Origin of the sequence: Zwartia lucis (genome assembly GCF_965234455.1) — a bacterium.
Taxonomy (GTDB): Bacteria; Pseudomonadota; Gammaproteobacteria; order Burkholderiales; family Burkholderiaceae_B; genus Zwartia; species Zwartia lucis.
The window spans coordinates 57,672-115,342 of record NZ_OZ248472.1 but is presented as its reverse complement, the minus strand read 5'-3'; the positions used below and the strand labels follow the sequence as shown (position 1 = coordinate 115,342).

The 57,671-nt window shown below is 50.5% G+C and carries 52 protein-coding genes, 2 tRNA genes and 2 pseudogenes (2 of these 56 cut by a window edge); 27 read left to right on the top strand and 29 right to left on the bottom strand.

The genetic code is table 11. The annotated features are described in order from the left end of the window. The 4 genes and pseudogenes from AC8GE9_RS00555 to purN form a co-directional block, all read right to left on the bottom strand. Nucleotides 1-572, bottom strand: a pseudogene (locus AC8GE9_RS00555) (UvrD-helicase domain-containing protein) (its annotated part extends 1,402 nt beyond the left edge of the window); the annotation flags it as partial. Continuing rightward, on the bottom strand, nucleotides 569-1,768 hold the full coding sequence (locus AC8GE9_RS00550; RefSeq protein WP_506675175.1) for a DesA family fatty acid desaturase: 1,200 nt from the start codon (nucleotides 1,766-1,768) through the stop codon (nucleotides 569-571). The gene AC8GE9_RS00550 and the pseudogene AC8GE9_RS00555, both read right to left, overlap by 4 nt. A 164-nt stretch (nucleotides 1,769-1,932) precedes the next feature. Continuing rightward, the gene (locus AC8GE9_RS00545) at nucleotides 1,933-3,396 is read right to left on the bottom strand and encodes an RsmB/NOP family class I SAM-dependent RNA methyltransferase (protein ID WP_506676280.1); all 1,464 of its coding nucleotides are present in this window, start codon (nucleotides 3,394-3,396) and stop codon (nucleotides 1,933-1,935) included. Between the two features lie 269 nt (nucleotides 3,397-3,665). Then, a complete protein-coding gene (purN, locus tag AC8GE9_RS00540; RefSeq protein WP_506675174.1) occupies nucleotides 3,666-4,331 on the bottom strand; it encodes a phosphoribosylglycinamide formyltransferase in 666 nt (221 codons plus the stop codon). 44 nt (nucleotides 4,332-4,375) lie between these two features. On the opposite strand from purN, the gene AC8GE9_RS00535 reads away from it, so the two are divergent. Genes AC8GE9_RS00535 through dut form a run of 6 tightly spaced genes read left to right on the top strand, consistent with a single transcriptional unit; the run spans nucleotide 4,376 to nucleotide 11,056 of the window. Continuing rightward, the gene (locus AC8GE9_RS00535) at nucleotides 4,376-5,341 is read left to right on the top strand and encodes a bifunctional riboflavin kinase/FAD synthetase (protein WP_506675173.1); all 966 of its coding nucleotides are present in this window, start codon (nucleotides 4,376-4,378) and stop codon (nucleotides 5,339-5,341) included. Continuing rightward, nucleotides 5,331-8,177 carry an isoleucine--tRNA ligase gene (ileS, locus tag AC8GE9_RS00530; RefSeq protein WP_506676279.1) on the top strand — a complete coding sequence of 949 codons (2,847 nt, stop codon included), beginning with the start codon at nucleotides 5,331-5,333 and terminating at the stop codon, nucleotides 8,175-8,177. The genes AC8GE9_RS00535 and ileS overlap by 11 nt, the downstream gene beginning before the upstream one ends. A 2-nt stretch (nucleotides 8,178-8,179) precedes the next feature. After that, nucleotides 8,180-8,716, top strand: coding sequence for a signal peptidase II (gene lspA / locus AC8GE9_RS00525; RefSeq protein WP_506675172.1), 537 nt, complete (start codon nucleotides 8,180-8,182; stop codon nucleotides 8,714-8,716). Next, on the top strand, nucleotides 8,700-9,905 hold the full coding sequence (coaBC, locus tag AC8GE9_RS00520; protein WP_506675171.1) for a bifunctional phosphopantothenoylcysteine decarboxylase/phosphopantothenate--cysteine ligase CoaBC: 1,206 nt from the start codon (nucleotides 8,700-8,702) through the stop codon (nucleotides 9,903-9,905). Before lspA ends, coaBC begins: the two co-directional genes overlap by 17 nt. An 18-nt stretch (nucleotides 9,906-9,923) precedes the next feature. Then, nucleotides 9,924-10,586 (top strand): DedA family protein, encoded by a 663-nt coding sequence (locus AC8GE9_RS00515; protein ID WP_506675170.1) that lies wholly within the window; start codon nucleotides 9,924-9,926, stop codon nucleotides 10,584-10,586. 20 nt (nucleotides 10,587-10,606) lie between these two features. Further along, on the top strand, nucleotides 10,607-11,056 hold the full coding sequence (dut, locus tag AC8GE9_RS00510) for a dUTP diphosphatase (protein ID WP_506675169.1): 450 nt from the start codon (nucleotides 10,607-10,609) through the stop codon (nucleotides 11,054-11,056). Here the strand turns inward: dut and AC8GE9_RS00505 are convergent. From AC8GE9_RS00505 to clpS, 5 genes are read right to left on the bottom strand one after another with little or no spacing between them, the layout of a single operon-like run. Continuing rightward, complete coding sequence (locus AC8GE9_RS00505) at nucleotides 11,053-11,679, bottom strand: PqiC family protein (RefSeq protein WP_506675168.1); 627 nt, start codon at nucleotides 11,677-11,679, stop codon at nucleotides 11,053-11,055. The genes dut and AC8GE9_RS00505 overlap by 4 nt on opposite strands. Further along, nucleotides 11,676-13,349 (bottom strand): PqiB family protein, encoded by a 1,674-nt coding sequence (locus AC8GE9_RS00500; protein ID WP_506675167.1) that lies wholly within the window; start codon nucleotides 13,347-13,349, stop codon nucleotides 11,676-11,678. Before AC8GE9_RS00500 ends, AC8GE9_RS00505 begins: the two co-directional genes overlap by 4 nt. 11 nt (nucleotides 13,350-13,360) lie before the next feature. Beyond that, entirely contained in the window at nucleotides 13,361-14,581 is a 1,221-nt protein-coding gene (locus AC8GE9_RS00495) for a paraquat-inducible protein A (protein ID WP_506675166.1), read from the bottom strand. Continuing rightward, nucleotides 14,581-16,896 (bottom strand): ATP-dependent Clp protease ATP-binding subunit ClpA, encoded by a 2,316-nt coding sequence (gene clpA, locus AC8GE9_RS00490; protein WP_506675165.1) that lies wholly within the window; start codon nucleotides 16,894-16,896, stop codon nucleotides 14,581-14,583. The genes AC8GE9_RS00495 and clpA overlap by 1 nt, the downstream gene beginning before the upstream one ends. Before the next feature lie 52 nt (nucleotides 16,897-16,948). Further along, complete coding sequence (clpS, locus tag AC8GE9_RS00485; protein ID WP_506675164.1) at nucleotides 16,949-17,272, bottom strand: ATP-dependent Clp protease adapter ClpS; 324 nt, start codon at nucleotides 17,270-17,272, stop codon at nucleotides 16,949-16,951. Nucleotides 17,273-17,509: 237 nt separating this feature from the next. On the opposite strand from clpS, the gene AC8GE9_RS00480 reads away from it, so the two are divergent. Together AC8GE9_RS00480 and AC8GE9_RS00475 are read left to right on the top strand one after the other, a co-directional pair. Further along, nucleotides 17,510-17,743, top strand: coding sequence for a cold-shock protein (locus tag AC8GE9_RS00480; protein ID WP_290194239.1), 234 nt, complete (start codon nucleotides 17,510-17,512; stop codon nucleotides 17,741-17,743). Between the two features lie 35 nt (nucleotides 17,744-17,778). Further along, nucleotides 17,779-18,246, top strand: coding sequence for a DUF192 domain-containing protein (locus AC8GE9_RS00475; RefSeq protein WP_506675163.1), 468 nt, complete (start codon nucleotides 17,779-17,781; stop codon nucleotides 18,244-18,246). A gap of 48 nt (nucleotides 18,247-18,294) precedes the next feature. Here the strand turns inward: AC8GE9_RS00475 and pcaF are convergent, their stop codons facing one another. The 3 genes from pcaF to xseA all read right to left on the bottom strand — a co-directional run bounded on the left by pcaF (nucleotide 18,295) and on the right by xseA (nucleotide 21,664). Next, entirely contained in the window at nucleotides 18,295-19,500 is a 1,206-nt protein-coding gene (gene pcaF, locus AC8GE9_RS00470) for a 3-oxoadipyl-CoA thiolase (RefSeq protein ID WP_506675162.1), read from the bottom strand. A gap of 105 nt (nucleotides 19,501-19,605) precedes the next feature. Next, on the bottom strand, nucleotides 19,606-20,184 hold the full coding sequence (gene sodB / locus AC8GE9_RS00465; RefSeq protein ID WP_506676278.1) for a superoxide dismutase [Fe]: 579 nt from the start codon (nucleotides 20,182-20,184) through the stop codon (nucleotides 19,606-19,608). A gap of 118 nt (nucleotides 20,185-20,302) precedes the next feature. Beyond that, entirely contained in the window at nucleotides 20,303-21,664 is a 1,362-nt protein-coding gene (xseA, locus tag AC8GE9_RS00460) for an exodeoxyribonuclease VII large subunit (RefSeq protein ID WP_506675161.1), read from the bottom strand. A 337-nt stretch (nucleotides 21,665-22,001) separates the two neighbouring features. On the opposite strand from xseA, the gene AC8GE9_RS00455 reads away from it, so the two are divergent. The 10 genes from AC8GE9_RS00455 (at nucleotide 22,002) to AC8GE9_RS00410 (ending at nucleotide 29,660) form a co-directional block, all read left to right on the top strand. Then, a complete protein-coding gene (locus AC8GE9_RS00455; RefSeq protein ID WP_506675160.1) occupies nucleotides 22,002-22,604 on the top strand; it encodes a MotA/TolQ/ExbB proton channel family protein in 603 nt (200 codons plus the stop codon). Beyond that, nucleotides 22,604-23,008, top strand: coding sequence for an ExbD/TolR family protein (locus tag AC8GE9_RS00450; protein ID WP_506675159.1), 405 nt, complete (start codon nucleotides 22,604-22,606; stop codon nucleotides 23,006-23,008). The genes AC8GE9_RS00455 and AC8GE9_RS00450 overlap by 1 nt, the downstream gene beginning before the upstream one ends. Beyond that, nucleotides 23,005-24,075, top strand: coding sequence for a tetraacyldisaccharide 4'-kinase (gene lpxK, locus AC8GE9_RS00445; protein WP_506675158.1), 1,071 nt, complete (start codon nucleotides 23,005-23,007; stop codon nucleotides 24,073-24,075). The genes AC8GE9_RS00450 and lpxK overlap by 4 nt, the downstream gene beginning before the upstream one ends. 13 nt (nucleotides 24,076-24,088) lie before the next feature. Next, nucleotides 24,089-24,280, top strand: coding sequence for a Trm112 family protein (locus AC8GE9_RS00440; protein ID WP_506675157.1), 192 nt, complete (start codon nucleotides 24,089-24,091; stop codon nucleotides 24,278-24,280). Nucleotides 24,281-24,298: 18 nt separating this feature from the next. Further along, on the top strand, nucleotides 24,299-25,078 hold the full coding sequence (gene kdsB, locus AC8GE9_RS00435) for a 3-deoxy-manno-octulosonate cytidylyltransferase (protein ID WP_506675156.1): 780 nt from the start codon (nucleotides 24,299-24,301) through the stop codon (nucleotides 25,076-25,078). Nucleotides 25,079-25,159: 81 nt separating this feature from the next. After that, nucleotides 25,160-25,810: an adenylate kinase gene (adk, locus tag AC8GE9_RS00430; RefSeq protein ID WP_506675155.1), complete on the top strand. Its 651-nt coding sequence runs from the start codon at nucleotides 25,160-25,162 to the stop codon at nucleotides 25,808-25,810. A 17-nt stretch (nucleotides 25,811-25,827) separates the two neighbouring features. Beyond that, the gene (locus AC8GE9_RS00425) at nucleotides 25,828-26,586 is read left to right on the top strand and encodes a 3-hydroxyacyl-CoA dehydrogenase (protein ID WP_506675154.1); all 759 of its coding nucleotides are present in this window, start codon (nucleotides 25,828-25,830) and stop codon (nucleotides 26,584-26,586) included. Next, on the top strand, nucleotides 26,583-28,169 hold the full coding sequence (gene murJ, locus AC8GE9_RS00420; RefSeq protein ID WP_506675153.1) for a murein biosynthesis integral membrane protein MurJ: 1,587 nt from the start codon (nucleotides 26,583-26,585) through the stop codon (nucleotides 28,167-28,169). The genes AC8GE9_RS00425 and murJ overlap by 4 nt, the downstream gene beginning before the upstream one ends. Nucleotides 28,170-28,288: 119 nt before the next feature. Continuing rightward, nucleotides 28,289-28,552 (top strand): 30S ribosomal protein S20, encoded by a 264-nt coding sequence (rpsT, locus tag AC8GE9_RS00415; RefSeq protein WP_506675152.1) that lies wholly within the window; start codon nucleotides 28,289-28,291, stop codon nucleotides 28,550-28,552. A gap of 154 nt (nucleotides 28,553-28,706) precedes the next feature. Then, nucleotides 28,707-29,660 (top strand): 2-hydroxyacid dehydrogenase, encoded by a 954-nt coding sequence (locus AC8GE9_RS00410; protein WP_506675151.1) that lies wholly within the window; start codon nucleotides 28,707-28,709, stop codon nucleotides 29,658-29,660. Between the two features lie 13 nt (nucleotides 29,661-29,673). Here AC8GE9_RS00410 and AC8GE9_RS00405 read toward each other — a convergent pair whose 3' ends face one another. Continuing rightward, nucleotides 29,674-29,982 carry a DUF3579 domain-containing protein gene (locus AC8GE9_RS00405; protein WP_506675150.1) on the bottom strand — a complete coding sequence of 103 codons (309 nt, stop codon included), beginning with the start codon at nucleotides 29,980-29,982 and terminating at the stop codon, nucleotides 29,674-29,676. A 137-nt stretch (nucleotides 29,983-30,119) separates the two neighbouring features. Between AC8GE9_RS00405 and AC8GE9_RS00400 the strand changes: the two genes are divergently transcribed. From AC8GE9_RS00400 to AC8GE9_RS00390, 3 genes are read left to right on the top strand one after another with little or no spacing between them, the layout of a single operon-like run. Further along, on the top strand, nucleotides 30,120-31,298 hold the full coding sequence (locus AC8GE9_RS00400) for an aspartate aminotransferase family protein (RefSeq protein ID WP_506675149.1): 1,179 nt from the start codon (nucleotides 30,120-30,122) through the stop codon (nucleotides 31,296-31,298). Between the two features lie 21 nt (nucleotides 31,299-31,319). Continuing rightward, entirely contained in the window at nucleotides 31,320-32,264 is a 945-nt protein-coding gene (gene argF / locus AC8GE9_RS00395) for an ornithine carbamoyltransferase (RefSeq protein WP_506675148.1), read from the top strand. A 53-nt stretch (nucleotides 32,265-32,317) separates the two neighbouring features. Then, nucleotides 32,318-33,538, top strand: a complete 1,221-nt coding sequence (locus AC8GE9_RS00390) for an argininosuccinate synthase (RefSeq protein WP_506675147.1) — start codon at nucleotides 32,318-32,320, stop codon at nucleotides 33,536-33,538. A 67-nt stretch (nucleotides 33,539-33,605) separates the two neighbouring features. Here the strand turns inward: AC8GE9_RS00390 and AC8GE9_RS00385 are convergent, their stop codons facing one another. The 7 genes from AC8GE9_RS00385 to rnr form a co-directional block, all read right to left on the bottom strand. Beyond that, nucleotides 33,606-34,697, bottom strand: coding sequence for a sensor histidine kinase (locus tag AC8GE9_RS00385; RefSeq protein WP_506675146.1), 1,092 nt, complete (start codon nucleotides 34,695-34,697; stop codon nucleotides 33,606-33,608). A gap of 5 nt (nucleotides 34,698-34,702) precedes the next feature. Then, complete coding sequence (locus AC8GE9_RS00380) at nucleotides 34,703-35,377, bottom strand: response regulator (RefSeq protein ID WP_506675145.1); 675 nt, start codon at nucleotides 35,375-35,377, stop codon at nucleotides 34,703-34,705. Between the two features lie 42 nt (nucleotides 35,378-35,419). Then, a tRNA-Val gene (locus AC8GE9_RS00375) sits at nucleotides 35,420-35,495 on the bottom strand. A 106-nt stretch (nucleotides 35,496-35,601) separates the two neighbouring features. After that, on the bottom strand, nucleotides 35,602-35,874 hold the full coding sequence (locus AC8GE9_RS00370; RefSeq protein WP_506675144.1) for an HU family DNA-binding protein: 273 nt from the start codon (nucleotides 35,872-35,874) through the stop codon (nucleotides 35,602-35,604). A 275-nt stretch (nucleotides 35,875-36,149) separates the two neighbouring features. Further along, nucleotides 36,150-37,391: a cystathionine gamma-synthase family protein gene (locus AC8GE9_RS00365; protein WP_506675143.1), complete on the bottom strand. Its 1,242-nt coding sequence runs from the start codon at nucleotides 37,389-37,391 to the stop codon at nucleotides 36,150-36,152. 67 nt (nucleotides 37,392-37,458) lie between these two features. Beyond that, the gene (gene rlmB, locus AC8GE9_RS00360) at nucleotides 37,459-38,199 is read right to left on the bottom strand and encodes a 23S rRNA (guanosine(2251)-2'-O)-methyltransferase RlmB (protein WP_506675142.1); all 741 of its coding nucleotides are present in this window, start codon (nucleotides 38,197-38,199) and stop codon (nucleotides 37,459-37,461) included. A 10-nt stretch (nucleotides 38,200-38,209) separates the two neighbouring features. Beyond that, nucleotides 38,210-40,699, bottom strand: a complete 2,490-nt coding sequence (gene rnr, locus AC8GE9_RS00355; RefSeq protein ID WP_506675141.1) for a ribonuclease R — start codon at nucleotides 40,697-40,699, stop codon at nucleotides 38,210-38,212. A 45-nt stretch (nucleotides 40,700-40,744) separates the two neighbouring features. On the opposite strand from rnr, the gene AC8GE9_RS00350 reads away from it, so the two are divergent. Next, a tRNA-Leu gene (locus tag AC8GE9_RS00350) sits at nucleotides 40,745-40,829 on the top strand. Nucleotides 40,830-40,961: 132 nt separating this feature from the next. On the opposite strand, the gene AC8GE9_RS00345 is transcribed toward AC8GE9_RS00350, so the two are convergent. Continuing rightward, nucleotides 40,962-41,426, bottom strand: a complete 465-nt coding sequence (locus AC8GE9_RS00345) for a GNAT family N-acetyltransferase (protein WP_506675140.1) — start codon at nucleotides 41,424-41,426, stop codon at nucleotides 40,962-40,964. 105 nt (nucleotides 41,427-41,531) lie between these two features. Between AC8GE9_RS00345 and AC8GE9_RS00340 the strand changes: the two genes are divergently transcribed. The 3 genes from AC8GE9_RS00340 (at nucleotide 41,532) to AC8GE9_RS00330 (ending at nucleotide 44,403) form a co-directional block, all read left to right on the top strand. Continuing rightward, nucleotides 41,532-42,482, top strand: coding sequence for an AEC family transporter (locus tag AC8GE9_RS00340; protein ID WP_506675139.1), 951 nt, complete (start codon nucleotides 41,532-41,534; stop codon nucleotides 42,480-42,482). 50 nt (nucleotides 42,483-42,532) lie between these two features. Further along, nucleotides 42,533-43,315, top strand: coding sequence for an enoyl-CoA hydratase/isomerase family protein (locus tag AC8GE9_RS00335; RefSeq protein ID WP_506675138.1), 783 nt, complete (start codon nucleotides 42,533-42,535; stop codon nucleotides 43,313-43,315). A gap of 83 nt (nucleotides 43,316-43,398) precedes the next feature. Then, nucleotides 43,399-44,403 (top strand): asparaginase, encoded by a 1,005-nt coding sequence (locus AC8GE9_RS00330; protein ID WP_506675137.1) that lies wholly within the window; start codon nucleotides 43,399-43,401, stop codon nucleotides 44,401-44,403. Nucleotides 44,404-44,422: 19 nt separating this feature from the next. Here the strand turns inward: AC8GE9_RS00330 and nudC are convergent, their stop codons facing one another. Continuing rightward, complete coding sequence (nudC, locus tag AC8GE9_RS00325; protein WP_506675136.1) at nucleotides 44,423-45,220, bottom strand: NAD(+) diphosphatase; 798 nt, start codon at nucleotides 45,218-45,220, stop codon at nucleotides 44,423-44,425. A 206-nt stretch (nucleotides 45,221-45,426) separates the two neighbouring features. Here nudC and AC8GE9_RS00320 point away from each other — a divergent pair. After that, nucleotides 45,427-48,446, top strand: a pseudogene (locus tag AC8GE9_RS00320) (indolepyruvate ferredoxin oxidoreductase family protein). A 23-nt stretch (nucleotides 48,447-48,469) separates the two neighbouring features. Here AC8GE9_RS00320 and AC8GE9_RS00315 read toward each other — a convergent pair. The 7 genes from AC8GE9_RS00315 to AC8GE9_RS00285 all read right to left on the bottom strand — a co-directional run bounded on the left by AC8GE9_RS00315 (nucleotide 48,470) and on the right by AC8GE9_RS00285 (nucleotide 57,047). After that, entirely contained in the window at nucleotides 48,470-49,669 is a 1,200-nt protein-coding gene (locus tag AC8GE9_RS00315; protein WP_506675135.1) for an isovaleryl-CoA dehydrogenase, read from the bottom strand. Nucleotides 49,670-49,798: 129 nt separating this feature from the next. Beyond that, nucleotides 49,799-51,076: a TRAP transporter large permease gene (locus AC8GE9_RS00310; RefSeq protein WP_506675134.1), complete on the bottom strand. Its 1,278-nt coding sequence runs from the start codon at nucleotides 51,074-51,076 to the stop codon at nucleotides 49,799-49,801. Next, nucleotides 51,069-51,653: a TRAP transporter small permease gene (locus tag AC8GE9_RS00305; RefSeq protein ID WP_506675133.1), complete on the bottom strand. Its 585-nt coding sequence runs from the start codon at nucleotides 51,651-51,653 to the stop codon at nucleotides 51,069-51,071. Before AC8GE9_RS00305 ends, AC8GE9_RS00310 begins: the two co-directional genes overlap by 8 nt. Before the next feature lie 2 nt (nucleotides 51,654-51,655). Then, nucleotides 51,656-52,687, bottom strand: coding sequence for a TRAP transporter substrate-binding protein DctP (gene dctP / locus AC8GE9_RS00300; protein WP_506675132.1), 1,032 nt, complete (start codon nucleotides 52,685-52,687; stop codon nucleotides 51,656-51,658). 144 nt (nucleotides 52,688-52,831) lie between these two features. Next, a complete protein-coding gene (locus AC8GE9_RS00295) occupies nucleotides 52,832-53,563 on the bottom strand; it encodes an aldolase (RefSeq protein ID WP_506675131.1) in 732 nt (243 codons plus the stop codon). Next, nucleotides 53,560-55,500 carry a B12-binding domain-containing radical SAM protein gene (locus tag AC8GE9_RS00290; protein ID WP_506675130.1) on the bottom strand — a complete coding sequence of 647 codons (1,941 nt, stop codon included), beginning with the start codon at nucleotides 55,498-55,500 and terminating at the stop codon, nucleotides 53,560-53,562. The genes AC8GE9_RS00295 and AC8GE9_RS00290 overlap by 4 nt, the downstream gene beginning before the upstream one ends. A gap of 65 nt (nucleotides 55,501-55,565) precedes the next feature. After that, the gene (locus AC8GE9_RS00285; RefSeq protein WP_506675129.1) at nucleotides 55,566-57,047 is read right to left on the bottom strand and encodes an aldehyde dehydrogenase; all 1,482 of its coding nucleotides are present in this window, start codon (nucleotides 57,045-57,047) and stop codon (nucleotides 55,566-55,568) included. 190 nt (nucleotides 57,048-57,237) lie between these two features. Here AC8GE9_RS00285 and AC8GE9_RS00280 point away from each other — a divergent pair, with 190 nt between their 5' ends. After that, nucleotides 57,238-57,671 carry the 5' portion of a TSUP family transporter gene (locus tag AC8GE9_RS00280; protein WP_506675128.1) on the top strand. 328 nt of this gene lie beyond the right edge of the window, so the window shows 434 of its 762 coding nt (coding positions 1-434); the start codon lies at nucleotides 57,238-57,240; its stop codon lies beyond the right edge, outside the window.

The following is a 57,671-nucleotide window of genomic DNA, read 5'->3' as shown; positions in this document are numbered from 1 at the left end:
TAGGCCCGCAAGAGCAGTTCTGGAAAATCGACAACACCTTCTCGTTGGCACTGCGCCTCGTACAGGGTATAGATCTCAATCAAGCGTCTTCGGAAACTATCGTAAGCCTCGACGTCGCCTGGTCGCTGCCCATCCTCTTTGGCACCATTGATAAAACGCTGCACGTCCCGGGGTGGATATTTGTCATCATCCACACCATTCGCTTTCAGGAGTCTTTTTATAGCGGCGAGTTGATCGGCCGTATCCAAGATCTGAAAAGCCTGCGGCAAACCAGCATCTCGATGATGCGCGCGCAACATCCGATTGCAGAGTCCGTGAAAGGTGCCAATCCAAAGTCCGCGTGTATCAATCGGTAAGATTGCCGAAACACGCGCGACCATTTCACGGGCAGCTTTATTCGTAAAAGTAACAGCCAGAAGTCCGAGTGGACTGACTTGGCTTGTTTGAATAAGCCAAGCCATACGGGTGGTTAGCACTCGCGTTTTACCACTGCCCGCTCCTGCCAACACCAGTGCGTGTTGTGCAGGTAACGTTACTGCATCGCGCTGTGGGTCGTTAAGCTTGTCGATCATGCCGCATAGCGGCGTAAACGCAAAGCGAACTCCTCGAGGCTTGCAATACCGCTTTGCTGGGCACGCTGGCACCAAGATTGCAGATCATGTAAGAGTTGTTCACTCGACACGGTTGAACTGTCCCAAAGTTTGACAAGATCATGACGCATTTGAACCATCGTGGACAATGAATCATTTAGAGAGAGTGCTTGTTCAATACGTGCGCGCTCAGCAGGTGCCAAGTTTTCCTCACCGCGACCCAGCCAGTGGGTTGCAGCAGTCAAGGCATCTGCCTTGGTGTCTGATTTTGAGGCCTTTAAGCGAATCAACTCTTCTTTGCAGGCAGATTTCATCATGCCAGTATATCTTGCCAAAATCTCATAGCGGTGAGCGATCACGCCTTGCAAGGTGCGCTGATCCACACCGGCTTTTCCCGTGGCTTCAAGACGTAATTTCGGAGCGACTTTTTTGATCTTGACCAAACCAAGCCCTTTTAGGCCTAGGATATAAATCCAACCAATATCCAATTCATACCATTTATTGGAAAACTTGGCTGAGGTCCCATATGCATGGTGATTATTGTGAAGCTCTTCGCCGCCGATCAGGATACCGATAGGAAAGACATTGGTGCTCGTATCGGGACTGGCAAAGTTGCGATAACCAAAATAATGACCGACGCCGTTGACAACACCCGCGGCCCAGAAAGGGATCCAAGCCATCTGGATCGCCCAAATCGTCAACCCGATCGCGCCAAACAAAGTCACGTCGATGATGAGCATCAAAAGGATGCCTCGGGCACTAAAACGGGTGTAAACATTGGTCTCAAGCCAATCATCAGGGGTGCCATGACCAAACTTGGAAATGGTCTCTGCATTTTTTGATTCGTGGCGGTAGAGCTCCGCACCACTAAATAAAACCTTGCCAATGCCGTAGAACATGGGTGAATGAGGATCACCTTCGCGCTCACATCGAGCGTGGTGCTTGCGATGAATCGCCACCCATTCCTTGGTCACCATGCCAGTAGTCAACCACAACCAAAAACGGAAAAAGTGCATCACGGCCGGATGCAAATCCAATCCACGATGCGCTTGGCTTCGGTGCAGAAAAATGGTGACCGCAACGATGGTAATGTGGGTCATTCCCAGCGTAAAAAGAACCACCTGCCACCAGTTTGCCTGTAGCAAACCACCTGCTGCGAAAGAAATAATGTCGTTCATGTATGTGTCTATGATCCAAGACAATAAGATGGATAGAATTTTAGCCTACACAAGCTCGGTCTGCTTATAAAAACCCTTAATTATTTGCGCAAAATCAAGTAACTGAGGGTTAACGGTCGTTAAATAACCCAGAACGCCTTTAAACACCGCTCAAATGAAGAAACTTAGGCGTCTTTGTGATCAGAATCGAGATCGGACGGGGTAAGTTCGACTTTTTGAGCCTTGACTCTCTTTTTAGCAGGGGCCTTTATCGCTTTGGTCTCAGCTTTGGTCTTAGCCTTAGTCTTAGGTTGGACCTCGGGATCAATAACGTCAGAAGCTTCCACTAAAACCTCTACTTCCGCCTCGCTAGTCTTGGTGACAGTCTCTAAAACTAAATTTTTCTTTCTTTCAAAAATTGCAGCAAAAAAACCATCCGTTCCATGAACATCAGGCCTCAAACTCAAATAGGGCCCCTCAATATGAAGTGACGTGCGGGCCGCCAAAATAGGCGCGGCATCCACCAACTCAAAATCAGGATGATTCGCTAGAAATAATTCTGCTTGATCCTGATTTTCTTCTTTAAGAAGACTGCACGTGGCATAAACAAGTCTGCCACCGGGTGCCACACAACGCGAAGCACTCGCCAGTATGCGAGCCTGTAACGCGATCAGCTCCTGCAGACTCTGAACGGACTGACGCCATTTCAAATCAGGGTTGCGACGCAAGGTCCCTACACCGCTACAAGGCGCATCGACCAACACGCGCTGTGCTTTACCCGCCAAGCGACGCACGCGTGTGTCATTTTCATGCTCGATCGCCACCGGTACGATATTGGACAAACCGCTTCGCGCGAAGCGAGGTTTAGCCTTGGCAAGACGTGTGGCGGATACATCAAAGGCATACAACCTACCGGTAGAACGCATCAGTGCCCCGAGCAATAATGTTTTACCCCCTGCTCCCGCACAAAAATCAATGACCATTTCTCCGCGCTTTGGACCAACTAGAAGTGCAAGCAACTGACTGCCTTCGTCTTGGACCTCGATCAACCCGTGCTCGAATTGATGCCATTTATTCATCGCGGGTCGCCCTTTTAATCGAATCCCCCAAGGTGAATAAGGCGTTGGGACTGGAGCGTGTCGCACACCGTTTCCCTTGATGAGATCCGCTAGCATTTCATCTCGGTCGGCTTTCATGGGATTCACACGAATATCGAGAGGCGCAGCAGTGTTCAAAGAAGCTGTCAAGGCTTCAAGCTCGGGCATGTGCTTCAAACGCTCAAACAACCAGTCAGGCAGGCTTGTGCGCACTTGTAATGACAAAGACTGCTCTTCAATTTGGCTGATCCTGTCGAGCCATGCCAACTCACCTGTATCAAGAACTGCCCGGACTTTTTCCTCACCCATCACGGAAATAGCACCTTGTATCGCTAAACGCCGCACCGCATTGCCTACGCCACTTTCGCCAAGTTGACGATAACGGCGCAAATGGCGCAATACGTCATAGACAACTTCAGCAACCTCTGATCTGTCTCGTATCCCAAGCTTGGGATGAGCCCTGAACCAATGGGAGACGATGGAATCGGCCGCAAAGCGCCACGTCAGCACCTCATCAAGGACCTGTCGTATCTGATCGAGCCGCACCGTCATCACGGGTTGACGAGGCTTGGGCACGTATGTCGATACCACCGGTTGCTTTTCAGCCCCGTCCGTCTGGCTAGACTTTTGGCCCTCATAGCCGCGATCGCCCTCTGGTCGCGCTCCGCGTGGCTGTGCATTCATGAGTCTTTCTGTCGCGGAGCCTGGTCTAACGATCCCAGACGAAGCGCTCAGCGCGGCAGCGCGAGCCGCGTCTTTTTTGTTGGTGCGCCCTGCCCCCGCCGAGCCATGGGGCCGACGGGCTGGTTTGCTGGGATTGCTCATAAATGTTGGCCTGGAGTAAAAAGTCGAGTGGTGACGCCGTCCACCAAAACGCGCTGATCGCTCGTTAGATGTACACGGCCCTGCGCAAGCCAACAAGCAACTTGCGGATAAATGATGTGTTCCATACCTAGCACTCTTGTGGCTAAGGTCTCAGGCGTATCGTGATGATGGACTGCCACGATGCCCTGCGCAATGATCGGACCATGATCGAGAACGGGAGTGACGAAGTGTACGGTACACCCATGGGATTGCACACCCGTTGCCAACGCCTGGGCGTGGGTATGAAGTCCTGGAAAGGAAGGCAAAAGGGAAGGATGGATATTAATAAGCCTACCCGCAAAGCGCTCGACAAACCCAGGCGTCAAAACCCTCATAAAACCAGCTAACAACACATAATCGGGAGAAAACTGATCGATCGTCTCCGCGAGCGCCGCATCAAACGCTTCTCTATTGGAAAACGCCGTATGCGCCAGCCCCACGGTGTGAATGCCTTGAGCTGCCGCCCAGACGAGCCCGGCAGTTTCAGCTCGGCTTGCAATGACCGCGACGACCTCAGCGGCACAGTCGCCAGATTGACAAGCCTGCACGATCGCTTGCATGTTTGAACCCTGTCCAGAGATCAATATCACAAAACGAGGGAATATTTTTTTGGGGTCGGGCATGGCATTCCAAGATAAGACTAGCCTGAAATTGTAAACTGTCATCCGTGAAAACCAATCTCAGCATTTTTCGTCAAGCCCCTGCGCCTGATCTGCGTCCGCCTTGCGCCCTGTCAATCGGTAACTTTGACGGAGTCCACCTTGGGCATCAGGCCATGATTGCCAGAGTCTGCGAGGCCGCAGAGCGTCTCGCGCTTTCGCCGACCGTCTTGACCTTTGCGCCGCATCCGCGCCAATACTTTGCGCGCTTGAATCGTCGACCCGAGCTCTCGCCGCCTCAGATCTCTGGGCTGCGCGACAAACTGACTGCCTTAGCCTGCGCTGGCATTGATCGTGTCGTTCTCGCTCGCTTTAATCGTGCCATGGCGGAAATGTCCGCCTCAGACTTCGTGACACAATGGCTTGCGGTTGAACTCAATGTCCGTTGGTTACTCGTGGGTGAGGACTTTAGGTTTGGCCGTCAACGTACTGGGGATGTTCATTCACTCAAAAAACTTGGGCAGCAATGCGGCATCGAAGTCCACACCTTAAGTGACATCAAGGACGAACAAGGAAGGAGGATTTCGAGCTCTGAGGTCCGAGGAGCTTTGGCGGCCGGCGATATGCAACGAGCGGCAAGCCTGTTGGGACGTCCCTATGCGATGACCGGACATATTGTTCACGGTAAAAAACTCGGTCGTACCCTGAATATGCCAACGATGAACATGCGAGTTACCCCTCGCTGCGCGGCCCGCTCAGGCATCTACGTCGTGCGTGCTCACGGACTTGGTTTGACCCCTCGGTCAGGAGTCGCGAGCCTTGGAGTGCGTCCAACTGTCGAAAACGATGGACGAATCTTGCTTGAAACGCACTTATTTGATCTTAATGTAGACGCATACGGTAAACTTGTACGCGTAGAACTCCTGCAGCATCTGCGGGACGAAGAAAAGTTTCCCGATCTGCCAACCTTGACTGCCGCCATGCATGCCGATGCACAGCATGCGCGCGCTTACTTTGCGCTCCATGGACTATAAAAACACACTCAATCTGCCCGATACCCCCTTTCCGATGCGCGGAGACCTACCGCGACGTGAGCCCGCATGGGTCGCCCAATGGCAAGAAAAAAAGGTTTATCAAGCGATCCGCGACGCAAGTCGCGGTCGTCCAACTTTTTTATTACACGACGGCCCTCCCTATGCGAATGGAGATATTCACATCGGCCATGCGGTCAATAAAATCCTAAAAGACATCATCGTCAAAAGCCGCAGCATGGCTGGCTTCGATGCGGCCTACGTACCAGGCTGGGACTGCCACGGCATGCCTATTGAAATTCAAATAGAAAAGAAATTCGGTAAACATTTGCCCGTTGCCGAAGTACAGGCCAAGGCACGCGCTTATGCTCTCGAGCAAATAGAACGTCAGAAAAAAGACTTTGAACGACTTGGCGTGCTTGGTGACTGGAACCGTCCCTATCTCACGATGAACTTCAGTAATGAAGCCAATGAGATCAGGGCTCTTGGACGTATTTTGGAAAAAGGTTACGTCTTTCGCGGTTTAAAGCCCGTGAACTGGTGTTTTGATTGCGGTTCAGCCTTGGCAGAGGCCGAAGTCGAATACGCAGACCGCAAAGACCCCGCAGTCCACATTGCATTCCCTTTTGCGGATTGTGCCGCCCTTGCCAAAGCATTTGACCTGAATGAATTAGCTGCGGGTGCGATTGTGATCTGGACGACAACTCCGTGGACCATACCCTCCAACCAAGCGCTCAATATCCATCCAGAGTTCAAATATGCCTTGGTTAAAGTGTCTCCCGCACCAGTGACAGGCTCTTTTTTAATTCTCGCCGCAGACAGAGTCGAAACTTGCCTCAACGAATGGGGACTCGAAGGCCAAATCATCGCTCAATGCGTTGGCCAAGCGCTAAGTGGAATCACCTTCCATCACCCTTTGGCAAACTTTGACGAAGGCTACCGTCGTGTCGCGCCCATTTATGTCGGCGACTATGTCACGCTCGATACCGGAACAGGTGTCGTGCACTCCGCACCGGCTTACGGTGTAGAGGATTTTCTGTCCTGCAAGACCCATGGCATGAAGGATGCCGATATCATTAACCCAGTGATGGGAGACGGTAAATTCGTGCCCTCCCTGCCCGGTTTCGGCGGGCTCAGTATCTGGGATGCCAATCCGAAGATTGTCGAGGCCTTGAGTTCGTCTGGCACGCTCCTCAAACAAGAGTCTCACTCACACAGTTATATGCATTGCTGGCGTCATAAGACACCGATTATTTACCGTGCCACAAGCCAGTGGTTTGCAGGTATGGACGTTGTGCCAAACGATGGTCAGCCAACGTTGCGCGAAAGCGCTTTGGCAGCGATCGATGAGACGGCGTTCTATCCTGCCTGGGGGCGCGCTCGTTTACACGCAATGATTGCAAACCGTCCTGACTGGACCCTCTCTAGACAACGTCAATGGGGTGTCCCGATGGCGTTTTTTATCCATAAGGAAACAGGTGCACTGCATCCCAATACACCTGCCTTGCTCGAAGAAATTGCTAAACGAGTGGAAAAGTCTGGTATCGAGGCTTGGCAAGCGATCGAGCCTTCAGACTTGCTTGGTGAAGACGCCGCACTTTATGAAAAAAACCGTGACACGCTTGACGTTTGGTTCGATTCTGGCACGACGCACGCTACCGTTTTAGGTGGGCCTAACAACAAGCATCATGGCTCGCACGGAGAGTTGCCCTGGCCAGCCGACATGTACCTCGAAGGTTCTGATCAGCATCGCGGTTGGTTTCACTCTTCGCTGCTGACGGGCTGCATGCTTTCAGGACGCGCGCCTTATAAAAGTCTGTTAACCCATGGTTTCGTGGTCGATGGACAAGGTCGCAAAATGAGCAAGTCGGTCGGCAACGTCATTGCGCCTCAGAAAGTTTCAGACAGTTTAGGGGCTGAGATTTTGCGCCTATGGGTTGCGAGTACCGACTACTCGGGTGAGCTTTCAATCTCGGACGAAATTCTCAAGCGCGTGGTTGAAGGCTATCGTCGTATTCGCAATACGTTACGTTTCCTACTCGCCAACCTCTCTGACTTTGATGCCTCTACGGATATGATCGATGCAAAAGATCTCCTAGAGATTGATCAATATGCACTCGCCATGACAGCGCAAATGCAGGCGGAAGTACTTTCGCATTTCGAGCAGTACGACTTTCACCCTGCGATGTCCCGATTGCAGCACTTTTGTTCCGAAGATCTCGGTGCGTTTTACCTTGACGTTCTTAAGGATCGCCTCTATACCTCCGCGCCCCGAAGTCACGCACGCAGGTCAGCTCAGACGGCACTCCTGCATATTACGCAAACACTGCTCAAACTCATGGCGCCCGTACTTTCGTTCACCGCTGAAGAAGCTTGGGACCTTTTGTTAGGTACCACACTCAAAACCACTGCCGATATTGGACGCGTGACAATATTTACGGAATGTTTTCATGTGATGCCTGTCATCTCAGGATCTCAAACGCTTCATCAGCGTTGGGCACGACTCCGCGAAATTCGTGCGCTCGTCATTCGTAAACTCGAAGATTTGCGCAGCGTCGGTAGCATTGGCTCCTCCTTGCAAGGCGAGGTCGATCTCAAGGCAAGTGGCGAAGATCTTGCTTTGCTTCAAAGTGTCGCAGAGCAACTACCCTTTATCTTCATTGTTTCGCGCGTCAGTGTCCATGCAGACGCTGGAGAACTTGCTATTGAGATTAACCCTTCTGCGCACGAAAAATGTGAGCGTTGCTGGCACTGGCGAGATGATATTGGTCAAGATCCTGCACACCCACATATCTGCGGCAGATGTGTCGCAAGCCTAAACGAAGCCGCATCCTCCTGAGCATGAGCACTCCAGCACAGGAAATTGAGACTTCTCACCCAAGCCCCGACAAATACCGCGGCTTGGGGAAATGGCTGTTAGCGGCGTTATTGTTGATCGTGCTTGATCAAGTCACAAAAATTGGTTTTGATCACGCATTGAAATACGGACAGCGCATCAACATACTGCCTTTTTTTGATTTCACCTTGCTTTACAACAAAGGTGCGGCCTTTAGTTTTCTGGCTGACCAAGCGGGTTGGCAGCGCTGGTTTTTTACTGTGCTCGGTTTGGGCGCGAGTGTCTTTATCCTCTGGATGATGCATACCCATCGCACCCAACATCGCTTTCTACTCGCGCTCACATTGATTCTAGGCGGAGCGCTCGGCAACGTGATTGATCGGATCGCTTATGGTCATGTCGTCGATTTTTTATTATTTTATTGGCGGGATTGGTATTATCCCGCCTTTAATGTTGCAGATGCGGGCATCACTGTCGGTGCTATTCTGTTAGTCATCGATGAAATTCTTCGTCTTCGAGGTCAGCATGCTAGATCTTCATGAAAAACGGATTGTGCTGGGTTTGAGTGGCGGTATCGCTTGCTACAAAGCCGCCGATTTGGTGCGACGCCTCATCGAGCATGGCGCGCAGGTCGATGTGGTCATGACGGAGGCTGCGACACGTTTTATTACGCCTGTGACGCTGCAAGCGCTGAGCGGTCGTCCCGTGTTTGTCGATGCTTGGGACAGCCGTGTTCACAACAACATGGCACATATCCAGCTATCGCGTGGTGCCGATGCGATTGTAATCGCTCCTGCTTCGGCTGACTTTATGGCCAAGCTCGTCCAAGGCCGAGCTGATGATTTATTGTCGACGTTATGTTTGGCGCGAGCATGTCCGCTACTCGTTGCTCCCGCGATGAATCGAGAAATGTGGCTCGCTGCGCCGACACAACGTAATGTCCAGCAGCTTAGGTTGGACGGAATTGAAATTTTAGGACCCGGAACGGGAGAGCAAGCCTGCGGTGAGACGGGCGATGGTCGCATGCTTGAACCTATGCAAATCGTTGCAGAACTCAAGGGTTTTTTTCAACCCAAGCTTCTAAAAGGGCTGCATGTTTTACTGACTGCAGGACCGACCGTCGAGCCCATCGATCCTGTTCGCGTATTGAGCAACCGATCCTCAGGAAAAACGGGTTATGCACTTGCGCAAGCTGCTTGGGAAGCCGGGGCTGACGTGACACTCATCTCAGGTCCAACTGCGCTACCTTGCCCTCACGGAGTATCGCGCATCAACGTTGAAACTGCGCAGCAGATGCTTGACGCTGTCATGGAAAACATCCACGGTCAGGACATTTTTATCGCCGTCGCGGCTGTGGCGGATTGGCGCATTAAAAACATTTCTACTGAAAAAATTAAAAAAGACGGTCAATCAACACCCAACCTACAGTTCGAGGCCAATCCGGATATTCTTGCGACTGTCGCAAGCCAAAATTCCGGCCCCTGGTGCGTGGGTTTTGCTGCGGAAACTGAAAATTTATCCGAATACGCGCATGCCAAACGTTTACGCAAAGGGATTCCGATGTTGATTGGAAACTTGGCACAGCATGTGATGGATACAGAGGATACAACCGTCTCGATTTTTGATGATCGAGGCGAGCATATGCTTCCCTTGAGTACCAAACAGGATATTGCCCGTCAGCTCGTCGCTGCCATTGCAGAGCGATTTACTCAGTCGCACCCCTCACGCTAATTTTCTACTGGTTTTTGTATGCAAGCACTGATCGACCAACTTGTCTTATTTATTCAAAATAATCAATCCTGGGCGGGCCTCGTTGTTTTATTAATGAGTTTCGGAGAGTCCTTATTTGTGGTCGGATTATTTATTCCGGCCACTGTTCTGTTATTTGCGACAGGGACACTGATCGCGACCGGCACCCTTGATGCGGCGCCTATTTTATTTTGGGGTATTGTGGGGGCGATTGTCGGAGACGCTGTTTCCTTTTGGTTCGGCCGTTGGATGGGGCCGAAAGTATTGCGACACAAATACTTAAAACCCTACAGACGACATGTTGCGCGAGCCCGACTTTTTTTCTATCGTTACGGTTTTCTGGCAGTTTTAATCGCACGCTTCATAGGACCGTTACGCAGCTTTATTCCCACAGTCGCGGGCGTCATGGGCATGCCACAACTGCGTTTTCAACTCGCAAATTTTATTTCTGCGATCTTGTGGTTCCCTGCTCTCTTGGCGCCAGGCTACCTAGCCACACTTAGCGTTGAAGCCATCAAAGATGGTCACCATGCAACCGTCTACTCATTAGTCGGCTTGACAGTGATCGCCATTATTGCCTGGATGGTGATCCGTCAGCGTCGCATAGTCGAACAACGTAGGCTCGCGTCACGCAAACGTGTTCGTTCTCATCACAATGCCTAAACTGATATACAAGGTCAAGCATGAAATCCGTTGAAGTAAAAATCTTAGACGCCCGTATGCGCGAACAATTACCGACCTATGCCACGGCTGGCTCTGCGGGCTTGGACTTACGCGCTTGTTTGGATCAGCCTCTTGTGCTTGAGCCTGGTATGACACAACTCATTCCAACGGGCTTGGCGATTCATGTCGCAGACCCAGGTTATGCCGCGGTCATCTTGCCTCGTTCAGGCTTGGGTCACAAGCATGGTATCGTCTTGGGCAACCTCGTTGGACTCATTGACTCGGACTATCAAGGTCCATTGATGGTGTCAGCTTGGAATCGCAGCAGTACTGCCTACACGCTGCAACCCATGGAGCGCTTAGCACAACTCGTTGTGCTACCCATCGCTCAAATTCAATTCAAGCTTGTCGAAGATTTCGACGCCTCTAGTCGCGGGACAGGAGGGTTTGGGAGCACTGGAAAAGGCTAACGACCGCAGCTCGAGCCGCTCGGAGCTTTGCGACTGACTAAAGCCTCCGAGAGTTGTACAGCGAGGGACTGCACATTTTTCTGTTGACCTTGTACCAGTGCAAGCACCCCAACGCCTACCGGCTGCTGCAAACGGGTATAGCAAGTTAAAAATGACTGACTACCCGGAAAACGCATACTCCAGACAGCATCAATCGTGACTGACTGCCCTGGAATTAAATCAAAACGCTGGATATCTAACTGGATTTTTGTAACAGAAGCCCTAGCGGCCTCGGCGACAAGATTTTGAATGGGAGGCATGCCAAGATGTTGTGTCATCTCCTGAGAAATAGCAGTCGAAAGCTGTGAGGATAGTGAGCCTGTCCAACGATCATCGCCCAGAACCATGAGACGACCATCACCTTGCCGAACGACAAGAGAAATATTGTTAGCTTCCGCGGGAACGCCAATATCAGATAGTGTGTAAGCCCCTGCTTTCGCGCTCGTGGAAGGTACAACAGAGGATGAAAGCGCTGATTTCACGTCAACACGGCTCAAGGTGTAGTATTGAGCGGGAGGTCCTGCACAGCCTACTAAGCTAAGAATCCCCATCGCCAGCACTAGGCGTTTAAAAGAACGTATCATTTTCTTGTCGCTCCAAGCGTGTCTCGCGAGTATGGTTCAGTTGCACGACCCCGAATAATTTCGCTAGGGTTCGCTTGCAAGCCATCTGTCAAGGTCTTCAGTGACTTGAGAGTTCCCTTCAGGTCCTGAATCATCGATTCAGTACTCGTTGTCAGAGGACTTCCGGGAGCAATCAACACATTAAGGTTTTTAACTGTTTGTTCAATCTGAGTCAGGGTTGACGACAGTTTAGGCGTGACGCTTTTATCAATATTGGCACTCAAGCGTCTGATCTCAATCACCATCCCATCCAAATCATCCGCAATTTTCTCGAAGGGAATATTGTCAATTTTGCTAATGATGCTGGAAATCTGTGCCTGCATCGAATCGAGATTCTCGGCAGGCACCGTCGGCATCACGAAAGGTAAAGAAACCTGGGGCGGCTCCGAATTAGGTAAGTTCGGGAAGTCTGACAACGTAATGTATAGCTGCCCAGTCAAAATACTCGCTGTACGAAGTTGGGCTCGTAAACCTTTACTGGTGAACTCGCTCAGCGATGCGGCGAGGTCTTCTGAAGTTTGTTTAGCAACTTTAAGTTCGGAATATACAGGCCCTAAGCGTTCTGGATAAAGCGTGGCCTCTACTTTCGTAAAAAAGCGCCTCGTCACTACATCAAAATCAAGCGCGATAGAGTCCACAACTCCGATATCGGCGCCCTGAAACTCAACGGCTGCGCCAACACTTAATCCGCGCACCGCTTGGTCAAAACGCATACGAATCGGCACAGCAACACCTTCGGGCACAGCCGCGGCGGCCATTCGAGAATCAAAAAGCTTAAAGGGCTTCGCATTCTCGTCGAGCAGGTGTGGTTTACCGAAGGAGGCAAAAGAAATCCCTCCTGCAATCAACGACAGCAAGGACTCCGTTTGCACTTTCATACCCTGTGGGCCGATTGTGAGGTCAACACCGCTTTCATTCCAAAAGCGTGAGCTACCATCAACAAATTTGTCATAAGGGGCATCAACAAAGATATTTAAATCAACATGCTGTCCCGCTTCATTGAGCTTGAATCCCGTCACCAAGCCGACTTGAATTCGGCGAAAGTAAATCGGGGCGCCAGGGCCAAGAGATCCAAGCGTGTTCGACCTCAACACAAAATGACTTCCAGGACGATCACTTGTGATGGGTGGCGGCTGCTCCAAACCCACAAAGTCTTTATCAACAGTCCGAGAGGTCGTTGTTGAGTCTAAATCAGTTTCTATATAAGAGCCAGAAAGCAAGGTTGTCAACCCTGACACCCCTCCGAGTCCGATACGTGGCCTCACCACCCAAAATCGCGATCCCTCGCGCGCAAAGGCGGCACCGTCCTTGGTGAGCTCCGCTACAACAATGACGCCACTCTGATTGACATTTAAACGCACACTTTTGACCAGACCAATCGTGACATCTCTATAACGGATCTGTGTTTTACCCGTTTCAATACCTGCCGCGGATTGAAAGGTAATCGTAATGGTTGGCCCCTTTTGAGAGTAGCCACGCCATATGATTGAAAGCCCCACCAGTAGCGCGGCAAGCGGAATAAACCATACCCAAGCTAGATTTCTTTTGGGACGTCGGGCTACGCGTGGGAGAGGCTTGCCGCCAATTTCACGAATAGGCTCGGATGTACCGGATTCAGTGGGTGAACTCAACGTGCTCTCTCTTAGCCATGATTCGAAGTATTAAAGCTTGATAATACGTGACGGCGGTATCCTGCACGACGCCATGCGAGTCTAGGGTCAAAACTGAGAGCCGCGAGCATCGTCAAAATCACCACTGCTCCAAACGCAATGGCTCCACTTCCCGGTTCGATACTCAGAAGAGCCCCGAACTGCCCAAGAGCAGAGAGCAAAATCACGACAAACACATCTAGCATGGACCACTGTCCAATAAACTCGACAACACGATATAACTGTGTCCGAGACTTTAACCCACGAGCAGCACCAAATTGAGTAAGCGCGACAAGAGTTGAAAGGGTAATCAGTTTAAAAACCGGTACCAAGACACTCGCCACAAACACCACGAGTGCGATATCCCAGGATCCCAGTTGGTACAGTTCAATCACGCCACCTACGATCGTATGACCAGAAGACCCACCGACAGAGGTGATTTGCATGATGGGCAAGAGATTGGCTGGCACATACATGATGGCAGCAGCGAGCAACAACGCCCAGACACGACTGATTTGCTGGGGTGATGGGGGTTTGGGTATTTCGGGCGGTTGAGCAGGTACACCTAAATCCAAAGCCATCAAGCGCAACCTTCTTTTACTAAGTCGCGCGAGGCTCGTGATCAGTAATGCGGCACAGGCCGTAGCGAAAAGTCCGACACCTAATACCAGAGAGGCTAATCCAGCCAGTTTGACCGCAGCAACCAGAATACCCAACAAAAATACAGGTACCATGCACCAAGGTTTCAAATGATCGATGATCTTGATGACGGCTTCGAAAAAAAGCGGCAGCCGTCCAAAAGACAAAGGTATAAGTACCCAAAATAATAAAAAAAGGTGTAAGACCGGCAACAAAAATCCGGCAGCGAACGTTGCAATTGAAACCTCAGGGTAGCCTTCACGCCATACTACGGAAACCGCATCAAAAAAAGTCGCGGCTTGTCCTTGGCCTTGAAGAAAAAGTGTCATAACAGGATAAGCATTAGCAAAGCCTAGGCTGATCAAGGCGGTCAAAACAATCGCCAACCAAGCCATGGGCGTAAAAGCACCGTAGGACTCCAACACACTATTGCAGCGCAGGCATTGCGCCCATTGATCTGGCTCTAGGGTCGGTCGCGCATAAGAAGCCCCACATTGATGGCAAGTCAACGTGAGGGGCTGAGCGAGATTCAGCGATCGTTGCTGAGACACCGAAGGTCCTTTCGATGCCGTCATTAGAGGACCAGTTCGGCTTCCTGATCAGATCCCTTTGCCGCACCAGAAGGCTTTGTGTCCTTGACGTCAAAATCTAGCGTCACCTTGCCATCCGCATCGACATCAACCAAGACAGAGCCGCCATCAACTAACTTGCCGAACAGCAACTCATCTGCGAGAGCACGCCGCAAGGTGTCCTGAATCAGACGCTGCATCGGACGCGCGCCCATCAGGGGATCAAAACCATTCTTGCCGAGGTGGGCACGCAGCGCATCAGTAAAGGATGCGTCAACACGCTTGTCGTGCAATTGATCCTCGAGCTGCATCAGGAACTTGTCCACCACGCGTAAAATCACCTCTTGGCTCAGTGCTGCAAAAGGCACAATTGCATCAAGACGGTTACGGAATTCGGGTGAAAAGAGACGCTTGATATCGCCCATCTCATCACCACTCGCACGGGTGTTTGAAAAACCAATGTTGGGTTTATTGAGAGCCTCTGCCCCAGCATTGGTCGTCATCACTAAAATCACATTGCGAAAGTCAGCTTTGCGACCATTGTTATCCGTCAATGTTCCGTGGTCCATGACTTGCAACAAGATATTAAATACATCCGGATGCGCTTTTTCAATCTCATCCAACAACAACACGCAATGTGGCTGTTTGTTTATGGCTTCGGTTAACAAGCCACCTTGGTCGAAACCAACATAGCCTGGAGGCGCACCGATGAGACGAGAAACAGTATGACGCTCCATGTACTCAGACATATCGAAACGCAATAACTCAACCCCAAGCGTAAAAGCCAACTGGCGAGCAACCTCTGTTTTACCGACGCCGGTTGGGCCAGAAAAGAGAAAAGCACCAATCGGTTTTTCTGGACGACCTAAACCAGAGCGCGCCATTTTGATTGCACCCGCAAGGGCTTCGATGGCACCATCTTGACCATAAACAACGGTCTTGAGATCGCGCTCAAGCGTCGCAAGCTTGCTGCGATCATCGCTTGATACGGTTTGTGGTGGAATACGAGCGATCTTGGACACAATCGCTTCGATGTCTGTTTTACCAATGATTTTCTTTTGCTTTGAACGTGGTAAGAGACGCTGGGCGGCCCCTGCCTCATCAATCACATCGATCGCTTTGTCAGGCAAATGCCGATCATTGATATGCCGGGCAGAAAGCTCCGCCGCGGCTGTCAGCGCAGCACTGGAGTATTTGACACCATGATGGTCCTCAAAACGTCCTTTGAGGCCGCGCAGAATTTGAATCGTCTGCGCTACAGTCGGCTCAGATACATCAACTTTTTGAAAACGACGAGAAAGTGCTGCATCTTTTTCGAATACACCGCGAAACTCAGTGTAGGTTGTTGCTCCGATACACCTGAGTTGGCCAGAGGACAAGGCAGGCTTGAGCAAATTGGAAGCATCCAGAGTGCCGCCTGAAGCCGAGCCCGCACCAATCAATGTATGAATTTCATCAATAAACAAAATCGCTTGCGGATTATTTTTTAACTGTTTGAGCACGCCCTTCAAGCGCTGCTCAAAATCACCGCGGTATTTTGTGCCGGCTAACAGCGCCCCCATATCAAGGGAAAAAACTTGCGCATCTTGTAAAACTTCGGGCACTTCGCCTTGTGTAATGCGATAAGCCAAACCTTCGGCGATTGCTGTTTTTCCGACGCCCGCTTCGCCCACCAATAGTGGATTATTTTTACGGCGACGGCACAAGGTTTGGATCACACGCTCGACTTCATATTCGCGACCTATCAAAGGATCAATCCGACCCGCTGTGGCGGCCGCATTCAGATCCTGTGTATACAAATCAAGCGGAGACTGACGCGCCTCACCAGATTGTTCTGCGCCCTCACCCTGCTGCTCTTTAGGAGCGGGTGTTTCAGCCGCGGCTTGCTTACTGATGCCGTGAGACAAATAGTTCACAACATCCAAGCGTGAAATCCCTTGTTGCTGCAGATAAAAAACAGCATGAGACTCCTTTTCGCCGAAAATCGCGACAAGAACATTCGCACCTGTCACTGGCTTCTTGGAAGCTCCGCCCGCCGACACATGCATGATGGCACGTTGAATGACGCGTTGAAAACCGAGCGTAGGTTGGGTGTCGACCTCTGCACCTGCAGGGATGACGGGCGTATTGTCCGTCACGAACTTGCGCAAATTATTGCGCAATTCGTCCATGTTGGCGGAGCAGGCGCGTAACACTTCAATGGCCGCTGCATTATCTAATAGCGACAACAATAAGTGCTCGACAGTGATGAACTCATGTCGAGCCGATCTCGCCTCGACAAAGGCCATATGCAGGCTAACTTCAAGCTCTTGGGAAATCACATTTCCTCCGACGTTCTATCAAGTGTTACACCGTTAAATTGCATTCTATGCCTTAATTGTCACTTGCCGGTTCCATGACGCATTGCAATGGATGTTGGCGAGTCCGTGCATGCTGCGCAACCTGCGCAATACGACTGGCTGCGATGTCATGCGGGTAAACCCCACACACCCCTTTTCCTTCGTGGTGAACTTGCAACATAATACGCATTGCTTCTTCGTGACCTTTGCTAAAAAACTTCTGTAAAACATGAACGACAAACTCCATCGGCGTGTAGTCGTCATTGAGGAGAATCACCCTGTACATAGGCGGCGGAGTGGTTTTAGCACTCTGCTTCTCGACAACGAGATCTGGACTGGAAGAAATACGAGCGGGCATAATCAACAGTTCAATTTAGAAGGAAGCCATCATTTTATAGACCAGTTTGATACAAAACTTCATTTAAGGTTCAGGATACTAGGCAAACCGATACTTGACGAACTTATAAAATCTAACGAATATCACAACACATTCAAAAAACTTGAGTGTCAAGATGCCGGAAGCAGATTTTTTGCAGCATACGCTTTTGATCAGTTTTCCGTTTGATTTGTACAACGCACATAAGAGGCAGTCGGAATGTCAGACTCGACCACAAGCAATGGCCCAAAGGTCACAGGAACCGTCAAGTGGTTCAACGATGCGAAAGGCTTTGGATTCGTCACACCCGATGACGGCGGAGAAGACCTGTTTGCACATTTTTCAGCGATCCAGATGAATGGGTTTAAAACACTCAAAGAAGGCCAAAAAGTCGCCTTTGAAGTCACTCAGGGTCCTAAGGGCAAGCAAGCTACAAATATAACTGCTGCATAAGCAGCTGGGGTGAATAACCCCTTGGATACTACGCAATGTATAGATGGTTCACGCCTGAAAAACAGCGCGACCTTAGGGTCGTGTTGTTTACTTTTTTTATGAGCTTGATTTCCCTTTCGGCAGCGCATGGGCAGACAAATCCTACGCTTCCGATCAAAAAACTCAACGCAGGCATGCATGTCATTCATGCGGAGATTGCGGCCACGCCTGAGACGCGCAGAACTGGACTGATGAATCGTAAATCGCTCGCCCCCAATCACGGCATGCTGTTTGTCTTTGACCAAGTACTTGTTGAGTGTTTCTGGATGCGCAATACCTTTATACCTTTGTCGATCGCTTTTTTGCTTGAGGATGGCACGATCGTCAACATCGCTGACATGAAACCACAAAGCGATGAGTCTCACTGCTCAAGCAAACCGGTCAGATTTGCGCTCGAAATGGAACAAGGCTGGTTTGCGGCTCGCGCAATGACGCCAGGCAAAAAAATACTCGGCCTGCAATGACCGAGTATCGTTTTTTGTACCACGTGTCGCATACGCCGCTAGGAACGTTTAGACACGCTCTACAATGAGAGCGATGCCCTGGCCCACACCGATACACATCGTACACAAGCCATAGCGCCCTCCCGTCACTTCAAGCTGGTGGACAGCTGTCATCACTAGGCGAGCACCGCTCGCGCCAAGTGGGTGGCCCAATGCAATCGCTCCGCCATTCGGATTGACGCGAGGATCGTTATCCGCAATACCGAGCATGCGCAATACAGCGAGGCCCTGCGCGGCAAAAGCTTCGTTTAACTCGATGACATCCATCTGGGCAAGCGTCAAGCCCGCAAGAGCAAGTACTTTTTGTGAAGCGGGTGCGGGCCCGATACCCATAATACGAGGCTCGACGCCCGCTGTCGCCATCGCGACAATCCGAGCGCGCGGCTTGAGACCATGAAGGGCAGCAGCCTGTTCGTGCGCGATCAACATCGCCACCGCGCCATCATTGACACCCGAGGCGTTTCCCGCGGTCACTGAACCGCCCTCGCGAACGACGCCTTTAAGTTTGCCCAGGGACTCAAGGGTCGTTTGACGAGGATGCTCATCACGATTCACAAGGATTGCATCCCCCTTCTTTTGAGCAATGCTGACTGCGACGATCTCGCTCTCAAAATAGCCATTTTTCTGGGCGGCAGCCGTCTTTTCCTGACTGGCCATCGCGAACAGATCTTGATCCGCACGCGAAATATTGAACTGATCCGCCACATTTTCAGCTGTTTCGGGCATCGAATCGACGCCGTACTTCGCTTTCATGAGTTTGTTGACGAAACGCCAGCCAATCGTTGTATCGAAAATCGAAGCGCTTCGTGAAAAGGCGGAATCAGCCTTGCCCATCACGAAAGGTGCGCGCGTCATGCTTTCAACACCACCCGCCAACATCAAGGAAGCATCTCCCGCACGAATCGCACGCGCAGCCGTGCCAATCGCATCCATCCCAGAACCACACAGACGATTGATCGTGCCGCCAGGCACAACATCAGGCAATCCTGCCAACAGTGTAGCCATGCGAGCGACGTTACGATTGTCCTCGCCAGCTTGATTGGCGCATCCCATCAGCGCATCGTCGAGTTCATCCCATTTCACGCCAGGATTGCGTTCTGCTAAAGCACGCACGGGGATTGCTGCCAAGTCATCGGGACGAACTGAGGCGAGCGAACCCGCATAGCGACCAAAGGGTGTACGGATTGCATCACAAATATAAGCGTGTTTGTCCATGAGGGATCTCTTGTTGAATGTTTAAAGTCTCTTGCCAAATCTTAGCGCAAAAAAATGGCAAAAAAAAACCGGCCAATCCGGCCGGCTCATATCAAGGCGTATGAATTAACCGAGATTTTTAGCTGCAAATGACCAATTCACCAAGTTCCAAAAGCTCTCGAGATACTTGGGTCGAGCATTTCGGTAGTCAATGTAATAGGCATGCTCCCAAACGTCACAGGTCAACAAAGCAACGTCTGTCGTGGTCAGAGGAGTCGCGGCGTTGCTTGTGTTGACGATATCAAGCGAGCCATCCGCCTTTTTAACAAGCCAGGTCCATCCCGAGCCAAAGTTACCAGCAGCGGATTTGTTGAAAGCCTCTTTGAAAGCGGCAACACTACCCCACTTTGCATTGATCGCATCAGCCAGCTTGCCTGTAGGCTCGCCACCCGCCTTGGGCGCCATGCTGTTCCAATAAAAGGTGTGGTTCCAAACCTGCGCGGCATTATTAAAAATGCCACCTGAGGATTTTTTAACGATTTCCTCGAGCGAGGCTGTCTCAAACTCAGTGCCAGGAATCAGGTTATTCAAGTTGGTCACATAGGCTTGATGGTGCTTGCCGTAGTGGAACTCAAGTGTTTCTTTGGAGATGGTAGGTGCCAAAGCATCCATTGCATAAGGCAAAGCGGGAAGTGTGTGGGCCATTGTTGCAAAGTCCTCGTGAATGTGGTGGATGAAACGAATTTTTCCTATTGTATCGGACGTCATGAGCTCCTGGCTACAACCCCTATTGCGGACAAGGGTTAGCAGAACCCTAACAGGCTCAATCGTCCGAACGGTCGAGACTTTGAACCTGAACAGAAGCCGCTCCTTTAGCAAGGCTGATTTCCACAATTTGACCAAGCTTGAGATCTTGGCTGGAACGAATCACTTGGCCTTGTGTGCTTCGAACGATCGCGTAGCCGCGGCTTAAGGTTTGCTCAGGGCTCAACGCGCGCAACTGTGCTTCTAAACCCATCAGGCTTGCCTGTCGCATCGCGAACAACCTACGCTGGCACACACTGAGCGCTGTCGTAGCTCTTAAAAGGCCCGCACGCTGAGTACTCGCCTCGGGCAATACGAATTTGAGACGCGCTTGTGCCCGATCCGACTGGACGCGATACTGCTGAAAAGCGCGCTGGGAAACATGACGCAGCCTATAGACGAGTCCGTTGAGCCGTTCTTCTTGATGGGATAGGCGTTGAGCTGGCGAAATCATACCCACCGAAATGCGATCCAAGCGCTGCGACATTTGTTCGAGTTTACGTCGCATCACATTGCTTAATTGAACACGCGCACGTGATACTCGCCCCAACAGTTCAGAACGCGCGACACAGACGAGCTCAGCCGCAGCGGTAGGCGTAGGCGCACGTAAATCCGCCACAAAATCAGCGATCGTGAAGTCTGTTTCGTGCCCAACGCCAGAGACAACAGGGATAACACTTGCGGAAATATCTCGCGCTAATGCTTCATCATTGAAACTCCAGAGGTCCTCAATACTGCCCCCTCCTCTGACAAGCAAAATAGTGTCCACCTCTTGCCTTTCATTCGCTAAAGCTAAAGCCTGTCTGAGCTGTAATGAAGAGCCCGTTCCTTGAACCATTGCTGGGTAGATCACAATCTGAACGTGGGGAGCACGACGCGCCAAAGCGGTCAGAACATCGCGTAACGCCGCAGCGGACAATGAGGTGATGACCCCTACTGCGCGAGGATGGTCGACAATTTTACGTTTATGAGCGGAATCGAATAAACCTTCTTGGTCCAATTTACTTTTTAAAGCAAGAAACGCCTCAAAAAGCGAGCCTAAACCCGCGCGTCGTAACTGCTCTGCCTGAATCTGATACTCACCTCGCGCTTCATAAAGCGTCACCCGCCCTTTGAGCTCGATCGAATCTCCTGCCTTAGGCATAAAACCCACTGCGGCCGCTTTACTGCGAAACATGACAGCTTTGACCGAGGCACCATTGTCTTTGAGCGTAAAGTACCAGTGACCAGAGGCAGCGGGCATAAAATTAGAAACTTCACCCCGAACCCAACTCACATCGAAACTGTCTTCCAAAAGGCGGGCGACAGCTTGATTGAGCTCAGACACTGTCAGAAAGTCCCGCGTGAATGCTGCATTGTCTTGTTGATCGCTAAGTGCCATAAGGGGTCTACACCAAAGATTGTCCACAAACGTCATAAATCCGTAATAAGTGTTTGTGGTTAAAGAATATATTGTTTTAGATACAAAATCGCATTAAATAAATTTAGTAACTAATTGTTATCATTGAGTAATAATTAAATCCATCATAAATTGCTCAATTTTTAAGCAAATACTCGAAAGCACCCATTTTCCATCATTTCAGAAGATGCACACAGAATTATCCACAAGTTCTGTGGATAGCTTTTAATACGCTTTAGACTTGCCAACTGTCCTGTCGCACCCGTACCATGCCATCATTGTGCTGTGCAATCCATCCTAATGCTAGAGAGGTTACTTTTTGCAATCTATTGTCATTCAGGCAGGCTGGCCCATCTGGCCATTGATCGCCCTGTCCATCGTTGGTTTGGCCATCGTGATCGAACGTGCATTAAGCCTTAATATTGCGCGCCTTATTCCTCGCGACCTACCCGCCCAAGTCATACAAATGGTTCGCGCCAAGGCAGACTCGCCCGAGGCGATTGAAAAACTTCGTGCGTCTTCTCCACTGGGCCTAATCCTTGCCGAACTGCTTCGGTGCAAACACTTGCCTCCCGCAGAACTCCGATGCGCAGTCGAGGATGCCGGTCGTGATGTTTCCCACATATTACAAAAATACCTCCCCGCCCTAGCTACGGTGGCAAGCATTGCGCCACTCATGGGATTGTTTGGAACAGTCGTAGGTATGATCGAAATTTTCGCAGCTTACAAACCGGATGGTTCAGATCCGACAGAGTTGGCACGCGGCATTTCCATTGCGTTGTACAACACAGGGTTTGGAATCCTGATTGCGATTCCAGCTGTCATAGCGCATCGATTATTCAAGTCCAGAGTTGAAGCGCTTTTATTAAAGATGGAGCAAGCGACTCGTTATGTTGCCCAAAATATTAAGCATTCCACCTGATGAACTTTCGCTCAAACGCCTCTTCAGACGATAGTCCAGACATCAATTTGATTCCTTTAATTGATGTTTTGCTTGTAATGTTGATTTTTTTAGCAGCAACCACAACGTTTACGCGTGAGCGGCAGCTCAGCATTTCTTTACCCCAAGCGAACGCCGAGCAAACGACAGTATCAACAATAGAGATTTCCATTGCTCAAGATGGACGCTACGCCATCGCGGGAGCCCTCATTTCCCCAAGCAATCTGGTCGCTCGCTTAAAAGCACAACGTTCAGATCAAAAAGATAGCGCCTTGATCATTCGCGCGGACGCAATGGCCCCTCACCAAGCCGTCGTTCACGCGATGCAAGCGGCACGTGAGGCCGGCATCAACAAAGTGCACTTTGCCACACAGGCTGCGCAGTGAGCACCAAAGGTCTGCGCACGAGTATGGAACATTGGCTGCAGCGCCAGTGGCAACAAAGGGGGGTGTGGGCATGGTCAATGGCCCCGCTCTCCCTCCTGTTTGGTGTAATCCTAAAAATTCGCGCAATTCACCATCGTTACTTCAAGCCAGATACCCATTTTCCAATCCCTGTCGTGGTGGTTGGCAATATCTATATCGGTGGAACAGGAAAAACACCCGTCGTCATCGCGCTCGTCAAGCAATTACGTGCCCTAGGTTGGCATCCTGGTGTCATTAGCCGAGGATATGGTACTCAGATCGGTGACATGCCTCTAGTGGGACAGGGAAAACTTGATCCCAGCCTTTTTGGTGATGAGCCTGCTTTGATCGCTCGGGAAACTGGCGCTCCGATCGCAGTGCATCCTAATCGACCCCAGGCTTATTTTTCCCTCTTGGCACACAATCCGCAGATTGACTTGGTCATCTCAGACGATGGCTTACAACACCTCAGGCTGCACCGAGACATTGAAATTGTTGTGCAAGATGAGCGCGGAACCGGCAATGGTTGGTTGTTGCCTGCCGGCCCCCTGCGAGAGCCCGTTAGCCGCTTAAATACCGTCCAGGCTCTGATTTCTAGAACTGACAATGTCTCTCCCCCACCCTTGACCACAACGTCTTCCTTGGTGCGAAAAACGGCGGCTACATTACGGATCATTCAGTTCAGAAATCTCTACAGCGGACAATTACTTGATCCGCCAAGCTTCATTGCGCATGTCAAGGGAATCAAAGTCATCGCTATTGCTGGCATTGCCAACCCACCACAGTTTTTTATAGGCTTGCTTAAAATCGGTATCCGACTCTCCGAACAACGCGCTTTGGCTGATCACTTCACGTTCGAAGCATCGACATTTCAAGCCCTGGATGCAGAATGTGTGGTCATGACGGCGAAAGATGCTGTCAAGTGTGAAAGCATGGAGGACAAGCGGCTTTGGGTCGCGGAGGCAGAGATGTGCTTTTCAGAGTCTGATTTTTTGCCATGGTTAAACGCGCAATTAAAGGCAAAATCCGTGCAGTCACATCACGATTGATTACAATATAACGATGCAAACACGCCTGCTTGACCTTCTTGTCTGCCCCCTTTGTAAGGGTCGTCTCTACCTGAACTCTGATCATACGGAACTCGTTTGCCGGGGTGATCGGCTAGCCTTCCCTGTTCGTGATGGCGTTCCGGTGATGCTTGAAGCCCAGGCACGCCCATTGGCCGATGCCCAAGATCATCCCGACAATGCCTAAAGGCAAGTGAATACACGCATGCAACCGTTCATCGTCATCATTCCCGCACGTAAGGCCTCGACTAGGCTTCCGGGAAAAATGTTGGCTGATCTTGCAGGGATTCCGCTTGTTGTTCGTGTTGCACATCGTGCTGCAGCCTCGGCCGCCACGAAGGTGTATGTCGCAACAGATGATGCGTCCATCGCAAGCGCTGTTCGCGCTCATGGCATTGATGTTCTGATGACCCGCGAGGACCACCCTTCAGGCACTGATCGTTTGGCGGAAAGTGTCTCGTTACTCAAGCTTTCTGATGACGACATTGTCGTCAATGTTCAGGGTGATGAGCCCTTGATTGATCCAGCGTTGATCAACCAGGTGGCGGCATCGCTTGCACAACATCCCCAGGCAGCGATGTCGACCTGCGCAGCGCCGATCTCTGAGGCGTCCAGCTTCTTTAATCCAAACATTGTCAAGGTTGTTTGCGACAGTACATCGCATGCTCTCTATTTTTCTCGCGCCCCTATCCCTTGGGATCGCGATGCCCTAAGCCAAGGATCACAAGTGTTGAGTCAGGGACTGCCGGCCCTCCATCACATTGGCCTGTACTCTTACCGTGTTCATTTTTTAAAAATCTTTCCCTCTTTATCACGAGGTGTACTCGAAAGTATTGAGTCCCTCGAGCAACTGCGGGCGCTTGAGCACGGCTTCAAGATCGCCGTTCATTTGACGGACCGGCACCCTGGGCCAGGAGTCGATACCCAGGCAGATTTGGACCGCGTTCGTCAAATACTGGCCAAAGAAGGTTTAACGTCAGGGTAAGCACCACAAAAGCCCAACTGCGTCAACTGCTGCGATGCGGCATAATATTGTCAATCATCACTCAAAGTATCGGGAGTTCATATGCGTCTAATTCTGCTGGGTCCGCCAGGTGCTGGCAAAGGCACGCAAGCGGCATATATCACCGAACATTTCGGTATTCCTCAAATTTCTACGGGCGATATGCTCCGCGCAGCCGTCAAAGCCGGTTCTGCGCTTGGTATTGCCGCCAAAAAAATCATGGATGCGGGCGGGCTAGTATCGGACGAGATCATTATTGGTCTAGTCAAAGATCGCCTGACACAACCGGACTGCAGCAAAGGTTATCTTTTCGATGGCTTTCCGCGTACGATTCCGCAAGCCGATGCGCTCAAGCATGCAAAAGTCGGCCTTGATTTTGTCGTTGAAATTGCGGTTCCCGAACAAGACATCATCGAGCGCATGAGTGGGCGCAGGATCCATCCCGGCAGTGGTCGCAGCTACCATGTTCGTTTTAATCCTCCCAAAGTCGCAGAACAGGACGACGTAACTGGCGAGAAACTCGTCCAGCGCGAAGACGACAAAGAAGAAACCGTGAGACACCGCCTTCAGGTCTATCGAGATCAAACACGTCCACTCATTGATTATTATTCCTCATGGGCCATCGCAGATGCGTCAGCCCCACGCTACCGCAAGGTCCAAGGCGTTGGCTCGGTCGATGAGATCAAAGCCCATATCTTTGCCGCGCTCGTTTAACCAACAAGAACAGTCTCATGGAAATCAACAATAAAGTTTTTATCGTTACGGGTGGTGCTTCGGGCTTGGGCGCGGGTACTGCAAAAATGCTCTGTACGCATGGAGCCCGTGTTGTACTCGCCGACGTTCAAGACGAAGCGGGTCAAGCGCTCGCCAAGGAACTTGGCCAACGCTATATCCATTGCGATGTTACTCAAGAGCAAGATGCTCTCGCTGCCGTTGCGGCAGCCCTTGAACTCGGCCCCCTCTTCGGCTTGATCAACTGTGCTGGCATCGCGCCTGCGGCTAAAACTGTAGGGAAAAATGGCGCACATCCTTTAGAAATGTTTCATAAAGTCATTTCTATCAATTTAATCGGTAGCTTTAATATGATTCGCGTGGCCTCTGAGGCCATGAGTAAAAACAAGGCAGAACCAACCGGCGAACGCGGCGTGTTGATCAATACCGCTTCCGTGGCGGCTTATGATGGACAAATTGGACAAGCAGCGTATGCAGCGTCCAAGGCTGGCGTCGTCGGGATGACACTCCCCGTTGCACGCGACCTCGCACCGTTGGGGATCCGATGCGTCACGATCGCTCCAGGCATTTTTGGAACACCGATGATGTTTGGGATGCCTCAAGCCGTTCAAGACTCTCTCGCAGCCAGCATCCCTTTTCCCTCTCGCTTTGGTCGGCCCGAAGACTACGCCAAACTCGTCCATCAAATTGTCACCAACGAAATGCTTAATGGCGAAACGATTCGTCTGGACGGCGCTATTCGCATGCCACCAAAATGAGCCTGTTGCGTGCCGCCGCAACCGTCAGCAGTTTCACTCTGCTGTCGCGCATCACGGGTTTGGCACGCGACATTATCATTGCCCGCGCGTTTGGCGCCGGGTCTTTAAGCGATGCCTTTTGGGTCGCTTTCCGTATCCCTAACCTACTGCGTAGACTGTTTGCCGAAGGTGCCTTTGCGCAAGCCTTCGTGCCAATTTTAGGTGAAGTTAGAAACCAACACGAGTCAGAAGCCGTTCGGGTTTTACTGGACCGTGTGGCCATCACCTTATTTCTTGTTCTTTCCCTCACAACGATTGTTGGGGTGGTCGGCGCCCCGTGGGTCGTCATGGCAATGGCCAGCGGCTTAACGGATCCGACTCGCGCATCCGATTTTGATTCGGCCGTCTGGATGACTCGGGTGATGTTCCCCTACATCATTTGCATGTCTCTTGTCGCTTTCGCCTCCGGGGTTCTCAATACCTGGCGACGTTTTGCAGTCCCGGCCTTTACACCAGTCTTGTTAAATCTTTCAATGATTGGCTGCAGCTTGTTGCTTTCGGACTATTTTTCAAAACCAATTTATGCCTTGGCAGCAGGCGTCATGCTTGGCGGACTCGCACAGCTCGCTGTTCAATGGTGGGCGCTGAGTAGACTTGGACTCAGACCTCGCCTGATCGGCCCCGTCAAACCTGCACTGAGTGACCCGATCGTACGGCGCATCATGAAACAAATGTTGCCAGCCACCTTGGGGGTGTCAGTGGCTCAGATTTCACTATTAATCAATACAAATATTGCCACATGGCTGACCCCAGGAAGTGTGACCTGGCTCTCCTTTGCGGATCGACTCATGGAGTTCCCCACAGCCCTAATCGGGGTTGCGCTTGGTACGGTTCTTTTGCCAAGTCTTGCTAAAGCGCATGCTCAACCTGAGGGGCAGCTGCACTACAGCCATTTACTGGACTGGGGACTCAGACTGATGCTTTTGCTGGGCCTACCTGCTGCACTGTGTATGGTCATGATGGCTGACGCTTTGGTCGCGACGCTCTTTCATTACGGTGCCTTTAATGCTTCGGATGTATCCCAAACGCGATTGGCCGTTATGGCTTATTCGGTCGGGCTGGTGGGGCTGCTGACGATCAAAATTCTTGCGCCTGGCTTTTATGCCAAACAAGACATCCGCACGCCAGTCAAAATTGCGATTGGCGTGCTTGTTCTGACTCAGGTCATGAATCTCTTTTTGGTGCCTTGGCTTGCCCATGCGGGTCTAGCGCTCGCGATCGGCGTGGGTGCATGTTTGAATGCCATGGCACTGTACATTGGCCTTAGACGCAAAAAAATATACCAACCGGCTCCTGGTTGGGGTGCATTCCTACTCAGACAAACTTGTGCTTTGGTGGTGATGGCGGTTCCTTTGGGGTTGGCTGCAACCCAGATTGATTGGGTCGCCCTTCAACCGACCCCGTGGCTCAGAGTTTTGTGGCTATTGGGGGTCTTAACCCTCGCGGGCGTAAGCTATCTCTTGACACTATTAGGCCTAGGAATGCGTCTTAAACACTTTAGAAGAGCCCCGGATGCAACAGAGAGACCAAATTTGACCCATTAGGGTGTCAATAGGGTTTGCAATTCAGGGACTTAGTGCTAGAATAACTGACTGAACTCAACCAAATGCGCTCTTTATTACTTCATACTGGGCGCGCATTTTAAAGATAAGACAGATTATTCATGGCAAATACAGCCCAAGCCCGTAAACGTGCACGCCAATCGGTGGCGCTTAACATGCACAATTCCAGCCTGCGTTCGATGTTCCGTACCGCTATCAAGCGTGTGCGCACAGCGATTGAAAGCGGCGATAAGGCCGCTGCGGCTGAAGTTCTCCAAAAAGCAACGAGCGTGATTGACCGCGTTGCCGATAAAAACATTATTCATAAAAACAAAGCGGCACGTCATAAGAGCCGCTTGTCTGCAGCGATTAAATCTTTGGCTTAATGTTCGATCTGCATTTATTTGCAGAGCTTGTCATCAGTCAATGATCAAGTAGTCGTATTGCACAAAAAGAGGCTTTTGTTTCTTAGGTGCGTATTTGAAACAGCCCTTCATGGGCTGTTTTGCTTTTATATTTTTCTAGACGGAACATATTCTCATGACTAAGCAACGTATTCTGCAAATTGGCTCTCTTACTGGACACCCTCCCGCAGATGCGGAGATCGCTGCTCGCTATGACGTACTGCAATATTGGAAAGCGGCTGATCCACAGGCTTTTTTACGCGAACATGCCGATAGCATCGAGGTCATCGCCACCTCTGCAAACATTGGTTGCAAAGCGGAGGTGATCAACGCTCTACCTAACCTAAAAGCCATCTGCAGTTGGGGCGTCGGTTACGACTCCATCGATGTCGATGCCGCTCAACTTAGAAAAATTATTGTTAGCAATACACCTGACGTACTCAATGATTGCGTCGCTGATTTGGCTTGGGGACTCCTGATTGCCGCTGCCCGCAATATTGGATGGGGTGACAGATTTGTACGTGCTAATCATTGGGAAAATAAGAAAGGTAGTCTGACGCTTGGCACACGCGTGAGTGGCAAGAAACTGGGTATCGTAGGACTCGGTCGCATCGGTGAAGCCATCGCGCGTCGTGGACAAGGCTTTGATATGGAAGTGGCTTACCACAACCGTCGTGCTCGCACAGATGTTCCCTACACCTATATTGACTCACTGGTCGAACTTGCGAAATGGAGCGATTTTCTTGTCGTCGCAACCGTTGGAGGCGCTAGTACGCGTAGTCTAATCAACGAACCCGTACTGCGCGCATTGGGGCCAAAAGGTATCCTGGTCAATATCGCTCGTGGCTCAGTCATTGATGAACCTGCAATGGTTCGCGTCCTCACAGAAGGGGCCCTCGGTGGCGCAGGTTTGGATGTTTTTGATAAAGAACCTATCGTTCCGGATGGGCTAAAGTCCATGAACAATGTTGTACTCATGCCTCATGTTGCAAGTGCGACGCATGAAACGCGCCGTGCGATGTCAGACTCTTTGCTGGACAATCTGGCTTCTTACTTCTCTCACGGCAAAGTGCTCACGCCCATTGACTAGGTGTCTGGCAGATTTATCGTCTAACGGGATCGACCATCAAATCGGTCTCTACTTTTAAAAGATTATCTTTCGCAAAGTCGTGAACAAATTTCCAGGCAAGCGGTTCGAGGTCTCTTAAGCGGTGATCGATCACGACACACCGCGTGCCATCGATCACCGTCGGAGTCGCGTAAGGCGAATAGGAAAGATGCCCACCAAGCGTGCCCGCAGGACGATAGGGAGCGAGGACGCCCGCAAGGCGTTCAGCCCAATCACTCGGTCTAAATGTTGTGCCGGATTGAGTTTGGCCAAAAATGATGAAATAGCGAACTTCTGATGTCATGCATAACCCGTATCGCCGATTACCAGACTCAAAAACTTCTGAAACATGAGCCTGTCACTAAGATTGTATATGATTGATGTTTTACGCCCATACACGCGATCCCGCTTGACGGGCATTTTCACTACGGAGCCCCGGCGATGACCTCTGCCATTTCGAATACGTATGCCCGACTTCCCGTTGCCTTTACACATGGAAAAGGCGTTTGGCTATGGGATACCAATGGTCGACGTTATCTGGACGCCATGGCGGGTATCGGTGTTTCTTGCTTGGGTCATGGGCACCCAAAACTCGTCGAGGCCATCAGCCAGCAGGCCGCCCGCCTCATTCACACCTCAAACCTGTACCAAGTGCCAGAACAAGAGGCACTTGCGCAAAAGATCGTCGAGATTTCGGGGATGACTGAAGTTTTGTTTGGAAATAGCGGTGCCGAAGCCAACGAGGCGGCAATCAAGCTTGCCCGCTACTATGGTTACAAAAAAGGCAACGACCTCCCCACGATCATTACGATGGAGTCGTCATGGCATGGACGAACGTTGGGAACCCTTGCGGCGACCGATAGCGAAAAAGCCCGTACTGGCTTTGGTCCTCTGCCAGAAGGTTTTATCAAAGTCGCCTATAACGACCTCAACGCGATCAAAGCAGCCGCAGACAAAGAGCCCCGCGTTGTTGCCGTCCTGCTCGAGGTCCTGCAAGGTGAAGGCGGCATACGGCCCTCGGATATTTCCTACATGCAAGAACTGCGCAAACTGTGCAACGAGCGCGGTTGGCTCATGATGATCGACGAAGTTCAGTCGGGCATTGGACGAACAGGAAAGTGGCTGGCCCATCAATGGGCGGATATTTTGCCTGATGTCGTTGTCTTGGCCAAAGGCCTGGGTGGTGGCGTTCCCATTGGCGCTATCGCAGCGAGGGGTCCCGCTGCCGGTGTCCTCGGACCAGGCAGTCACGGCACCACCTTTGGTGGCGGACCTTTAGTCTGCGCAGCGGGCAATGCGACACTTAAAACGCTGGAGGATGACAATCTGCTCGCCCATGCAGCCAAGGTCGGCAATCACCTCAAAGCGGCCCTAGAAAAGGCACTTAAAGGGGTGCCTGGCGTGCGCGAAGTCCGGGGTCAGGGTCTGATGCTGGGCGTTGAGTTGGACAAACCCTGTGGCGTCTTGGTGGGCCGCGCGCTCGAAGCCGGCCTCTTGATCAACGTGACGAGAGATCGCGTGATTCGTATGTTGCCTCCCCTGATTATTACGGAGGGCGAAGCCGATGAAATCGTCAACATCCTTGTGCCTTTGATCAAAACCTTTAACGCTGAGCAATAAGCCGCTCACATCGAGTAAATCATGTCAAAAGCCGCAAAAACTAACGGCCCTCTCAGGCATTTCCTGCAATTCAGTGATTTCACACCCACTGAATTGCATTACGTTCTGGACAGAGCCCGGCTCATCAAGGACAAATTCAAGCAGTATCAGCCTCATCACTCCTTGCATGACCGTACCTTGGCAATGGTCTTTGAAAAGGCCAGTACACGGACAAGAGTATCCTTTGAAGCGGGTATGTATCAATTGGGTGGCTCTGTGATTCATCTGACCACCAACGACTCACAGCTTGGCCGCTCAGAACCCATCGAGGACACCGCACGCGTGGTGTCACGCATGGTAGACATTGTCATGATCCGCACGTTTGAGCAAACACGCCTTGAGCGCTTTGCACAACATTCGCGTGTTCCCGTGATTAATGGCTTGACCAACGAGTTTCATCCATGCCAGATCTTGGCTGACATTTTCACATTCATCGAAAACCGCGGAAGTATCACCGGTAAAACTGTGGCTTGGGTCGGCGATGCCAACAATATGGCCTACACCTGGCTGCAGGCTGCTGAATTGTTAGATTTCAAACTGCATGTCTCGGCCCCTGTGGGTTACAGACTTGAAGCCGAGCGTGTCGTTCATGCCGAGGCATCCGTCCTTAAAGAATTTACGGATCCGAATGAGGCTTGCCAAGGCGCACATCTCGTCACGACGGATGTCTGGACGAGTATGGGTTACGAAGCTGAAAATGAAGAGCGTCGCAAGGCCTTCAGTGATTGGTGCGTGGATCAAGACATGATGAGTCGCGCAGCACCCGATGCCTTATTCATGCATTGCTTGCCTGCGCATCGAGGAGAAGAAGTCACTGCTGAAGTTCTCGATGGTCCGCAGAGCGTAGTTTGGGATGAGGCAGAAAATAGACTGCACGTTCAAAAGGCTTTGATGGAATTCCTCCTGCTTGGTCAACTCGACATATAGTTTCTGTCCGTTGAACGGGTTAACATTCTCACTTTCTACACATAGAGCAGCACATGAGCGATATTAAAAAAGTTGTTTTGGCCTACTCAGGCGGACTCGATACCTCGGTCATTTTAAAATGGCTCCAAGACACCTATCAATGCGAAGTCGTGACCTTTACCGCTGATATCGGACAAGGCGAAGAGCTCGAGCCCGCTCGTGCGAAAGCCATTAAGTTCGGCATCAAACCTGAGCAAATATTTATTGACGATCTACGCGAAGAATTTGTGCGTGATTTTGTCTACCCCATGTTTCGCTGCAATACCGTCTACGAAGGCGAGTATCTGCTAGGTACGTCCATCGCACGCCCTTTGATTGCCAAGCGACAAATTGAAATCGCCCGCAAAGTCGGCGCTGATGCGGTATCTCATGGCGCAACCGGCAAAGGTAATGACCAAGTACGTTTTGAACTTGGCTATTACGCGTTGGAGCCAGGCATTAAAGTGATCGCCCCTTGGCGCGAGTGGGATTTGGTTTCTCGCGAAAAACTTTTGCAATACGCAGAAGACGCTGGCATTTCGATTGACATGAAGCACAAGCAAGGTGGTGCTCCCTACTCCATGGATGCCAACTTGCTCCATATTAGCTTCGAGGGTCGCCACCTAGAAGATCCAAAAGCCGAAGCCGAAGAGTCAATGTGGCGCTGGACCGTCTCGCCCGAGGCCGCACCCGACATAGCAGAATACCTTGATATTGAATTTGAGCATGGCGATATTGTTGGGCTTAATGGCGTGCGTCTTTCACCAGCCCAAGTTCTCACAAAACTCAACGAACTTGGCGGCAAACATGGCATTGGCCGTCTCGATCTGGTTGAAAACCGCTATGTTGGCATGAAGTCCCGCGGCTGCTATGAAACTCCCGGCGGTACGATCATGCTCAAGGCACACCGCGCCATCGAATCTATCACGCTTGATCGTGAAGTCGCGCACCTCAAAGATGATTTGATGCCGCGTTATGCCTCCTTGATTTACAACGGTTACTGGTGGTCACCAGAACGTCGTGCGCTACAAGCCCTGATTGACACAACCCAACAAGACGTGAATGGTTGGGTTCGCGTCAAGCTCTACAAAGGCAATGTCTATACCGTTTCTCGGGACTCTAAAGACACACTCTTTGATCAGAGAATCGCAACCTTTGATGATGATGGCGGTGCCTATAATCAGGCAGATGCTGCGGGCTTCATTAAGCTCAATGCGTTACGCATGCGCATCGAAGCCCGCGCAGGTCGCAAATAAATCAAGCGTGACAAGGGCGTGCTTTCGTGGGGACCCACTAGAGCACGCTACGAGCCTTGACGAAACATTAAAGTTGAAGCTGGCTGAGTCGTTCCATACGACTGAGCTGAGCGCCTTTGCGCAAGCCAGGAAACAATATCGTGATTCGCACCCCAGCCATCTGAGGACCGCTGATCAGATTCCACCACGCACCGTGCGCCCGTGCAATCTCGCGCACCAAGGCCAAACCTAAACCTGAACCGCCCTCTAAAGCATCCGCTGCACGGTAAAAAGCATCAAAAACCCTGCCTTGATCCTGCACACTGATGCCACAACCATCGTCTTCGACCGACAACGTAGGCGGTGTCGCACTAACGTTTAAGCGTATGCGCTTTGCACCTTGCGCATATCTCAGAGAATTGTCTATAAGATTTCCTAATAGCTCTCTGAGCAAAATTGGGTCGCCTTCTATCCAAACAGGATGATCGGGTGCCTCGAGTTGCAAGTCGATTTTGCGTCCGTTGGCTCGCTCCAACCACTCTGCCCCACAGGTGCGTGTCCACTCACACAAATCAAGCATCACGAATTGGTCTTGCGGACGCCCCTCGGGATCAACTCTGGCCAACAGCAATAACTGCGTACCGAGTCTAATCATGCGATCTGTGACCATCTTGATGCGCTCCGCCCTCTCTCGCACATCTTCTGGTAAAGGCTGGGCCAACATCAGCTCAGACTCGAGCTTCAGGCCCGCTAAGGGTGTTTTAAGCTGATGGGCAGCATGCCCAACAAAGCGCCTCTGTGCTTCGAACGTATCATTTAAGCGTGAAAATAGCGCATTGGTATGGGTCAAAAGCTGCTCAAACTCTGTCGGTAACTCCTCTAAATCCATACGACCAAGATCTGCGGCGGATCTTTGGGAGATCTGTTCAGATAAGGTATGGATAGAGGCCATGCTACGTTTCACAACGCTGATGACGACCCAAACTAACGAAGCTATGAGAATCGTTTGACCAAAAATCATGAGCCAAAAAATATCCTCTCGCTGCCATTCGTCGCTATCGAGTTTGTGGGAAATCAACCAAGTGAGCAGTTGATCCAACAACACTAAAGCAATGATGGGCGGCAATAGGCGCATTATCAGCAGCCTAGCTAGAGAACCTGGTGCGGGAAAGAACGTCATGAGACCTACTCCGAGGACTCTTGTTCAAGCATATATCCAAAACCTCTGACGGTTTTAATGGCGACGCCCATTCCCTCGAGCCTTTTCCTCAATCTATAAACATAGACCTCGACAGCGTTTTCACTAAAGTCTGCCTCCATAGCAGAAAGCGCTTGCGTAATTTGTTGCTTGGTCACGATTTTGCCAGCTCTCGACATCAGCATCTCCAACACTGAGAGCTCGCGAACCGAGACCGATAACAACTCGCCCGCCACGCGCACTTCTCGATGGACAGTATCAAAACTGAGCGAACCGTACTCGATCACAGGCACAACAGCGCCGTGATGTCTGCGCGCGAAGGCACGCAAACGTGCCGCAAGCTCGTCTAATTCAAAGGGTTTTGATAGGTAGTCATCCGCTCCAGCATCCAGGCCGGCAACACGGTCTACGAGGGCATCACGCGCAGTTAAAACCAACACCGGAAGATAGCGCCCCTCTCGACGGAAGGACTTTAAAACTTCTAAACCGTCAAGATCGGGAAGATTGAGATCTAGAACTGCGAGATCATAGGTGTAGTTTTTGATGGCTACTAGCGCGCGCTGTCCCTCTGCAAGCCAGTCAACAGCGTAACCCTGACCTGTCAAGAATTCTTGTAGCGCTCGACCTAAGGTCGCATCATCTTCTATCAATAAAACTCTCATACTGGAGATTTTACTCTCAGTATGGATTTAAGAGGCTGTGATTGGTGGGTGCTACAGGGGTCGAACCTGTGACCTACGCCTTGTAAGGGCGCCGCTCTACCAACTGAGCTAAGCACCCCGTGCGTTTCTCAATGAAAGGCAAAAACTAGGGGCCAACACAGCAAAAAAACAAATGCGGTTCGCATTATAGCGAACCGCATATTTTAAGCAACTAAAAGTGCGTATTAATTAACTGCTTCTTTCAGTGCTTTGCCTGGACGAAACTTAGGCACTTTTGCTTTTTTAATCTTGATTGCTTCGCCGGTGCGTGGGTTACGGCCCGTACGAGCAGCGCGTGCTGTCACAGCAAATGTGCCGAAACCAACGAGTGTTACAGTGCCACCCTTTTTAAGGGTTGTCTTGACAGCAGCAATCATCGCATCAAGTGAACGGCCGGCGGCCGCTTTAGAAATGTCAGCCTTGGTGGCGATGTGATCGATCAATTCTGTTTTGTTCATATTCTAGATACCTCAGATGGTGTTAAAAAAAGCCGGAGTTTATTTTTATCCGTGCCAAACCGAAAAAAAGTGCAATTAAACCAATACAGCACGTGTCTATATTAAGCCTCGGTATGCTGCGGCTGTCAAGAAAAAATCATCGTATAAGCCGCAACTTACTTGAATGTAAGAAAATGGCATGTTTTACTGAGTCTAAACGACGTTCATCGACATCGTTACTAGCGATAAATAGAAAACTGCGTTAAAAGCGCATCAAAATGAGAGCGTTAATCTTTTTAGCTTTTACACTTTTCGAAAGCCTGAGCGAAATCAGCTAACAGATCGGCTTCGTCTTCGATGCCTACAGATAATCGAATCAAGCCTTCTGCAATACCCATTTGCGCACGCAAAGCAGGACCCATTTCATAATAAATAGTTTGGGCGGCAGGAAGCGCGAGACTCCGGGTGTCACCCACGTGCGTCGCTAAAATAACAATCTCAAGATGGTTTAGAAAATCAAAACTATCAATACCTTCTTTCAGCTCAAAGGCAATCAAATTGCCAAAACGACCGTTAAACAACTTCTTGGCACGCTCATGCTGAGGGTGGGTGGCTAATCCAGGATACGCGACCCTTGAAACACTTGGGTGTTTAAAGAGATAGGTCGCTAAAGCTTGAGCATTGCTACAAATTTTGGTTAAGCGCAAAGAAAGAGTTTCAGCACCAACAGCAATACGATGGGCGGCATCGGCTGAAAGCGTAGCGCCCATATCGCGAAGACCCTTTTTCTTGATTTGAGTGAGCCCCCAACCCGCTACAGCGCCCTTTTTATAGACATCTAAGATATTGGGAAATTGAGTCCAGTCATACAATCCAGTGTCGGTTAACGAACCGCCTAAAGCATGCGCATGCCCGCCGATATGCTTAGACAGGGAATTCATGACAAACGTCGCTCCAACCGATTTTGGTTGAAAGAGCCAGGGAGATGTCAACGTATTGTCTACGACATACATCAAGCCATGCTTGGCGCACAGTCCGCCAATCGCCTCAAGATCGGCAATTTGTGTACCTGGATTGGCGATCGTTTCGGTGAACACCATTCTTGTATTGGGACGAATCGCAGCAGCAACCGCGGAGATGTCAGTGGGGTCCACCAAGGTCAATTCGATGCCCAGTAACTCCAGGGTCCCAAAAAGACTATTTGTATTGCCGAAAATAAATTGACTGGAAACAAGATGGTCGCCCGCTTTGAGAAGCGTCGTAAACAAGGCCGCTAAGGCCCCCATCCCGGTAGCAAAGCTCAAACTCGCAATGCCACCCTCCATCGCCGTAATTTTTTTTTCTAAGGCATCCGTTGTGGGCGTTCCTTGACGCGCGTAGGTATAGCCCGGCTTGCCTTGAAACACGGCAGCCAACTCCCTCGCATCCGGATAGGCATATTGAGTCGACGTGTGAATTGGCTTGTGGACCGCACCATGCTCGACAGATAATCGGCGGTCGCCATGCAAAATCGTAGTGGTAAATCCGTGCTTAGCCATGACGAATACTCAATAAAAACTGTGGAATAAAGAGCGACAGTTTAATTGAATAATCCTGCCGTAAAGATCATTTAATGCTGCGTTGCCTCACTGATTCGTAAAGGCAAACGGCTGTCGCCACACTCACATTCAAACTCTCGACGCTGCCAAGCATAGGAATATGAACCAATTCGTCACAGGTTTCTCGCGTCAAGCGACGCATGCCCTCGCCTTCGGCACCCATGACCCAACCCATTGAGCGTTTACCTTGAGTTTGATGTATGTCTTCAGGCGCTTGGTCGTCCGTTCCCACAAGCCAGATATCGCGATCTTTGAGTTCACGCATCGTACGCGCCAAATTCGTCACCATGATGTATGGGACTGACTCAGCAGCGCCACACGCCACGCGCTGTACAGTCGTATTCAGTCCAACGGCACGATCTCTTGGTGCTACCACAGCGTGAACTCCCGCTGCATCCGCGGTTCGTAAACAAGCACCAAGATTATGCGGATCCGTCACACCATCCAAAATCAATAGCAAAGCGGCCCCCTCGACACCATCCAGCACCTCATCCAGATCATCGGCTAGTTTGCGCGCATCCGCGACCGCCACAACACCTTGGTGCCGAGAGCCTCCGGCAAGTCCGTCAAGTCGATCCGACCCCACAAGATGAACAGGACGCCCTGCCTGACTGACCTGCTCAATCAAAGACTGCATCCTCTTGTCTTTGCGTTGCGCTTCGACATAGACCTCGCGAATCGATTCAGGCGCCTGGCGAAGGCGCGCAATGACTGCGTGAAAACCTGCGAGCATTTGTGTTGCTGCCATCTATCAATTCCTAACGCCCTTTACGGGCTGATTTTTTAACGCCAACGCTTTTGGAGGCCCGAAGCATTTTTTTGCTCGGACGCGTGGATTCTTGTTTACCTGCTTTTTTTGCTTCAGCGCGTCGCACGCTAGCGACTTTACCTTGGAGTTCGGCGGGTTTAGTCGGAGCCGCTTTTTTAACACGGCGCGCAACGGAGTCATCAGGACGCGCGGCAGCTTTACGCAACGCAACAAAACTAGTTCCGGTCACGAGACGAAACTCGATGCGGCGAGCCTCTAGATCGACACGCGCCACCTGCACTTGCACTGCATCAGTCAGACGATAGCGCATTCCTGTACGCTCACCACGCAGTTCATGCAGCGACTCATTGAATTGAAAATACTCTGTGCCTAGTTCAGAAACGTGGACCATCCCTTCGACGTGCAAGGTATCAAGCGTGACAAAGATGCCAAAGCTCGCCACGCCTGTGACGCGGCCACTAAAGGTCTCGCCTACACGCTCCTTGACAAACCAGCATTTGAGCCAGGCCTCTACATCGCGCGAAGCCTCATCGGCACGACGCTCTGTACCGGACAGCATCAAACCAAGACGCTCCCACAGATCATGCTCATATTCTTGCTTGGTCGCTCCAGGAGCCGCCACGAAACCGTGCAGCGCAGGCTGATAACGCTCACCTTTGAGTAATGCTTTGATGACTCTATGCGTCAGCAAGTCAGGGTAACGGCGAATCGGCGAAGTAAAGTGGGTATAAGCTGGATAGGAGAGTCCGAAATGACCCATATTGTCAGGACCATAGATCGCCTGCTGCATCGAACGCAAACACATGGTCTGAAGCAGCGCATAGTCAGGTCGGGCACGCGCCTTGTCTAGTAATTCAGCATAGTCCTTGGCGCTTGGCTCGGCGCCACCCCCAATACTCAAACCAAGCGTGCGCAAAAACTCTCGCAAGGCTTTGAGCTTGTCCGTGGTAGGCCCTTCGTGAACACGATAAAGACCAATATGCTTGCTGCGCATCATGAAGTCAGCGGCACAGGTATTGGCGGCCAACATACATTCCTCGATCAGGCGATGCGCATCGTTTCGTACCAATCCAATAATCTTTTCGATACGTCCTAATTCGTTACAAACGATTTTGGTTTCAACGGTGTCAAAATCAATCGCACCACGCGTCTTTCGGGACTGCTGAAGGAGTTGAAAAACCGAATGCAGGCCTTGAATTTGCGGGATCACATGAGAAAGACTGCGGGCCGTAGGACCTTGCGGTTGCTGCAAGGTCTCCCATACTTGGTTGTAGGTTGTCCGCGCTTGCGAGTGAATCACCGCATTGTAAAACTGATAGGCCGCGACTGTTCCTGCCTTGGCGCCCGTCAGTGGAATCACCATGTCGCACACTAAAACCAGACGATCGACCTCTGGTTTGAGCGAGCACAAACCGTTGGAGAGCTTTTCAGGCAACATAGGGATCACACGGCGAGGAAAATAAACACTCGTTCCACGTGTGCGCGCGTCAATATCTAACGCGTCTTCAGGTCTGACGTAGTGACTGACATCCGCAATCGCAACCAGTAAACGCCAAGCCGGACGTTTACGTCCGGAACCTAGATCGACCTCTTCGCAATACACCGCATCATCAAAGTCACGCGCATCTTCACCATCAATCGTAATAAATGCAACATCTCGCAAATCAACACGATCTTTGAGGTCTTGTTTGCGAACAGCATCTGGCAATTTATCAGTCTGACGCAAAGCGGCGTCAGAAAACTCGACTGGTACATCGAACTTGCGCACGGCTATTTCAATTTCCATGCCGGGGTCGTCGATTTCACCAAGAATCTCCGCCACGCGACCAAGAGGCTGTGTGTGGCGCGTGGGCTGCTCAATAATATCGACAGATACGACTTGGCCATGTTGAGCGCCACCTGTATCACCAGGAGGAATCAACACGTCATGCTTGATGCGCTGATCTTCAGGCACCACGATCGTCATCCCTCGCTCGTTTAAAAAGCGTCCCACCAAACGATTGGTACGGCGCTCAATCACTTCAACGATGGTGGCCTCAGGCTTACCACGGTATTCGCCCGTTGGCTTGACCAGAACGCGATCGCCATGAAGCACCTTGAGCATTTCACGCGGTGATAAAAAGAGGTCTGGACCTCCTCCATCGCGCACTAAAAATCCAAAGCCATCGCGATGTCCCTGCACACGCCCTGCAACAAAATCAAGCTTATTCGCGAGCAAAAGCACGCCTTTCCGATTTGGCAGCAATTGACCGTCGCGCTCCATCGCTGCGATTCGACGATCAAAACCCTTGAGGGTTTCTGCAGACTCAAGGCCAAGTCGCGTTGCGAGGTCTTCGGGTGAAAGCGGCACGAGCGCAGTACGCAATGACTCTAAAATCTCTTCACGACTTGGAACATCCGGGTCAAAGTCAGGGAGCAGTTCTGGAGTGGCTGCGCTAGGGCGACCGTTCTTTGAATGGGGAGGAAGGCGATTTGCCAAAGTTTGAATCTCGCTTATAATTCGGTGCTTCTGAAGTACAGATAGGCCCAGGTGGCGGAATTGGTAGACGCGCACGGTTCAGGTCCGTGTGCCGCAAGGTGTGGAGGTTCGAGTCCTCTCCTGGGCACCATAGAAGTGTAAAGCAAAATACCTGCTGCTTTAATGATCTTCTACTGTTTTTCAGCAAAATAATTCACCTCAAAACTCTTTTATTAGATTTTGGGGTTTTTTATTATCTGCTCTCAACAGCAGAGCTTTTTTATCAAGCACGCGCATTGAGTTCTTTTCTCATCATAACGTGTTCAATATTGGCATCTAAAAACACTTCCCCAAACTCGACGAATCCTTGTTTTAAGTAAAAATCTTTGGCATGAAGTTGGGCTCCCAGAACAACCTCTTTAAAACCTCTCTCCTGTGCCGCCTCAACCAAAGCTTGTAAAACAGCCGCGCCGGCACCCTTTTTTCTTTCAGAAAGCTTGACTGCCATGCGTCCAATGTGGCCATACGGTAGCAGGCGCCCTGTCGCGATTGCCACGCCTTGATGACTAAATGCCAAGGCATGCAAACACTCAGCATCCATTGCGTCGAGCTCTTCGGCAATCGGTACCTGTTGCTCCTCGACAAACACCTCAAACCGAATCGCACTCGCGCGGACGCCTAAATCGGACCAAGTTCCTAATTGCACGTAAACCGTCCCCGGATGCGCTTGAAAATTGTCGTTTTTCACGTAGAAATCCTTTGAAAGACTATTTGTATATTATGGCGGAGCTTGCTTCTGAGTGCTTGAACATTGCATCATCGCGCTACACTTGGAAACCTTTAATTTCTCAATATGTTGGTTATGTTTGCTGCGGTCATCGACGCTGCCTTTCCAGTGTTTGCCCTCATCCTGACGGGATGGGCCTGCGCAAAGCGCAATTTACTGGGCCACACCAGCCGCGAGGGCTTAAACAGTTTTGTGATTTATCTCGCCTTACCTGCCCAGCTCTTTGACGTCATGTCGAACGTTCAGTTTTCAGATCTCGCTCAGCCAGGGTTTTTTTGGTCGTTTGCCTTAGGGATGTTTGGCACGGCTGGCTTATACGCCCTTGTCTCACGTGACAAACACATTCCACCACTGGACAGACTCATTAACAGCATGAGTGCCGCGTATGGAAATGCTGGGTTTATGGGCATCCCGCTTTGCTTAATGGTGTTTGGCAAGTCTGGGTTAGCGCCCTCCGTTATTACAGCGGTCTTTACCGTTTCCTTGCTGTTTGCCGTGACGATTATGCTGGCCGAACTACAACGACTCGATCATGCTGGCGTTGTGCCTGCCATTAAGAAAGTACTCCTCTCGATGTTGCGCAATCCACTGTTGGTCGCCCCAATCTTAGGGGTGCTGTGGTCATTTATGCAATGGCCGATGCCTTCACCCGCCATGCGTTACATCAGTTTATTGGGTGATGCATCAACACCCTGCGCCCTCATCGCAATCGGACTTTTTCTCGGACAGACCTCTGAGCAACGCGCAGGCCCCGAAGTGATGCGCATTGTCCTGTTCAAGCTCTTGTTCCAGCCTGCCCTCACCGCTCTTTTAGTTTTAGTTGTTTTTGATGTGCCTAAAATATGGGCGCTGGTCGCGATCTTGGCCGCAGCACTTCCTGTTGGTACCGGACCCTTTATGATGTCCCAGCTCTATCAACGCGATGCTGCGGCTAGCGCACGCGCCATTCTGGTCTCAACTGTTTTATCCGTCGTCACGATCTCGATACTTGTCGCCTGGATCAGCCAAGAGCTTTGAATCACTTTTAAACCATACAACTTTACCAAATATCTCTCTAGGCGCTCACCATGTCAGAACCCTCACTTGCTATCACAGCCACCTCGCCTGAGCTGACTATTGAGGGTGCGATCGCCACGATACGCCTTTGCAACCCTAGCTATGCCAATCGTCTGAGTCCCTCAGATCTCGCGATCATCCAATCACACATCCACACCGTCAATCACGCAGCACAGGTATTGGTGTTGCGTTTTATCGCAGAAGGAAAATATTTTTGTAGTGGTTACGATATTTCCTCACTTGCAGCAGAGAGTGCGCCCTCGTCTCTCTACTTCGGTGAAACAGTCGACCTGATCGAGCAAGCAAGACCCATCACTATTGCAGCGATCAATGGCGGCGTGTATGGCGGTGGCACAGACCTTTGTTTAGCATGTGATTTTCGTGTGGGGAGCACGACTGCAAATATGTTTATGCCAGCAGCAAAACTCGGGCTACATTTTTATCCCGGTGGTATGGTGCGCTATGTCACGCGCTTAGGTCTGAATCATGCCAAAAGACTCTTTTTGACAGCAGAGAAAATCGAAGCAGTGGAAATGAAAGAAATCGGATTTTTAACGGAACTGGTTAGCCCCGAGGACTTGAATACGCACGTCGATCAATTGACTCAGCAGCTGGCCTGCATGGCGCCACTTGCACTGCTGGGCATCAAAAAACATCTGAATCTCATTGCGCGAGGACTGTTGGACGAAGCCTCCATCAACCAAGCGGTGCTGCATTCCGAACGGTCTAACGATATCAAGGAAGGTGCAGCGGCCTGGAAGGAAAAACGAAAGGCTGTTTTTAAAGGTCGTTAAAGCCTTTTCAAACATACGAAAGGAATTAAAAAAAAAATTAACCATAGCGTTAAACTTATAAAAAATATTTTAAAGAAATGCACATGACAACAAAACCAAAAGTCGCTTTGATTAGTACGGGTGGCACGATTACGTCTCTCAGCACCCTCGGTGAACTCGATGTTTTTGAATACAGCTCGACTGGAACAAGACTTGGCGCACACGGGATGCTGGATAAATTTCCTCAAGCTAAAACTGTTGCCGATATCATCCCAGTGGCTTTCGACACACTACTTTCAACAGCGGTCAGTTTTCCGCATTGGAAAAAACTTGCCGAAGTCATCGGCACACTCGTCGCTGACCACCCCGATCTGGCAGGCATTGCGATCTTGCATGGGACCTCATCGTTGGAAGAGACCGCCTACGCCCTGAATCTTGGTCTTAAGACAGAGATACCCGTTGTACTGACCGGCTCGCAACGCCCGGCCAGCGCATTGTCGACTGATGCGGGTATGAATATTTATAACGCTGTTCGCTTAGCAGCCTGCCCAGAGGCGCGCAATCTTGGCGTGCTTGTCTGTTTGAACGATGAAATTCAGTCCGCGCGCGAGGCCACCAAAACATCGAATGGAAGACTTCAAACGTTTAAATCACCAGATTTTGGTGCGCTTGGGCATGTCGATGGAGATCGCATTGTCATCTATAGGAGTCTTACGCGTCGTCATACGCCAGACACCGAGTTTGATCTGAGAGCCATCGCACAATGTCCTCGCGTGGATATTGCCTATAGTTATTCGGGCGGTGATGGCGTTGCGGTGCAAGCGTTTATCGATGCGGGCGCTCAAGGCATTGTCGGCGCCGCTTTTGCACCAGGATTGCTTTCACCAGAAGAGTTTATCGCCATGCAAGCCGCAGTCAAACAGGGCGTAATCGTGGCTATTTCGTCCCGGGCGGGCTCTGGACGCACCTTTGCACCAAGCAAAATGAGAGCAGCCGGGTTTATTCAAGCCGACAACCTCACCCCTCAAAAGACGCGCATACTTTTGGCTTTCGGATTATCAAAAACAAAGAATCGCGCAGAAATTCAGCGCATGTTTGACACGTACTAAGCCAAAAACAAGTGATGCCTTACTGCGCAGTGTATAGTCGCTGCGCAGTATAGATCCGACACGAAGCATCAATTAACTGCCTAGCGATGCTGACGTGGTCTGGCAAGGGTGGTAAAGCTTCTCGAGAAAACCAACCCGCCGCCTCGATCTCGCTAGGATCAGGAGTGATTTCACCTCCAGCATACTCTGCAAAAAATGCAATCATGAGAGAGTTGGGGAAAGGCCAGGATTGACTGGTGAAATACCTAAGATTGGCAATCTCAAGGCCGACCTCCTCTCGAACCTCTCTAACTGCACATTGCTCTAGGGTTTCACCAGGCTCGACAAAACCAGCCAAGGCACTGAATACACCAGGACGGAAATGAGGGCTACGCGCTAACATCAACTCGTCGCCACGCTCAATGAGTACCATCACAGCCGGAGAGATACGGGGATAGGCAACGAGTCGACAGCTTGGACACTCGAGTGCCATTTCCGTTTTTTTCATTACGGTCTGCTTACCGCAATGGCCACAAAAACGGTGATTTTTCTGCCAGTCGATTAACTGCGTACCTCGTCCGGCCAAAGCAAAAACCTCGGGGCCCGCCGAAGCAAACAAGCTGCGTACGGGTCGTAACTCGCCGATGATGTGCTGAGGAATATTATCTGTTTCGACGGCATAGCAGACTGCACCATTCCAGTGCCCGATCTTCAAAGCATCGCCGAAATCTCTGAAGTCTTCGTGACTTGCCTTGGGAAAGGCCTCTCTGCCTTGCTCGTCAACAGATATCAGCACCTGATTACCACATCGAATCAACCAGTAACTTAGTTCGCTCATCTCGTGTCTCGTGAAAATTCTTTTTAAAACGCTTAAAGTAAGCATGGATTGTTTAACATCATTGTATTCTGGGTTGATGATTCACAAGGCTTGTATTAAGTTGATGCGTATGAGCGCACGAAACCTTTTAGAATAAAGGTATATTTAGCGGGCGTCGTCATGAACCGAACGTATCAAAAATCGGCACGCTCAAAGGACATTTACCCATGAACGCACCGCTGACCACATCCGCCCAAAAGGTGTATGACAAGGTAACGCTAGAAGATAAGTACACGCAGGAACAGGGCCGCGCCTTTATGAGCGGCGTTCAAGCGCTCGTCAGACTGCCGATGATGCAACAGCTTCGAGATGCTCGAGCAGGATTCAATACAGCGGGTTTCATTAGCGGCTATCGTGGCAGTCCCTTGGGGGGCTATGACCAGGCACTCTAGAAAGCCTCGGCACACTTAAAGCGCCATCACATTGTCTTTCAACCAGGCGTTAATGAGGAGCTTGCCGCGACTGCAGTGTGGGGATCGCAACAAGTAGAGCTTTATCCCACACAAAAAAAGTACGATGGCGTTTTTGGGCTGTGGTACGGCAAGGGGCCGGGTGTTGACCGCTGTTCCGATGTGTTTAAGCATGCCAATATGGCCGGCACATCCCCTCTTGGAGGTGTCATTGCAATTGCCGGGGACGATCACATCGCAAAAAGTTCGACCGCTGCGCATCAAAGCGACCATATCTTTAAAGCTTGTGGATTACCTGTTTTTTTTCCAAACGATGTGCAAGGTATTTTAGATATGGGTCTGCACGCCTTTGCCATGAGCCGCTTTTCGGGTCTCTGGTCAGGCATGAAGACAATCCAAGAGGTCGTTGAATCAAGTGCGAGCGTAGACATCGATCAAGATCGGGTCAAGATAGTTTTGCCCGAAGACTTTAACTTGCCCCCTGGTGGGCTACATATTCGCTGGCCTGACGCGCCGCTCGAACAAGAAACGCGTTTAATGGAATACAAGAATCGCAAAACGATTATTACGTCGCCATCTACCAGACGCAGTCAGAGAGGGTATACATGCTAGATTGAACATCCTCGAAGCAAAACAAAGGGCCCTCAGTGTTGTCGAGAGCGCCGTGGGTGAGCGACAGCCTTGGTTTTGCAGCGGATGTCCACACAGCACAAGCACGCGAGTGCCGGAGGGCAGTCGAGCGATGGCCGGTATCGGTTGTCACTATATGGTGCTTTGGATGGACCGCTCAACATCGACCTTTACTCAAATGGATGGTGAAGGCGCGCCCTGGGTTGGGCAATCTCATTTCGTCACAGATCAGCACGTTTTTGCCAATATTGGCGATGGCACATGATTTCACAGTGGGTCTATCGGTCCCACAAATCGTCAAGAGCAGCATTGCTGAAGGTGTTCAACGCGTCGCCGTCGTCACAGACGATCCACAGCGCTATGCTGGCGTCCCATTAGAGCCTGGTGTGCGCATCTGGCATCGAGATGAACTCGATACCGTCCAGCGTTTATTCAGAGAAATCCCTGGCACCACCGTCATTGTGTATGACCAGAAATGTGCGACAGAGAAAAGACGTCATCGCAAATCAGGAAAACTTGAGGATCCGAAACGCGTTGTCCTCATCAACGAACTCGTGTGCGAAGGTTGTGGGGACTGCTCAGCCAAGAGTAACTGCCTGTCGGTCAAGCCGCTTGAAACGGATTTTGGGCGCAAACGCCAAATCAATCACAGCAGTTGCAATAAAGACGAGTCTTGCTTAAAAGGCTTTTGTCCAAGCTTCGTTGTCATTGAAAATGCGACACTTCGCAAACCCATCGTCAAAATTGACGTGAACGATGGAAATACAAGTGGTGAACACTTTTCCAAAAAAAAACTAGCGACCCTTGCGCTGCCTACCCTTCCCGATTGCATAGAGCCTTATCGTATCGTCGTGGCGGGTGTGGGTGGTACTGGAGTCATTACCATTGGTCAATTGCTTGGGATGGCTGCCCATATCGAAGGAAAAGGGGTCATCACACAGGATTCCGCAGGACTTGCTCAAAAAGGCGGTTCGACATGGAGCCACATCCAAATTGCACACTCTCACGATGCGCTGTGCGCCACCAAAGTCGATATCGCACGCGCCAATTTGATTGTGGCTTGTGATGGTGTCGTGGCGGCGAGTCAAACCACGGTGGCATTGATTCAAAAGGGACTCACCCGCATCGCACTTAATCAACATGACACACCAACAGCTGGTTTTGTACAAAGCCCTGACTGGCACTCTACAAATGCCGTTTGCGCAACGGCGCTCGGTCAAGCCGTCGGCGCAGAGAAACTCGTCGGTCTCGATACAAGCGCAATGGCCGTCGACAAGTTAGGTGACGCGATTTATGCGAATCCCCTCCTTCTTGGATATTGTTGGCAAAAAGGCTTTATCCCTCTCTCATTGGAGTCCTTAGTCGAAGCTTTTAGACTCAATACCGTACAAGTCGAGCGTAATCTGCTGGCATTTGAATGGGGTCGGGCCGCGGCTTTAGATCCAAAACTTTCAAGAACGACCATTAAAGAGCAGCCTGTTCAATTTAAAGCGCGTCAATCCATTGAACACATCATTCAGACACGCTCTGAATTTCTGATACGTTATCAAAATAAACGCTATGCGGCTCAATACCTCGCGTTTGTTGAGCACATTCGCCAAGCCGAACAGAACCTGACAAAAGATTCCTCCAACACGAACCTTAGACTAACGCAAACCGTTGCACGCTATCTCTTTAAACTGATGGCGTACAAAGATGAATATGAAGTCGCACGGCTGCATACAGAGCATCATTTTGTAGCCAAAATCTCTGAACAATTTGAACCCGGGTATAAGATCACCCATTATTTAGCCCCACCCTTGCTCTCGGCACACAATGCACAGGGTGAGGCAATCAAACAACGCTTTGGTAGCTGGATTCGTCCCGTCATGAAAGGACTCAGACATCTGAAGATATTACGTGGTACTCCACTAGATCCCTTTGGGTATAGCCAAGAGCGCCGCACAGAGCGGGCGTTGATCGCTGAGTATCAATGCTGTATCGAAGCGCTTTTACCTGAGCTCACGCTGGACAATATCGACTTAGCTGTGCAGATTGCTACTGTGCCCGAACACATTCGTGGCTATGGTCATGTCAAAGCCAAGCACTTAGAAGAATCCAAGAAAAAAACTCAAAAGCTACTTGAACAATGGCACAAACAGACTTGAACGGTTAATCAAGAGACGTTGTGCTAGAACGACTCGTTAAACAGCTCGCGTCCGATCAACATGCGGCGTATTTCACTGGTGCCGGCGCCGATCTCATACAGCTTGGCATCGCGCCAGAGGCGACCTGTTGGATAGTCATTGATATAACCATTGCCACCCAAGATTTGGATCGCCTCACCGGCCATCCAAGTCGCCTTTTCTGCACAGTACAAAATCACACCCGCAGCATCCTTGCGTAATCCGCGCTGGTTAATTGACGACCCCTGTGTTGAGCCTAGCGCGCGCGCATCCAGCGTGCGTCCAACAGCATAACAATAAGCGCGACAGGCAGAATATGTGGTGTACATATCGGCAAGTTTGCCTTGAATCAATTGAAACTCTCCAATCGATTGCCCAAATTGACGTCGCTCGTGGACATACGGCAACACGATATCCAGGCAGGCACCCATAATACCGAGGGGACCCGCCGCAAGCACTGCTCGTTCGTAGTCCAATCCACTCATCAATACATTGACACCACCATCGAGCTGACCCAAAATGTTTTCAGCCGGCACAAAGACGTGATCAAAGACCAGTTCGCCCGTGTGAGAACCGCGCATACCGAGTTTGTCGAGTCTTTGCGCAACAGAGAAACCCGGCATGTCACGATCGATTAAAAATGCGGTAATACCGCGTGCTTTTTTATCCGGATCCGTCTTGGCATACACCACGAGCGTCTGAGCATCCGGACCATTGGTAATCCACATTTTGGTGCCATTGAGACGATAGCCACCCCCATCTGGTATCGCACGTAATTTCATGCTTACAACATCCGAACCCGCCTCAGGCTCACTCATCGCAAGTGCGCCAATGTGATCGCCGCTAATTAAGAGCGGTAAGTATTTTGCACGCTGAGCGTCTGTACCGTTTCGCATGATTTGATTCACGCATAAATTAGAGTGAGCTCCATATGACAAGCCGACAGAAGCAGAAGCCCGGGAAATTTCTTCCATGACGATCATGTGCGCAAGATATCCCATGCCGGCGCCACCATATTCGGGACTCGCGGTCACGCCAAGCAATCCCATATCGCCCATCTTGCGCCAGAGATCCATCGGAAACTGATCCTCTCGATCAATCTGAGAGGCTCTCGGAGCAATTTCCTTGACCGCAAACGCACGGACGGCTTCGCGTAAGGCATTTAATTCTTCTGAAAGTCCATCATCAAGCGTGTATGTCAGCATCATTGATCCTTAGGGCTTACTTCATTCAGTCAGCTTTATGTAGCTTAATGTAGCTTAACGATACTCAATGTAAAAGCCCCCTCACTCATTTCAAGCAAGGGGGCTCCGTTTGGTTGAATGAATAAGGGATTAACCTGGACCCATCAACAAATTAGGCAGCCAAGTGGAGATAATCGGGATGTAAGTCACCACAAGCAACAAGCCAACCATTAGAACAAAAAACGGCATCGTGCCACGCAATACCTGCGCTAAGGGGATCTTGGAGATATTACTAATCACGAACAGATTCAAGCCCACAGGAGGGGACATCAACGCCAACTCCATGTTGATCACAAGCACCACACCAAAATGAATCGGATCAATACCCAGAGGCTCAAGCAAAGGCAAGATAATCGGCACCATGATCAATAATATCGAGAAGACCTCGAGGAACATGCCCAGGATAATCAGAATGATGTTGACCGCCAGCAAGAACTGCCATGGCTGAATATCCAGACCTTTCACAAAATCAAGCGTCTTTTGCGCGATGCCCGTTTCAGTAATCAAGTGACCAAAAGCAAGCGCCATCGCAATGATGATCATGATGGCCGCCGCACTACGCACAGCATGCGTCATCACTTGCAAAAAGTCTCCCAGCTTGACTTCGCGGTAGACAAACAGGGAAAGCACAATCGCCACAACGGCCGATAAAGCAGCTGTTTCAGTCAGCGTGACAAAGCCACCGTATAGACCACCCAGTACCACAACAGGAACCAGCAAGGCAGGAATCGCATTGATGGTTTTTTTGATTTTCTCATCGCGAGGCATGGGTACGCGATCGACGTAACCATTTTTCTTGCTGTAAAAATAAACGTAAACTCCCATCATCGCAGCACTAATGAGACCGGGTACAACGCCACCCAAGAACAAGCGCGGAATAGATGCATCAGCGAGTACGCCGTAAACCACAAAAGCCAGCGACGGTGGAATCAAGATACCCAAAGTCCCTGCAGAGACCAAGATGCCGCCCGCAAAAGCAGGGTTGTAGCCATTACGAAGCATGGCCGGAATCATAATCGTACCCATCGCGATCGCGGTCGCGACCGAGGATCCACACATGGCGGCAAAAATCGCACAGGTCAGTACAGAAACCAAACCTAAGCCACCGTGAACACGTCCGATCCAGGCTGTCGCTGCATTAATCAGCGCTTTGGCCACACCACCACGCTCCATGAACGTTGCAGCAATCACAAAATACGGGATGGCCAACAAAGTAGGCGAGTTCAACTCGTCAATGACCTTTTGCGCGAGAGGAATCAGACTACCTTCAGAGGCGAAGACTAAGCCCGAGGTCACACCCATTGTCAAATAGATGGGTACGCCAAGAAACAGAAGAATAATAAAGACGGGAGAAAAGAAACTAAACATGCTGCTGCTCCCGCTTACACCATTTGCGATAGAGACGGACGATATACGCCAAGCCCATTACAAAAGCGCCACCAGGCAAAGCCGCGAAGTATATCCAAAGCGGGACTCTGAGCACTGTTGTTGAAACATCACCGAATTCCCAAGCTTGATAGGCCACTGCACTGCCGTAGTAAACAGCCAAAACTGAAAACACCAAACCTAGCACATCGGCAAGTACTTCAACACTATGCTTCAGTTTTGGTGGGAACATGTTGATAAAAAAATCTGACTTGACGTGACGATCCAACAGGGTCACGGTGCCAAGCGATAAAAAAACCGCCCAGATCACCATGTACACCTGTACTTCTTCGACAAAGTCCAGTGTCAACGAGGGTACGGTCAATCTCACAATGACGTTGTAGGAACACATCGCCAGAGCAAGCGTTGCCAAGCCGCCCACCACCAAAGCTTCGATAGGATGAGACTTGGGTACTGCATGGGCTTCTGCCTCGAGGTCAGCCTGAGCTTTCTGACGCAAAGTCTCGTAGAGTCTGTTGCCAGTCGGCTCGGCTGCCTGAACTGTGTCTTTAGCTTGCATGATTAGTACGCCACACCTGCAGCTTTAAGGTTTTTAAGTGCTTCGTCGACCACGTCATTATCCATCTTGATACTCTTGACGAGTTCGGGTTGCATCTTCATCAGCTTTTGACGGCTTGCGAGCAACTCTGCCTGAGTAGGCACCACGACTTTTAAGCCACTTTTAACCAATGCTTCTTTAGCTTTTAATTGCGCATTAGTCGCGTCTTTACGTTGCTGTGTCGCGGCGATATCCCAAGACTCGAGAATCGCCTGTTGTACTTCTTTGGGCTGTTTGTTGAAGAAGTTTGCGCGCATCATCGGCACATATTGGTTGAACTGGTTGCTGTCCTCGTAGGCAAAACGCATGCCTGAATCCATCAGTTTGGATGAAAGACTACTTTCGTATGTCGTCACCAGTCCATCCATCACGCCTTGGCTCATAGCCAATGGAACATCAGGCCATGGCACGAGCAGAGCGGTACCGCCTAGGGTATTGATACGTTGCGCATTTGCAGTACCACCTGCATAGCGAAGTTTCATACCAGTGAAGTCGGTCGGCGTTTTAATTTCTTTCTTGATGCTGTAAGTGTGCTGCATACCCAGCTCCATCCACTTACCAAGAATCTTGATGCGCATGCGGTCTTCGAATTTTTTATTCAAAAACTCACCGAGCTTACCGTCCATCACTTTATAAACGGTCGGGCCATCCACGCCATAAAACATCGGCAAACTTTGCAAGGCTGCATTTGGCTCAGCACTGTCGAGTTGCCATGTACCAGGAACAGCCATTTCAACGGCGTCCTGACGCAGTGCGCGCGGGACATCGCGATCACGGAACAACTGGCCGCTTGGGTAGACTTCAATCGCAAAACGGTTACCCGTGCGTTTTTTCAATTCTTCAACAAAAATTTCCACGCCCTTGTTACGGACATGAACAGGGTTCGTGTCGAGCGCAATGCGAAGTTTTTCCTGAGCCGAGGCGGGTGTCGCGACCAACGCCGACGCCAGCACTGCAAACGACGCAGTCATGAGTTTTATGGATAAAGAGGACATGTGATTTCCTTGAAAAAAAAGAAGTCTAGTCCACGCTGTGAACTAGACGATCATTCACAGTAACGAATTAGCCTAATTAAGTAAATAATGTTTACCCCTATTACCTGAGAAAACCTAGGAAAACATCGGGGAAACCACTAGGTCTTAAAGTGTACGCCCTAGGGCTTTGAAAAATAACTCAGACTGCAATCTTTCACCAAGGGTCTGATCTCCAACGCGCTTAGCCAAGGTGGCATCAACAGGCTCGAGCGGAAGACCAGAAGACATCGCCAGCACTTGCATCATGCAAGCTCGCTCTAGAAAGTACAGATCATCGTAGGCATAGTCTACCCTTTCACCACATACCACTATGCCATGATTACCAAGAAATACAACATCCGCCCCCTGCATCGCCTGCGCGATGCGCTCGCCCTCGCCTGGATCAAGCGCTAAGCCGTTGTAATGTGCATCGATCGCCACGCGACCGTGAAAGCGCATGGCGTTTTGCGAAAGAGTCGTGTCCAACGCCCGCTGTCGTGTCAAGGTCAATGCAGTGGCATAGGGCATATGGGTATGGAGTACACACGTCTTTTTAGCAATTCGGTGCACTGCAGCATGGATAAACATAGCAGTCGGTTCAACGGGATGTCGACCGGCCAATATCTCACCTTGCGCATCAATCATCACAATGTCTTCAGCCTGAATCTCGCTCCACAGCAAACCTCGAGGATTCAGGAGAAAGCGTCCGCTTTCGTCAGGGATTTCAACGCTGAAATGATTGCAGACACCTTCGGACAACCCATGATGGGCTGCAGCTCGCAAGGCAAGAGCCAAGTCCTTTCGCAAGGAGCGGATCGCAGGAGACTCGAAATCTTCTTCATGCATGCTCATTGTCATCTTATTTCTCCAGAAGCGGACTGTTGTTCTAACGCAAGTTCAATATAGTGTGGCGCAACTGAAGTGCGCGGTACTTTGAATGAAAACCAGCTTCGCACGTCCTCTTCGAGGCCGATACCATGCATATAGTTATAAATCGCTTTTCTCAAGCCAACGCCTAATGCGGCGTGATCGACATTCGTTGGGTCGTTGAAACCGACATCGTTTTTAGCAAAGCTCGTCGGCGATAAAGGCTCGAGTGTGACGCCATAAGCAGAAGGATTTAAACCCACAGGCGAATGTACGGTACAGGTGAAGCGATGAAAAAATCCACTTTGTATACAGCCATTGGAAAAAAGCTGGCGGACATATTCCAAGGCATCTACAGTGTCCTTGACCGTTTGAGTTGGGAATCCGTACATCAAATACGCATGGACCAACACCCCTGCATCACTAAAAGCGCGCGTCACGCGAGCGACCTGTTCAACAGACACGCCTTTTTTCATCAAATTGAGAAGACGATCTGATGCCACCTCAAGACCACCCGAAACCGCAATACAACCGCTTTGAGCAAGGAGCTGACAAAGCTCCGGGGTGAAGGTTTTTTCAAACCGGATATTGCCCCACCAAGAGATGTTGAGGTCGCGTTTAATAAGCTCCAAGGCAAGAGACTTTAATGCTTTAGGAGGTGCAGCCTCATCGACAAAATGAAAACCCGTCTGTCCGGTTTCACGTACGATCGCTTCGATACGATCGGCGAGTACCACTGCAGAGGCTGTCTCATAACGTCCGATGTAATCTAGACTCACGTCACAAAAACTACATTTTTTCCAATAGCAGCCATGGGCCACGGTAAGCTTGTTCCAGCGCCCATCGCTCCAAAGACGATGCATGGGATTAAGCATGTCTAGCAATGAAAGATAGTCAGAAATCGGTAACCCATCCCATGTAGGCGTGCCCACCTCCTCGAACGGCACCTCGGGCTCGATCATATTGATATAGCGCACCTCACCAGACTCCGTATCACGACAATAGGTGCGTACTAAGCGTTGCTGCGATCGCTTGCCTATTAAATAATCAAGCAGTGATAACAAGGGTCGCTCACCCGCGTCAAGAGTCACAAAGTCTACGAAATCAAAGACTCGGGGCTCAGAGAGCTCGCGAAGTTCAGTATTGGCAAAGCCTCCGCCAAGGACGATTTTGATCTCAGGATGCTGCGCTTTGATGGTCTGCGCAATCCTGAATGCTGCATAGACCGTTCCCGGGAATGGAACCGAGAGCAAGACAACGGTCGGTGCGTGCCGGGCGATCGCCTCAAGGGTCAGTTTTTCCAGATAAAGGTCTACCAGCGTTTTAGGTGCCGCGAGTGCGAGGGCTAAAGGTTTAAAGCTTGCCTGACTTGCTGCAAGCGACTCGCCATAACGTACAAACTCAAATCTTGAATCGACGGCATCGCGCAAGACATCCGCCAAATCATTTAAATAAAGCGTCGCCAAATGCTTGGCACGATCCTGCATCCCGAGCGCACCAAACGCCCAGCCCAAGGGATCGCCAGTTTCATCATCGACATAGGCATTCAAGGCTGAAAAACGCGGCCCTTCGGGGAGATACTGACGACTGACGATACGATGAGCAAGAGTGGAGTCACGACCTTGTAAAAAAGCAATCACGGCATCAATGGTGTTGAGATAGCGATTGCGTTGCGCGACAAAGGCCTGAAGCGATGGGCTTCGTTTTCGAGCGGTCACACTGTCAACCTTGAGAGCAACTTCCTCAAGACCCATTGAACTTAACAGTCGTAATACTAGAGCTAAAGCTAGATCCTCTTGGACAGCCTCAATAGCGCGCGAGCGTAAAAAGCCGGTTAGATACGCAGTCGAAGGGTAAGGCGTATTGAGCTGCGTCATCGGCGGGATGACAGACAAAACTCGAAGCGTCGCCAAGTTGGCTTTAGACATAATGACAGGCTGGGATCAGAGGCTCCTAGTATAAGAGGTTCTGATCAATGAAAAAGAATATCTAATCAACGCATAATGAACGGATTAGCCGGCGCACCTTGGGCATAAGAGATCCACGTACTCTTGGTTTCAAGGAAACCCTTGATCGCCTCAATACCGCTTTCTCGACCAATGCCTGAGTGTTTCATTCCACCAAAAGGCATCATGTAGCTTATGGCACGATACGTGTTGACCCACACTGTGCCGGCTTTTAAAGCAGCTGACATACGTAAAGCACGCCCAATGTCTTCGGTCCAGACACCTGCCGCCAATCCATAAATCGTGTCGTTGGCCAACTTGATCGCATGCGCCTCGTCTTCGAATCCGATAATCGACAGCACAGGACCAAACACCTCTTCGCGTGCGATGCGCATGTCGGGTGTCACATCTGTGAAAATCGTGGGTTCCACAAACTGGCCTCCTGGTAAATCAGGTGAGAGAGCGGGACCACCACCAAGGATACAGCGCGCGCCTTCCGCTTTTGCGATGGCCATGTAGTCCAGAATTTTTTTGTATTGGACAGGGGTTGTCACAGGGCCGATATTTGTATCGAGCGACATTGGATCACCTTTGCGTGCACAGGCACCTAAGTCAGCGACGCGTTGGGTGAAGGTTTCTTTGATCGAGTTTTGAACGAGCAATCTGGAGCCAGCTATACAAGTTTGACCAGTAGCGGCGAAAATCCCAGAAATCACCCCTGCTGCGGCTTTGTCGATATCGCAGTCGGCAAAAACAATATTGGGTGACTTTCCACCCAACTCAAGGGCAACCCGTTTCATACTCTTGGCTGCTTGGGCATAAATCATCGCGCCTGTCGTGTCTGATCCAGTGAAAGTGATTTTTGCGACATCTGGATGATCAACTAAAGCAGAACCGGCCTCTGCGCCATAGCCAGCGACAACGTTAAACACACCATCAGGAAAGCCCGCCTCTTTGGTCAACTCAGCAAACGCCAGAGTGGAAACCGAAGCATACTCAGAAGGCTTGACGACAACAGCGCAACCCGCCGCGATCGCAGCCGCACATTTCCAGGCAATAAACAAGAGCGGAGAATTCCAGGCGGTCAATGCACCGACCACCCCAATCGGCTCAGAACGCGTAAAAGCAAACATATCAGGCTTGTCTATAGGCATCACTGCGCCTTCGATTTTGTCGGCAAGGCCGCCGTAATACCGCCACCACTCAGGATGATAGTTAAGTTGACCACGCATTTCGGCGAGCAGTTTGCCATTGTCTCGTACTTCGAGCTCTGCGAGACGTTCAGCATTCTGTGTCACCAAGTCAGCGAGACGCAACATCAGCTTGCCCCGTTGCGTCGCATTCATCGACGCCCAAGGGCCTTCGCGCATGGCGCGAGAGGCTGCTGCAACAGCCAAATCAACATCCTTTGCACATCCTTGCGGGATACGTGCCCAGGGCTTGCCCAAATAAGGATCAATACTATCAATCCATTTCTTTCCAACGGGCTCAACATACTGGCCATCGATGAAGTGGTTATAAGTGTTCATGGCATCTCGCAATTTTTATTCAATTATTTTTTAAAATATCATTAATTCGTATTTTCTTCCAAATCTAACTATTTTTTCACTTTAACGGGAGCCTTTCCTTCAAGAAACAGCGACAGAATCGTTTAAAGTCTGGATCAATATAAAAATTTATCCTTGACCGATCGGGTCAGGAACCTTGGAATTAAAAAATATGTCTGTCCTGCAGTATGCCTCTTTTATATTGATCGCCCTACTTGCCGCATTTTGTCAAAATTTAACGGGATTTGCCTTCGGTTTGATCTTGGTTGGCCTAACAGGGGCCTTACAAATCATATCGATCGCCGATGCGGCCAACATTGCCTGCATCCTATCAATCGTCAACAATCTTGTTTACCTCAGTAAATCTCCAAGCATTTCCTTTGGACCACTCTTGAAACCGATGTTGATCAGCAGCATGGTCGGCCTAGTGCTGGGCTTTATTTCTCTGTCTTGGTTTACGGATAATGGTATCAATACACTGCGACTGATTTTAGGCCTCTCAATTTTTGCATCAGCAATCGCTCTCTTTTTGATCAACACAAACACACGCAAGACCTCGGGCAAGTCCTCGACCTGGATCGCTGGGTTTTTGACGGGAATTCTCGG

Coding starts and splice junctions, on each gene's coding strand:
- kdsB (WP_506675156.1), top strand. CDS start 24,299: ATGCAACCGTTCATCGTCATCATTCCCGCACGTAAGGCCTCGACTAGG.
- AC8GE9_RS00310 (WP_506675134.1), bottom strand. CDS start 51,076: ATGTTTAGTTTCTTTTCTCCCGTCTTTATTATTCTTCTGTTTCTTGGC.
- AC8GE9_RS00480 (WP_290194239.1), top strand. CDS start 17,510: ATGTCAGACTCGACCACAAGCAATGGCCCAAAGGTCACAGGAACCGTC.
- AC8GE9_RS00425 (WP_506675154.1), top strand. CDS start 25,828: ATGGAAATCAACAATAAAGTTTTTATCGTTACGGGTGGTGCTTCGGGC.
- pcaF (WP_506675162.1), bottom strand. CDS start 19,500: ATGGACAAACACGCTTATATTTGTGATGCAATCCGTACACCCTTTGGT.
- AC8GE9_RS00515 (WP_506675170.1), top strand. CDS start 9,924: ATGCAAGCACTGATCGACCAACTTGTCTTATTTATTCAAAATAATCAA.
- AC8GE9_RS00295 (WP_506675131.1), bottom strand. CDS start 53,563: ATGACAATGAGCATGCATGAAGAAGATTTCGAGTCTCCTGCGATCCGC.
- rlmB (WP_506675142.1), bottom strand. CDS start 38,199: ATGGCAGCAACACAAATGCTCGCAGGTTTTCACGCAGTCATTGCGCGC.
- AC8GE9_RS00370 (WP_506675144.1), bottom strand. CDS start 35,874: ATGAACAAAACAGAATTGATCGATCACATCGCCACCAAGGCTGACATT.
- AC8GE9_RS00285 (WP_506675129.1), bottom strand. CDS start 57,047: ATGAACACTTATAACCACTTCATCGATGGCCAGTATGTTGAGCCCGTT.
- AC8GE9_RS00380 (WP_506675145.1), bottom strand. CDS start 35,377: ATGAGAGTTTTATTGATAGAAGATGATGCGACCTTAGGTCGAGCGCTA.
- AC8GE9_RS00545 (WP_506676280.1), bottom strand. CDS start 3,396: ATGACGGTGCGGCTCGATCAGATACGACAGGTCCTTGATGAGGTGCTG.
- purN (WP_506675174.1), bottom strand. CDS start 4,331: ATGCCCGACCCCAAAAAAATATTCCCTCGTTTTGTGATATTGATCTCT.
- AC8GE9_RS00390 (WP_506675147.1), top strand. CDS start 32,318: ATGAGCGATATTAAAAAAGTTGTTTTGGCCTACTCAGGCGGACTCGAT.
- AC8GE9_RS00305 (WP_506675133.1), bottom strand. CDS start 51,653: ATGCAAGCTAAAGACACAGTTCAGGCAGCCGAGCCGACTGGCAACAGA.
- AC8GE9_RS00400 (WP_506675149.1), top strand. CDS start 30,120: ATGACCTCTGCCATTTCGAATACGTATGCCCGACTTCCCGTTGCCTTT.
- AC8GE9_RS00365 (WP_506675143.1), bottom strand. CDS start 37,391: ATGGCTAAGCACGGATTTACCACTACGATTTTGCATGGCGACCGCCGA.
- xseA (WP_506675161.1), bottom strand. CDS start 21,664: ATGGCACTTAGCGATCAACAAGACAATGCAGCATTCACGCGGGACTTT.
- dut (WP_506675169.1), top strand. CDS start 10,607: ATGAAATCCGTTGAAGTAAAAATCTTAGACGCCCGTATGCGCGAACAA.
- lspA (WP_506675172.1), top strand. CDS start 8,180: ATGAGCACTCCAGCACAGGAAATTGAGACTTCTCACCCAAGCCCCGAC.
- argF (WP_506675148.1), top strand. CDS start 31,320: ATGTCAAAAGCCGCAAAAACTAACGGCCCTCTCAGGCATTTCCTGCAA.
- clpS (WP_506675164.1), bottom strand. CDS start 17,272: ATGCCCGCTCGTATTTCTTCCAGTCCAGATCTCGTTGTCGAGAAGCAG.
- AC8GE9_RS00475 (WP_506675163.1), top strand. CDS start 17,779: ATGTATAGATGGTTCACGCCTGAAAAACAGCGCGACCTTAGGGTCGTG.
- AC8GE9_RS00450 (WP_506675159.1), top strand. CDS start 22,604: ATGAACTTTCGCTCAAACGCCTCTTCAGACGATAGTCCAGACATCAAT.
- AC8GE9_RS00335 (WP_506675138.1), top strand. CDS start 42,533: ATGTCAGAACCCTCACTTGCTATCACAGCCACCTCGCCTGAGCTGACT.
- AC8GE9_RS00330 (WP_506675137.1), top strand. CDS start 43,399: ATGACAACAAAACCAAAAGTCGCTTTGATTAGTACGGGTGGCACGATT.
- AC8GE9_RS00410 (WP_506675151.1), top strand. CDS start 28,707: ATGACTAAGCAACGTATTCTGCAAATTGGCTCTCTTACTGGACACCCT.
- nudC (WP_506675136.1), bottom strand. CDS start 45,220: ATGAGCGAACTAAGTTACTGGTTGATTCGATGTGGTAATCAGGTGCTG.
- murJ (WP_506675153.1), top strand. CDS start 26,583: ATGAGCCTGTTGCGTGCCGCCGCAACCGTCAGCAGTTTCACTCTGCTG.
- AC8GE9_RS00340 (WP_506675139.1), top strand. CDS start 41,532: ATGTTGGTTATGTTTGCTGCGGTCATCGACGCTGCCTTTCCAGTGTTT.
- ileS (WP_506676279.1), top strand. CDS start 5,331: ATGGACTATAAAAACACACTCAATCTGCCCGATACCCCCTTTCCGATG.
- AC8GE9_RS00495 (WP_506675166.1), bottom strand. CDS start 14,581: ATGACGGCATCGAAAGGACCTTCGGTGTCTCAGCAACGATCGCTGAAT.
- coaBC (WP_506675171.1), top strand. CDS start 8,700: ATGCTAGATCTTCATGAAAAACGGATTGTGCTGGGTTTGAGTGGCGGT.
- AC8GE9_RS00385 (WP_506675146.1), bottom strand. CDS start 34,697: ATGACGTTCTTTCCCGCACCAGGTTCTCTAGCTAGGCTGCTGATAATG.
- adk (WP_506675155.1), top strand. CDS start 25,160: ATGCGTCTAATTCTGCTGGGTCCGCCAGGTGCTGGCAAAGGCACGCAA.
- AC8GE9_RS00290 (WP_506675130.1), bottom strand. CDS start 55,500: ATGTCTAAAGCCAACTTGGCGACGCTTCGAGTTTTGTCTGTCATCCCG.
- AC8GE9_RS00505 (WP_506675168.1), bottom strand. CDS start 11,679: ATGATACGTTCTTTTAAACGCCTAGTGCTGGCGATGGGGATTCTTAGC.
- AC8GE9_RS00315 (WP_506675135.1), bottom strand. CDS start 49,669: ATGCTGACATACACGCTTGATGATGGACTTTCAGAAGAATTAAATGCC.
- AC8GE9_RS00440 (WP_506675157.1), top strand. CDS start 24,089: ATGCAAACACGCCTGCTTGACCTTCTTGTCTGCCCCCTTTGTAAGGGT.
- dctP (WP_506675132.1), bottom strand. CDS start 52,687: ATGTCCTCTTTATCCATAAAACTCATGACTGCGTCGTTTGCAGTGCTG.
- AC8GE9_RS00550 (WP_506675175.1), bottom strand. CDS start 1,768: ATGAACGACATTATTTCTTTCGCAGCAGGTGGTTTGCTACAGGCAAAC.
- rpsT (WP_506675152.1), top strand. CDS start 28,289: ATGGCAAATACAGCCCAAGCCCGTAAACGTGCACGCCAATCGGTGGCG.
- sodB (WP_506676278.1), bottom strand. CDS start 20,184: ATGGCCCACACACTTCCCGCTTTGCCTTATGCAATGGATGCTTTGGCA.
- AC8GE9_RS00405 (WP_506675150.1), bottom strand. CDS start 29,982: ATGACATCAGAAGTTCGCTATTTCATCATTTTTGGCCAAACTCAATCC.